This is a genomic window from Conchiformibius kuhniae DSM 17694 (assembly GCF_000428785.1).
GTDB classification, from domain to species: Bacteria; Pseudomonadota; Gammaproteobacteria; order Burkholderiales; family Neisseriaceae; genus Conchiformibius; species Conchiformibius kuhniae.
Genome location: NZ_AUAP01000010.1, coordinates 1 through 57,671 on the forward strand (window position 1 = coordinate 1; position 57,671 = coordinate 57,671).

Annotated in this window: 53 protein-coding genes (1 of these 53 running past the window's edge); 15 read left to right on the forward strand and 38 right to left on the reverse strand. The window is 50.7% G+C overall.

The window, feature by feature from the left end:
• The coding region (locus G392_RS0104675) for a transposase (RefSeq protein ID WP_027009294.1) at window positions 1-271 on the forward strand (271 nt) is incomplete at its 5' end.
• 71 nt (window positions 272-342) lie between these two features.
• Here the strand turns inward: G392_RS0104675 and G392_RS12130 are convergent.
• Entirely contained in the window at window positions 343-1,344 is a 1,002-nt protein-coding gene (locus G392_RS12130; RefSeq protein WP_051255590.1) for an RluA family pseudouridine synthase, read from the reverse strand.
• A gap of 166 nt (window positions 1,345-1,510) precedes the next feature.
• On the opposite strand from G392_RS12130, the gene G392_RS12135 reads away from it, so the two are divergent.
• Both G392_RS12135 and G392_RS0104685 read left to right on the forward strand, forming a co-directional pair.
• On the forward strand, window positions 1,511-1,879 hold the full coding sequence (locus G392_RS12135; protein WP_034334457.1) for a hypothetical protein: 369 nt from the start codon (window positions 1,511-1,513) through the stop codon (window positions 1,877-1,879).
• A 6-nt stretch (window positions 1,880-1,885) separates the two neighbouring features.
• The gene (locus G392_RS0104685; protein ID WP_027009295.1) at window positions 1,886-4,528 is read left to right on the forward strand and encodes an Rne/Rng family ribonuclease; all 2,643 of its coding nucleotides are present in this window, start codon (window positions 1,886-1,888) and stop codon (window positions 4,526-4,528) included.
• 75 nt (window positions 4,529-4,603) lie between these two features.
• Here G392_RS0104685 and G392_RS0104690 read toward each other — a convergent pair whose 3' ends face one another.
• From G392_RS0104690 to G392_RS0104700, 3 genes are all read right to left on the reverse strand, one after another.
• Complete coding sequence (locus G392_RS0104690; RefSeq protein WP_027009296.1) at window positions 4,604-4,927, reverse strand: SPOR domain-containing protein; 324 nt, start codon at window positions 4,925-4,927, stop codon at window positions 4,604-4,606.
• Between the two features lie 278 nt (window positions 4,928-5,205).
• Entirely contained in the window at window positions 5,206-7,596 is a 2,391-nt protein-coding gene (gene ppsA, locus G392_RS0104695; protein WP_027009297.1) for a phosphoenolpyruvate synthase, read from the reverse strand.
• Window positions 7,597-7,842: 246 nt separating this feature from the next.
• Window positions 7,843-8,718 (reverse strand): RNA-guided endonuclease InsQ/TnpB family protein, encoded by an 876-nt coding sequence (locus tag G392_RS0104700; RefSeq protein ID WP_245571930.1) that lies wholly within the window; start codon window positions 8,716-8,718, stop codon window positions 7,843-7,845.
• Here G392_RS0104700 and G392_RS14165 point away from each other — a divergent pair.
• Genes G392_RS14165 through G392_RS0104710 form a run of 3 tightly spaced genes read left to right on the forward strand, consistent with a single transcriptional unit; the run spans window position 8,617 to window position 10,231 of the window.
• A complete protein-coding gene (locus G392_RS14165; RefSeq protein WP_245571933.1) occupies window positions 8,617-8,910 on the forward strand; it encodes a hypothetical protein in 294 nt (97 codons plus the stop codon). The two genes, G392_RS0104700 and G392_RS14165, sit on opposite strands and share 102 nt — an antisense overlap.
• Window positions 8,882-9,706 carry a phosphoserine phosphatase SerB gene (gene serB / locus G392_RS0104705; RefSeq protein WP_027009299.1) on the forward strand — a complete coding sequence of 275 codons (825 nt, stop codon included), beginning with the start codon at window positions 8,882-8,884 and terminating at the stop codon, window positions 9,704-9,706. Before G392_RS14165 ends, serB begins: the two co-directional genes overlap by 29 nt.
• Before the next feature lie 27 nt (window positions 9,707-9,733).
• Window positions 9,734-10,231, forward strand: a complete 498-nt coding sequence (locus tag G392_RS0104710; RefSeq protein ID WP_027009300.1) for a phosphatidylglycerophosphatase A family protein — start codon at window positions 9,734-9,736, stop codon at window positions 10,229-10,231.
• Between the two features lie 157 nt (window positions 10,232-10,388).
• Here the strand turns inward: G392_RS0104710 and G392_RS0104715 are convergent, their stop codons facing one another.
• Window positions 10,389-11,369 (reverse strand): hypothetical protein, encoded by a 981-nt coding sequence (locus G392_RS0104715; RefSeq protein ID WP_027009301.1) that lies wholly within the window; start codon window positions 11,367-11,369, stop codon window positions 10,389-10,391.
• Between the two features lie 95 nt (window positions 11,370-11,464).
• On the opposite strand from G392_RS0104715, the gene hflX reads away from it, so the two are divergent.
• Window positions 11,465-12,607, forward strand: coding sequence for a GTPase HflX (gene hflX / locus G392_RS0104720; protein WP_027009302.1), 1,143 nt, complete (start codon window positions 11,465-11,467; stop codon window positions 12,605-12,607).
• Between the two features lie 311 nt (window positions 12,608-12,918).
• Here hflX and ruvX read toward each other — a convergent pair whose 3' ends face one another.
• Both ruvX and G392_RS12140 read right to left on the reverse strand, forming a co-directional pair.
• Window positions 12,919-13,374, reverse strand: coding sequence for a Holliday junction resolvase RuvX (gene ruvX, locus G392_RS0104730; RefSeq protein WP_027009304.1), 456 nt, complete (start codon window positions 13,372-13,374; stop codon window positions 12,919-12,921).
• 80 nt (window positions 13,375-13,454) lie between these two features.
• Entirely contained in the window at window positions 13,455-13,913 is a 459-nt protein-coding gene (locus G392_RS12140) for a YqgE/AlgH family protein (protein ID WP_342663296.1), read from the reverse strand.
• A gap of 259 nt (window positions 13,914-14,172) precedes the next feature.
• Here G392_RS12140 and G392_RS14170 point away from each other — a divergent pair, with 259 nt between their 5' ends.
• From G392_RS14170 to G392_RS0104750, 3 genes are all read left to right on the forward strand, one after another.
• Entirely contained in the window at window positions 14,173-15,078 is a 906-nt protein-coding gene (locus tag G392_RS14170) for a UbiX family flavin prenyltransferase (protein WP_027009305.1), read from the forward strand.
• 326 nt (window positions 15,079-15,404) lie between these two features.
• A complete protein-coding gene (locus G392_RS12150; protein ID WP_051255581.1) occupies window positions 15,405-15,845 on the forward strand; it encodes a hypothetical protein in 441 nt (146 codons plus the stop codon).
• Between the two features lie 77 nt (window positions 15,846-15,922).
• Complete coding sequence (locus G392_RS0104750; protein WP_034334459.1) at window positions 15,923-16,216, forward strand: hypothetical protein; 294 nt, start codon at window positions 15,923-15,925, stop codon at window positions 16,214-16,216.
• Between the two features lie 71 nt (window positions 16,217-16,287).
• On the opposite strand, the gene nrdA is transcribed toward G392_RS0104750, so the two are convergent.
• The 6 genes from nrdA to lepA all read right to left on the reverse strand — a co-directional run bounded on the left by nrdA (window position 16,288) and on the right by lepA (window position 29,069).
• Complete coding sequence (gene nrdA, locus G392_RS0104755; RefSeq protein ID WP_027009307.1) at window positions 16,288-18,561, reverse strand: class 1a ribonucleoside-diphosphate reductase subunit alpha; 2,274 nt, start codon at window positions 18,559-18,561, stop codon at window positions 16,288-16,290.
• Between the two features lie 282 nt (window positions 18,562-18,843).
• Window positions 18,844-24,480 (reverse strand): S6 family peptidase, encoded by a 5,637-nt coding sequence (locus G392_RS12995; protein WP_169718742.1) that lies wholly within the window; start codon window positions 24,478-24,480, stop codon window positions 18,844-18,846.
• A 199-nt stretch (window positions 24,481-24,679) separates the two neighbouring features.
• The gene (gene lepB, locus G392_RS0104765; protein WP_376986718.1) at window positions 24,680-25,726 is read right to left on the reverse strand and encodes a signal peptidase I; all 1,047 of its coding nucleotides are present in this window, start codon (window positions 25,724-25,726) and stop codon (window positions 24,680-24,682) included.
• Window positions 25,727-25,756: 30 nt separating this feature from the next.
• The gene (locus tag G392_RS0104770; protein ID WP_027009309.1) at window positions 25,757-26,344 is read right to left on the reverse strand and encodes a GTP pyrophosphokinase; all 588 of its coding nucleotides are present in this window, start codon (window positions 26,342-26,344) and stop codon (window positions 25,757-25,759) included.
• Between the two features lie 31 nt (window positions 26,345-26,375).
• Window positions 26,376-27,236 carry a hypothetical protein gene (locus G392_RS13550; protein WP_156900803.1) on the reverse strand — a complete coding sequence of 287 codons (861 nt, stop codon included), beginning with the start codon at window positions 27,234-27,236 and terminating at the stop codon, window positions 26,376-26,378.
• Between the two features lie 39 nt (window positions 27,237-27,275).
• On the reverse strand, window positions 27,276-29,069 hold the full coding sequence (lepA, locus tag G392_RS0104785; RefSeq protein ID WP_027009312.1) for a translation elongation factor 4: 1,794 nt from the start codon (window positions 29,067-29,069) through the stop codon (window positions 27,276-27,278).
• Between the two features lie 127 nt (window positions 29,070-29,196).
• Here lepA and G392_RS0104795 point away from each other — a divergent pair, with 127 nt between their 5' ends.
• Both G392_RS0104795 and G392_RS0104800 read left to right on the forward strand, forming a co-directional pair.
• Window positions 29,197-29,703, forward strand: coding sequence for a hypothetical protein (locus G392_RS0104795; RefSeq protein ID WP_027009313.1), 507 nt, complete (start codon window positions 29,197-29,199; stop codon window positions 29,701-29,703).
• A 70-nt stretch (window positions 29,704-29,773) separates the two neighbouring features.
• A complete protein-coding gene (locus G392_RS0104800) occupies window positions 29,774-30,283 on the forward strand; it encodes a hypothetical protein (RefSeq protein WP_027009314.1) in 510 nt (169 codons plus the stop codon).
• 253 nt (window positions 30,284-30,536) lie between these two features.
• On the opposite strand, the gene G392_RS0104810 is transcribed toward G392_RS0104800, so the two are convergent.
• The 10 genes from G392_RS0104810 to pilM form a co-directional block, all read right to left on the reverse strand.
• On the reverse strand, window positions 30,537-30,782 hold the full coding sequence (locus G392_RS0104810) for a glutaredoxin family protein (protein ID WP_027009315.1): 246 nt from the start codon (window positions 30,780-30,782) through the stop codon (window positions 30,537-30,539).
• Window positions 30,783-30,843: 61 nt separating this feature from the next.
• The gene (locus tag G392_RS0104815; protein WP_084165926.1) at window positions 30,844-31,458 is read right to left on the reverse strand and encodes a peptidylprolyl isomerase; all 615 of its coding nucleotides are present in this window, start codon (window positions 31,456-31,458) and stop codon (window positions 30,844-30,846) included.
• Complete coding sequence (locus tag G392_RS0104820) at window positions 31,455-31,907, reverse strand: ProQ/FINO family protein (RefSeq protein ID WP_027009317.1); 453 nt, start codon at window positions 31,905-31,907, stop codon at window positions 31,455-31,457. Before G392_RS0104820 ends, G392_RS0104815 begins: the two co-directional genes overlap by 4 nt.
• Window positions 31,908-31,948: 41 nt before the next feature.
• Window positions 31,949-33,019: a 3-dehydroquinate synthase gene (gene aroB, locus G392_RS0104825; protein ID WP_027009318.1), complete on the reverse strand. Its 1,071-nt coding sequence runs from the start codon at window positions 33,017-33,019 to the stop codon at window positions 31,949-31,951.
• Window position 33,020: 1 nt separating this feature from the next.
• Entirely contained in the window at window positions 33,021-33,545 is a 525-nt protein-coding gene (locus tag G392_RS0104830) for a shikimate kinase (protein ID WP_376986721.1), read from the reverse strand.
• A gap of 166 nt (window positions 33,546-33,711) precedes the next feature.
• Window positions 33,712-35,859: a type IV pilus secretin PilQ gene (locus tag G392_RS0104835; RefSeq protein WP_027009320.1), complete on the reverse strand. Its 2,148-nt coding sequence runs from the start codon at window positions 35,857-35,859 to the stop codon at window positions 33,712-33,714.
• Between the two features lie 28 nt (window positions 35,860-35,887).
• Window positions 35,888-36,421, reverse strand: coding sequence for a pilus assembly protein PilP (locus G392_RS0104840; RefSeq protein WP_027009321.1), 534 nt, complete (start codon window positions 36,419-36,421; stop codon window positions 35,888-35,890).
• Between the two features lie 16 nt (window positions 36,422-36,437).
• Window positions 36,438-37,070: a type IV pilus inner membrane component PilO gene (locus G392_RS0104845; protein ID WP_027009322.1), complete on the reverse strand. Its 633-nt coding sequence runs from the start codon at window positions 37,068-37,070 to the stop codon at window positions 36,438-36,440.
• A 23-nt stretch (window positions 37,071-37,093) separates the two neighbouring features.
• The gene (locus G392_RS0104850; protein ID WP_027009323.1) at window positions 37,094-37,759 is read right to left on the reverse strand and encodes a PilN domain-containing protein; all 666 of its coding nucleotides are present in this window, start codon (window positions 37,757-37,759) and stop codon (window positions 37,094-37,096) included.
• Between the two features lies 1 nt (window position 37,760).
• Window positions 37,761-38,813, reverse strand: coding sequence for a type IV pilus biogenesis protein PilM (gene pilM, locus G392_RS0104855; protein WP_245571929.1), 1,053 nt, complete (start codon window positions 38,811-38,813; stop codon window positions 37,761-37,763).
• A 214-nt stretch (window positions 38,814-39,027) separates the two neighbouring features.
• Between pilM and G392_RS12160 the strand changes: the two genes are divergently transcribed.
• On the forward strand, window positions 39,028-41,295 hold the full coding sequence (locus tag G392_RS12160; protein ID WP_084165927.1) for a penicillin-binding protein 1A: 2,268 nt from the start codon (window positions 39,028-39,030) through the stop codon (window positions 41,293-41,295).
• A gap of 53 nt (window positions 41,296-41,348) precedes the next feature.
• On the opposite strand, the gene clpP is transcribed toward G392_RS12160, so the two are convergent.
• Both clpP and tig read right to left on the reverse strand, forming a co-directional pair.
• The gene (gene clpP / locus G392_RS0104865; RefSeq protein WP_027009325.1) at window positions 41,349-41,987 is read right to left on the reverse strand and encodes an ATP-dependent Clp endopeptidase proteolytic subunit ClpP; all 639 of its coding nucleotides are present in this window, start codon (window positions 41,985-41,987) and stop codon (window positions 41,349-41,351) included.
• A gap of 71 nt (window positions 41,988-42,058) precedes the next feature.
• Window positions 42,059-43,366 (reverse strand): trigger factor, encoded by a 1,308-nt coding sequence (tig, locus tag G392_RS0104870; RefSeq protein WP_027009326.1) that lies wholly within the window; start codon window positions 43,364-43,366, stop codon window positions 42,059-42,061.
• 174 nt (window positions 43,367-43,540) lie between these two features.
• Between tig and G392_RS0104875 the strand changes: the two genes are divergently transcribed.
• Window positions 43,541-44,386, forward strand: a complete 846-nt coding sequence (locus G392_RS0104875; protein ID WP_027009327.1) for a 23S rRNA (adenine(2030)-N(6))-methyltransferase RlmJ — start codon at window positions 43,541-43,543, stop codon at window positions 44,384-44,386.
• Between the two features lie 12 nt (window positions 44,387-44,398).
• Window positions 44,399-45,370: a class 1 fructose-bisphosphatase gene (locus G392_RS0104880; RefSeq protein ID WP_027009328.1), complete on the forward strand. Its 972-nt coding sequence runs from the start codon at window positions 44,399-44,401 to the stop codon at window positions 45,368-45,370.
• A gap of 33 nt (window positions 45,371-45,403) precedes the next feature.
• Here the strand turns inward: G392_RS0104880 and G392_RS0104885 are convergent, their stop codons facing one another.
• The 13 genes from G392_RS0104885 to pseI form a co-directional block, all read right to left on the reverse strand.
• Entirely contained in the window at window positions 45,404-45,979 is a 576-nt protein-coding gene (locus G392_RS0104885; protein WP_051255592.1) for a sugar transferase, read from the reverse strand.
• A 99-nt stretch (window positions 45,980-46,078) separates the two neighbouring features.
• A complete protein-coding gene (gene wecB, locus G392_RS0104890; protein WP_027009330.1) occupies window positions 46,079-47,206 on the reverse strand; it encodes a non-hydrolyzing UDP-N-acetylglucosamine 2-epimerase in 1,128 nt (375 codons plus the stop codon).
• Window positions 47,207-47,243: 37 nt separating this feature from the next.
• Window positions 47,244-48,422 carry a glycosyltransferase family protein gene (locus G392_RS0104895; protein ID WP_027009331.1) on the reverse strand — a complete coding sequence of 393 codons (1,179 nt, stop codon included), beginning with the start codon at window positions 48,420-48,422 and terminating at the stop codon, window positions 47,244-47,246.
• 22 nt (window positions 48,423-48,444) lie between these two features.
• Complete coding sequence (locus G392_RS0104900; protein ID WP_027009332.1) at window positions 48,445-49,407, reverse strand: hypothetical protein; 963 nt, start codon at window positions 49,405-49,407, stop codon at window positions 48,445-48,447.
• Between the two features lie 257 nt (window positions 49,408-49,664).
• Window positions 49,665-50,570, reverse strand: a complete 906-nt coding sequence (locus G392_RS0104905) for a glycosyltransferase family 2 protein (RefSeq protein ID WP_027009333.1) — start codon at window positions 50,568-50,570, stop codon at window positions 49,665-49,667.
• A gap of 36 nt (window positions 50,571-50,606) precedes the next feature.
• A complete protein-coding gene (locus tag G392_RS13245) occupies window positions 50,607-51,812 on the reverse strand; it encodes a CDP-glycerol glycerophosphotransferase family protein (protein ID WP_084165928.1) in 1,206 nt (401 codons plus the stop codon).
• Window positions 51,813-51,856: 44 nt separating this feature from the next.
• Entirely contained in the window at window positions 51,857-52,252 is a 396-nt protein-coding gene (locus G392_RS12165; protein WP_034334464.1) for an adenylyltransferase/cytidyltransferase family protein, read from the reverse strand.
• A gap of 29 nt (window positions 52,253-52,281) precedes the next feature.
• Complete coding sequence (locus G392_RS0104920) at window positions 52,282-53,304, reverse strand: hypothetical protein (RefSeq protein WP_051255583.1); 1,023 nt, start codon at window positions 53,302-53,304, stop codon at window positions 52,282-52,284.
• A gap of 253 nt (window positions 53,305-53,557) precedes the next feature.
• The gene (locus G392_RS0104925) at window positions 53,558-54,367 is read right to left on the reverse strand and encodes a glycosyltransferase family 2 protein (RefSeq protein ID WP_027009336.1); all 810 of its coding nucleotides are present in this window, start codon (window positions 54,365-54,367) and stop codon (window positions 53,558-53,560) included.
• The gene (locus G392_RS0104930; RefSeq protein ID WP_027009337.1) at window positions 54,367-55,185 is read right to left on the reverse strand and encodes a beta-1,6-N-acetylglucosaminyltransferase; all 819 of its coding nucleotides are present in this window, start codon (window positions 55,183-55,185) and stop codon (window positions 54,367-54,369) included. Before G392_RS0104930 ends, G392_RS0104925 begins: the two co-directional genes overlap by 1 nt.
• Window positions 55,182-56,126, reverse strand: coding sequence for a glycosyltransferase family 52 (locus tag G392_RS12170; RefSeq protein ID WP_051255584.1), 945 nt, complete (start codon window positions 56,124-56,126; stop codon window positions 55,182-55,184). Before G392_RS12170 ends, G392_RS0104930 begins: the two co-directional genes overlap by 4 nt.
• A gap of 4 nt (window positions 56,127-56,130) precedes the next feature.
• Window positions 56,131-57,324 carry an oligosaccharide flippase family protein gene (locus tag G392_RS0104940; protein WP_027009338.1) on the reverse strand — a complete coding sequence of 398 codons (1,194 nt, stop codon included), beginning with the start codon at window positions 57,322-57,324 and terminating at the stop codon, window positions 56,131-56,133.
• A gap of 1 nt (window position 57,325) precedes the next feature.
• Window positions 57,326-57,671, reverse strand: partial view of a pseudaminic acid synthase gene (gene pseI, locus G392_RS0104945; protein ID WP_034334466.1) — the end only. Its footprint extends 704 nt past the window's final position; the window shows 346 of its 1,050 coding nt (coding positions 705-1,050); its start codon lies beyond the right edge, outside the window; the stop codon is at window positions 57,326-57,328.

Consider the following 57,671-nt stretch of genomic DNA (forward strand, 5'->3'; position numbering starts at 1 on the left):
GCACGAATCGGGACAGCAAAGGGGGCGGGTGATGTTATCCAAAAAAGGTTCGGCAGTATTGCGTGCGGCCTTGTATCTGCCTGCGGTCGTGTCAAAGAAATACAACCCTGATATTGCCGCCCAATACGCCCGTCTGCTGCAAAGGCAAAAAACGCCGATGCAGGCATTGGGCGCGGCGATGCGTAAATTGGTACATATTTGCTTTGGCGTATTGAAGCATCAAACGGTTTATCAGTCCCGTCAGTTGGAAATTTCTGCTACGGGAGCTTGACTGGAAAGATGGTATCTACACCTGCTTCGATTTGGATTCCCGCCTGTGCGGGCATGACGGTGCGTTATTTTTCAATCAATGGACGGCGCACCCCGAACTTCGGGCGGCTGCGCCCGCAACATCACCAACACATTTTCCAACTCATCGGGCAAAGGCGCGGTCAAATCCAATTTTTCGCCGCTCAAAGGGTGCGCCAACACCAAACGCTGCGCGTGCAGAAACATCCGCCGCAAACCCAACTTGTGTAAACGGCGGTTCGCCTGATAATCGCCGTAACGCTCATCGCCCGCAATCGGACAACCCTGCGCCTGCATATGCACGCGGATTTGATGGGTGCGCCCTGTTTTCAAAGTCGCCCGCATCAGGCTCAACGCGCCGATGCCGTGCCGGTGCAGCAGGCTGCCTGAAAACCTTTCCAAACAATCAAATACCGTATGCGCCGCCATGCCGTCCGCCGCCACGCGCACCATTTTTTCACCGTTTGCGCCCGTGTATTTCACAAGCGGACATTTCACAGCGCGTACCGCGCCGTCCCACGCGCCCGCACCCAATGCCAGATAAGTTTTTTGCGGTGCGCCCGCGCGAATCATCTCGTGCAGCTTCACCAACGCCGCGCGTTTTTTCGCCACCATCAGCAAACCGCTCGTGTCGCGGTCCAGACGGTGCACCAACTCCAAATAACGCGCCTCCGGACGGGCTTGGCGCAGTTGCTCAATCACGCCGAAGCTCACCCCGCTCCCGCCGTGAACCGCCACGCCGTGCGGCTTGTTGATGACCAACAGCGCATCATCTTCAAACACCAGGGCAAATTCCCGTGCGGGCGCGGCGTTTTTCGGCGCAGACACGGCGGCAATCCGCACCGGCGGCACGCGCACGCTGTCGCCCGCCGCGATGCGCGTATCGGCTTTGGCGCGTTTTTGGTTCACCCGCACCTCCCCCGCACGGATAATCCGCCAAATATGGCTGCGCGGCACGCCTTTTAAGATTTTTATCAGGTAATTATCAAGGCGTTGCCCCGCTTCGTGTTCGCCGATGCACAAATGGCGGACGCTTTCTTTGCTAATCGTTGGCATTTTCTCTATAATCCGAACTGTTTTGCCGCCGCATTGAACGGGCGGCAAAAAAAGGTTTTCGGGCGGTATCCCGCCGCCAAAATTCCCCCACGCCGCACGGCGCAAACGCATTTCAGGCAGCCCGACAAACCCCAAACATCACTTCGCGGGATACCCGCCCATTTTAATGGAAAAACGCATTGCACAAGCAAATGCTTCCGTCCGCACGGCCTACACGGACGGACACGGCAATCCGAACACCGATAACAATTGTTCCAACGGTTCGCAAACGGGATTCTCCCAACGGCAAAGCGCAAACCGCGCCCGCACCGCACGGCTTGTTCCGTGCATGAACCGCAAGAAGACGACGGCACCCCACAACGTTCAGGCACAGTGTCTGACGATAAACACCCTGAAACTGTTTATCTCATTGTTCTTTCTTCGCTTCTTCCGCCCGCCCGCCGGCACATTCCCACACGGGAACAACACGCGCCGCATGGCAAGGCGGCATCGCGCACCGATTGCCAGCCCAAGCAATGCCTTGTTTATAAGGTAAAAAATAATGAAACGCATGTTATTCAACGCCACGCATTCCGAAGAATTGCGCGTGGCGATTGTAGACGGGCAAACCCTGCTGGATTTGGACATTGAAACGCTGGGCAAAGAACAGCGCAAAGGCAATATCTACAAAGGCGTGATTACCCGCATCGAGCCGTCTTTGGAAGCCTGCTTCGTGGATTACGGCACCGACCGGCACGGTTTTTTGCCGTTTAAAGAAGTGTCCCGCGCCTATTTTCAGGACTACGAAGGCGGCAAAGCCCGCATTCAGGACGTGCTGAAAGAAGGCATGCAAATCATTGTTCAGGTTGAAAAAGACGAGCGCGGCAACAAAGGTGCGGCACTCACCACCTTTATTAGTTTGGCGGGGCGTTATCTGGTGTTGATGCCCAACAATCCGCGCGGCGGCGGCGTGTCGCGGCGCATCGAGGGCGAGGAACGCCAAGAACTGAAAGCGGCGATGGCGGAGCTGGACGTGCCGCACGGCATGAGCATCATCGCCCGCACCGCCGGCATCGGTCGCAGTGTGGAAGAATTGCAATGGGATTTCAATTATTTGCTGCAACTGTGGCGGGCGATTGAAGAAGCCGCCAACGCCCACAAACAGCCCTATCTGCTGTTTATGGAAAGCTCGCTGGTGATTCGCGCCATCCGCGACTATTTCCGCCCCGACATCGGCGAAATTCTGGTTGATAATCAGGAAGTTTACGAACAAGTTTCCGAGTTTATGAGCTATGTGATGCCCAATAATTTGGGCAGGCTGAAACTCTACACCGACCACACGCCCCTGTTTTCCCGTCTGCAAATCGAGCAACAGATTGAAACCGCGTTTTCGCGTTCCGTCAGCCTGCCTTCGGGCGGCGCGATTGTGATTGACCACACCGAAGCCCTTGTTTCCATTGATGTAAACTCTGCCCGTGCCACACGCGGCGCCGACATTGAAGAAACCGCGTTCAAAACCAATATGGAAGCGGCGGAAGAAGTGGCGCGGCAAATGCGTTTGCGCGACTTGGGCGGCTTGGTTGTCATTGATTTTATTGACATGGAAGACGCGCGTAATCAGCGCGAAGTGGAAAACACCCTGCGCGATGCGCTGAAAAAAGACCGCGCCCGCGTGCAAATGGGCAAACTGTCGCGCTTCGGCTTGCTGGAATTGAGCCGCCAACGCCTGCAACCTGCGCTGGCGGAAAGCAGCCACATTGCCTGTCCGCGCTGCGCCGGTACGGGCGTAATCCGCAGCATCGAATCCACCGCGCTGCACGTTTTGCGCCTGATTCAAGACGCGGCGATGAAAGACAATACGGGTGAAGTTCACGCGCAAGTGCCTGTTGATGTCGCCACTTTTTTGCTGAACGAAAAACGCGCCGAGCTGTTCGGCATGGAAGAGCGTTTGGACGTATCCGTGTTTCTGATTCCGAACATTCATTTGGAAAATCCGCATTACGAAATCACCCGCATCCGCAACGATGACGTGGACGAAAACGCCGCGCCGAGCTATAAGCGCGTTTCCAAACCGGAAGCCGTTGATAATGTGCCGTTTTCCAACAGCAAAGGCGAAAAAGCGGCGCGTCCCGAACCGGCGGTGAAAGGCGTGAAACACGCTTCGCCCGCGCCGACCGTGTCGGAAAACCGTTCTTGGTGGGACAGCTTCAAAGGCTGGCTGAAAAAACTGTTCGGCAGCGACAGCGAACCCGCGCCCGCCGCGCCGGTGAAAACCCGCCCCGCCGCCAAGCGCAACAATCCCAACCGCCGCCACAACCAACACGGCAACCGCAGTCCCGCCTACGCCAAAAACAAACGCCCGCAACACCACCACAAAACCGTGTCGGGCAACGGCGATGGCGACAACGCGGCAACGCCGCCCGCCGCGCCCAAACCGCCGCGCCCCCAGCGTCCGCAACCAACGGCGCAGCCGATGCCCAAGCAGCCCGCTCCCGTTGCCGAAGCACCGCGCACCGAAACGGCCGCACCCCAAGCCGCGCCCACCAAGCCGCGCAAACCCAAGCAGCAACAGCAGCCCAAGCAAAAGCCCTTGATTGTCCGCATTGGCGCACCGCAAAACAGCAATAAAAACAAAGGACAAAACAAGCAACCCAATAAGCGCAACATTCCTTCCGCTTCGCGCATCGAGCATTTTCTCGATATTGGCAAAACGGCGGCGCGTGCCGAAGACGCGATTGTCCATGTTTTGATGCAATACCCTGATTTAGCGGAAGAAAGCACTTTGGTTGCCGAATACCGCGCCAAACAGACACCCCCACCCGAAGTGCCGGCAACCCACACACCTGTTTTGCAAGCCATTGAAACCGTTTCGGAAGACGATGACATGCACACCACGCCATCTGTTGCCGGTGATGATGAAGCGGCATGGCTGCATGAAGCCGTTGCACAGGTGGAAGCCGCGATTGCCCATGTGTGCCACAAGGGCGAACAAACCACAGTGGCACAACTGCTCGACCACTTGGATTTGAACGGTTTGCAACTGATTGAAACCCAAAGCAGTGATGATGCCGCAACCCCTGCCGAAGCTGCCGCACCACAAGGTTTGCGCCGCCGCGACCGCATCGCAACCGCCGCGACCGCGCCCGCCGCAATCGAAATGGTGCAAATCGAAACCGCGCCCCCGAACCCGTCATCAACGGCGTAAATCACCACCGCGCCATCAAAGCAAGCGCCCCGAAGCACACCATGCTTCGGGGCGTTTTTTATTCAATCAAAACATTCAATTGTCCAGCATCAGCAATACCGCCACATCGTGTTCCCTTGTCAATCTCTCCGCCACACGCTCCGCATCTTCCTGCGTCATGCGTTTGCTGCGAACCACGCGCACGATGTTGCCCTGCGCGTTTTTCTTTTCCACCACACGGGACGGTACGCCCAATAAAGAAATCCGCCCTGCCTGTGCGTCTGCCAAATCGGGGTCGGTAAACGCACCCGATTGAATCACAAAGCGGTTTTTACCAAGTGTTTCATCAACCTCATTTGCCAGTGCCAAAGAAGTCGCACAACATACCATGAAAACGGCGGTCAAAAAGGATTTTTTCATGTCTTTTCTCCTGAATGGACGGGGCTGCGCCCCAACAGATACCATGCGCCGCGCCGCAATCCGGCACAACACATGCCCAAACACAAGGATTTTCTTTTAAATCATTGTGCTAGATTGATGTTTATCATTATAACGGGATAAGCGCAAAGATAGGCGCATAATTTGTAATTTAGGGTAATTTTTACATTTTTATACAATTTTTGCCTGTTTTTGTTGTTTTTATGCAACAAAAACGGCAAGGCACTGATTTGCGCCTTGCCGGTTCGGTATAAACGTGCTTAATTCGGATTCAGCTCTTTCGCCAAATACAGCCACGTTTCAATCACGGTATCGGGGTTGAGCGACACGGTTTCGATGCCCTCTTCCACCAGCCATTTGGCAAAATCGGGGTGGTCGGACGGGCCTTGTCCGCAAATGCCGATGTATTTGTTGTGTTTGCAGCAGGCGGAAATCGCCAGATGCAGCATCACTTTCACTGCCGGATTGCGCTCGTCAAAGCTGGAGGCGATGGCGCCGCCACTGTCGCGGTCGACGCCGAGCGTGAGCTGGGTCATGTCGTTGGAGCCGATGGAGAAGCCGTCAAAATACTTCAGGAACTGTTCCGCCAACAGCGCGTTGCTGGGCAGTTCGCACATCATAATCAGGCGCAAGCCGTTTTTGCCGCGTTCTAAACCGTTTTCTTTCAAGGCTTTGACCACGCCTTCGGCTTCAGCCAGCGTGCGCACGAAGGGAATCATGATTTCCACATTGGTCAAGCCCATTTCATCGCGCACATATTTCAAGGCGCGGCATTCCAGCGCAAACGCTTCTTTGAAATCTTCGGAAACGTAACGCGCCGCGCCACGGAAGCCCAACATCGGGTTTTCTTCGTGCGGTTCGTACACGCTGCCGCCGACCAAGCCCGCGTATTCGTTGGATTTGAAATCCGACATGCGCACAATCACTTTTTTCGGATACACGGAAGCCGCCAAAGTCGCCACGCCTTCGGCAATTTTGTCCACATAAAAATCGGTGGGCGAAGCGTATCCGGCGATGCGGTCGCGGATTTCGGCTTGCAGGTCTTCGTCAAGTTTGTCAAACTCAATCAAGGCTTTGGGGTGAATACCGATTTGACGGTTAATCACAAATTCCATCCGCGCCAAGCCGATGCCTTCGTTGGGAATGCCGGCAAACGAGAACGCCAGTTCGGGATTGCCCACGTTCATCATGATTTTCACGGGCGCTTTGGGCATGTTGTCCAGCGCGACATCGTGTACTTGCACGTCCAATAAACCGTTATAAATCAATCCGGTATCTCCTTCGGCGCAAGAAACGGTTACTTCCTGACCGTCTTGCAGTACTTCGGAAGCGTTGCCGCAGCCGACCACCGCCGGAATGCCCAATTCGCGGGCGATAATCGCGGCGTGGCAGGTGCGGCCGCCACGGTTGGTAACAATGGCAGCGGCGCGTTTCATCACCGGTTCCCAATCGGGGTCGGTCATGTCGGTAACCAACACATCGCCCGCCTGCACGCTTTCCATTTCCGAAGCGTCTTTCACCAAGCGCACTTTGCCTTGTCCGACTTTTTGTCCGATGGCGCGGCCTTCCGCCAGCACTTTGCGTTCGCCGTTGATGGTGTAGCGGCGCAGGCTGCTGCCTTTTTCTTCTTGCGATTTAACGGTTTCCGGGCGGGCTTGCAAAATATACAGCTTGCCGTCCACGCCGTCCCGACCCCATTCGATGTCCATCGGGCGGCCGTAGTGTTCCTCAATAATCAGCGCGTATTTTGCCAGCTCGGTAATTTCTTCATTAGAAATGGAAAATTGTTTTCTGTCGGCTTCGGGCACGTCCACCGTCTGCACCGATTTGCCCGCTTGCGCCTGTTCGGTAAACACCATTTTAATCAGTTTGGAACCGAGATTTTTCCGCAACACGGCGGGTTTGCCCGCTTTCAGGGTCGGTTTGTGGACGTAAAATTCATCGGGATTGACCGCGCCCTGCACCACCGTTTCGCCCAAGCCGTAAGATGCGGTTACAAACACCACGTCCTCAAAACCGCTTTCGGTGTCAATCGAGAACATCACGCCCGCCGCGCCGGTGTCGGAACGCACCATGCGCTGCACGCCTGCCGACAATGCCACCACGTCGTGTTCAAAACCTTTGTGGACGCGGTAGGAAATGGCGCGGTCGTTGTAGAGCGAGGCGAAAACGTGGTGCATCGCTTCTTTCACGTTTTCCAAACCGTTGATGTTCAAAAAAGTTTCCTGCTGTCCGGCAAACGAGGCATCGGGCAGGTCTTCGGCGGTGGCGGAGGAGCGCACGGCTACGGAAATGTCGGGGCTGCCTGCATCGGCAACCATTTTTTCCCAAGCGGTTTCAATCTCTTGATTAAGCTGTTCGGGGAAAGGCGTGTCCAAAATCCATTGGCGGATTTCTTTGCCCACCCGCGCCAGTTCCGCCACGTCGTCCACGTCCAAAGCGGCGAGCGCGGCGGAAATGCGTTCGTTCAGCCCTTCGTGCGCCAAAAAAGCGCGGTAGGCTTCGGCGGTGGTGGCAAAACCGTCCGGCACGCGCACGCCTTTTTCTTTAAGATTACTAATCATTTCGCCTAAGGAGGCGTTTTTGCCGCCCACGCGTTCCACATCGCTCATGCGCAGGTTTTCAAACCAAACCACATAGTTTTCGGTCATTTTTGGCGTCCTTATGGAAGGGTTGTGTAAAGAAACGGTTAAAAATTTTCCGATATTTTAATGTTTGTCGCGGCGTGTGTCAGCTTTAATTTTTTGGCTTCCGTCCCTGCTCCCGCAAAGGATTTCCTGCTGTCGTAACCATTTTGATTTCATTACAAACTTCGGCGGGTTCGTGCTGCTGATTGCCTGACTGCGCAATTCACTTCACACGCGCTGCGGGCAAGCCCTGCCCTGACACTCTTTAAATTACCGGTGCGCCGCCAATGCTGCCTGACCGCGCTTCAACACATTCATTGCGCCGACCACATCGGCATTCCCGGCAAACGCGCATTTCATACACGCAAACCGTGCCTGTGTCGGGCGGTTTTCTTTTGCCGTATGCCCGCAAACAGGGCAGCAACGACTGGTATTTTGCGGCGGAACGGCAATCAGGCGACCACCGCGCCACAATAATTTATAGCCCAATTGTCGGCGGAATTCCGACCATGCTTGGTCTAAAATGGCGCGGTTCAAGCCCGATTTGGCGGATACGTTTTTACCGTGCCGCTCCGCATTGCCTTTGGTGGATTGGCTCATGTTCGCCACCTGCAAATCCTCCACAAACACAATCGCGTCCACCCCCACCGCACCGCCTTTCGCCTTTGGGATTGCGGTTTCGCACTCGGTTTGAACGGAAACAAACCATTGACCGCATTTTTGCGATACGGTTACGTTTTTCAGGCTGCCTGAAACAAGCCGACTGTTACGGTAACGCACCCAACCGATTTTCGGCAGATAAATGCGGTTGTTGTGCTGTTCCAATTTGCAAGCTTGCGGAAAACGGAAACTGTCTTTTTTGCCCTTACGTTTGAATTTGGGAAAACATGCCCGTTGGGAAAAGAAATTTTTAAACGCACATGCCAAATCTTTCAAACTCTGCTGCAAAACCTGACTGTGGCATTCTTTCAGCCAATGCCACTCGCGTTTCCAAGCGGGAAGCAAGGCACTCAATTCGGCATAGCTGAATTTAAACGAAGCATCTTGCTGATATTGCTCAAGTTGGTACATCAAACCCCGATTAAATACAAAACGCGCACAACCGCAAAACCGTTTCATTTTGCAGATTTGCTCATCGCTGGGCATCAGTTTGAATTTAAAGGATTTGTATATATTCATATCGGCATGATAGCACTTTTTGCAAGCGCGCACACAGGCTATTTTGTAGCCAATTGTAATTGCTTACAAAAATTTACAGCCGCCACGCAACGCGATATAGTGCGCCCATTGCCGTTTTTAGGAGCGAAAGATGTCTTCGGTTTTGGTTTTGCAGGGTGATTTGTCGGCGGATTTGCCGCACACCGCGCAGCGTTTCGGGCAAACTTTTTCAGGCAGCCGCGCCCGTATCGCGGCGGACACGGCGGTGTTGGACGATGCCGCGTTGCGGGCGGAATGGGAGGCGGCAAAATTGGATTACGCCGTGTTGTCCGACCGCCCGTTTTCCGGCTTCGGGCTGCTCGCCAGCGACATGGACAGCACGCTGATTAACATTGAATGCATTGATGAAATTGCCAATTTTGTCGGCTTGAAAGACCAAATCGCCGAGATTACCGAACGCGCCATGCAGGGCGGCATGGACTTCGCGCAATCGCTGCACCAACGCGTTGCCCTGCTGGAAGGCGTGCCAGAAAGCGCGTTGGAGCACGTTTGGGAAAATGTGTTGCGCCTGAACGCGGGCGCGGAAACGCTGTTGGCGGAATGCCGCCGCAACGGTTTGAAAACGCTGTTGGTTTCGGGCGGCTTCACTTATTTTACCGAAAGGCTGAAACACAAATTGGGCTTGGACTACGCCTATGCCAATGAATTGGAAATCAAAAACGGCTATTTGACGGGGCGCGTACTCGGGCGCGTGGTGGACGCGCAGGCGAAAGCCGAATTATTGGCGCAGCACCGCGAAGATTTGGGCTTGTCGGCGGAACAGACTTTGGCGGTCGGCGACGGCGCGAACGACATTCCCATGTTCCGCGCTGCCACCTTCGGCATCGCCTACCGCGCCAAAGCCGCCGCGCAGCATGCCGCCGATTTACGCATCAATCACAACGGTTTGGAAGCGGTGCGCGGCTGGTTTGCCTGATTTTCACAAACAAAAAGGATTGAAAATATGGAACAACAAAACATTTCCCGCCCCGATTGGGCATGGCTGTGCCGCGACAAACGCGCCCTGTTGGCATTCGGTTTCGGCGCTGGCTTGGCGCGAAAAGCACCGGGAACGTGGGGTTCGCTGGTGGGCTTGCTGTTTGCGGGTTTGCTGCTCGGCTGCGGGGTAAGTCATACGGGTTTGTTTTTATTGTCTGTTGTGTTGTTTTGGGCGGGCATCGGGCTGTGTACCCATGCGGGCGATGCGCTGGGCAAAACCGACCATTCGGGCATCGTGTGGGACGAAATCGTTGCCATGATGATGGTTTACGCGCTGATTCCGCAAGGCTTTTTTTGGTGGCTGGCGGGCTTTGGCGCATTCCGTCTGTTCGATGTTCTCAAGCCCGCACCGGTGGCGTGGGCGGAGCGGCGTTTTCGCGGCGGTTTGGGGGTGATGGCAGATGATGCGGTGGCGGCACTGTGTGCGGTTCTGCTGCTGCAATTGGCAAACTGCTTCATTTGATTAATATAGTTGATTAAAATCGCAACGATACGGCGTTGCCAACGCCCTTATGTACTATCCTTACACTGCGGGCGTTGTCGCCTTGTCTCGTTTTTATTTTTATCAACTATAAAACGGCACAATCCATATGCGGATTGTGCCGTTCTGATTTAAACGCTTATTCGGGCTTGACAAGGGTTGCGCCCAACACGCCTTCCCATTTCTCGCCGTGTCCGCCTTCGTTCACGGCTCTGCCGCTCAACACGCCGCCGTTTTTGCCGTAAAAACCGCCGATAAAGTGGCCGTTGGGAATCAGTTTTTCACGCGTGCCGTTTTCGTCAAACAGCAGATGTCCGCTCACGCGCCCGTCTGCGTCCACCGCCACGCGGTCGCTGCGTTGTCTGCGCGAGCCGTCTTGGGCGTATTTGTCGCGTTGGTCAAACAGATACCAACGGTTGGCGCTGTGGCGGTCGGCAATCAGTTCCATCGACAGGGTTTTGTCGCTGCCGTGATAGGTGGCTTGTACGGAAGCGGTTTGTGTTGCCAAAGGGCTGTTGTCGGGGTAGCGGAAATACATTTTGCCCGAATAGCGGATGTCGTGGGCGGCGGCGGGACGGGTCAGGCTGCGTTCGTCCATGTGCTGCACATAGTAGGCTTGGGGGCTGTTGCCGGTGATTTCGCCGGTGTACGGGTCGCGGTTGATGTGGTTGGCGGTGGCGTGCCCGTAGTAGCCGAGCAGGCGTCCTTCGGCATCGCGCAGGGTGTGGATGGCGGGCTTGCCGATGAATTGTTCGTTGGGTTTCAACAGGGCGATGCTGATTTCTTTGCCATTTTCGGGCAGGGTGAGCTTCAGGGCATCGGTGGTCAGCACGCCGCCTTGTGTGTTGTACAGGCTGAGACGGGCAAAAACTTCTTGGTCGGACGGTTTGGCGTTGCCCATATCGGCGGGCGGCGCGGCGGGTACGGACGGTTTGGCATCGTCTTTTTTCGGTGCGGGCGCAGTGCCGTTTTGGGCATTGTGTTCGGGCGGTTGCACGGCGGGCGGGGTGGGTTTGCTTTGCGTTTGCGGGCGGTGGCTGCCGCCGCCGCTTCCGCCGCAGGCAGCAAGGGCGAATGCGGCGAGCAAAATCAGGGCAGATTGTTTGTGTTGGTAAGGCATCTTATTGTTCTCCATAGGTTTGTCAAACACACACGCGGCTGCGTGCGCGGCGGAAAACCGCGTATAATGCGCCTTTTCGCGCCGGAAAGCCAGCCATGAGCCGACATTTTACCCAATTGGACAAATCCTTAACCCAAGCCGAACGCACCATGCTGGTGGCGGTGATGCTCGCCGATGCCTTGAGCGGCAGCAACGCCGTGCGCGAACACACCTTCCGCGCCATGACGGACGAAGCGGCGGAATTGGTACGCGCGGCGGGCGGCGATTTGGTCTGCACCGAAACCGCCAAACGCGACCGCGCCCACACCGCGCTGTTTGTCGGCACGGGCAAGGCGGAGGAACTGGCGCAGCGCGTGGCGGCGGAACAGATTGAATTGGTGGTGTTTAATCACGAACTCACGCCCACGCAGGAGCGCAATTTGGAAAAAATCCTGCAATGCCGCGTGCTTGACCGCGTGGGCTTGATTTTGGCGATTTTCGCCCAACGCGCACAGTCGCAGGAAGGCAAAATTCAGGTGGAATTGGCGCAGCTTTCGCATTTGGCGGGGCGGCTGGTGCGCGGTTACGGGCATTTGCAAAGTCAGAAAGGCGGCATCGGTTTGAAAGGGCCGGGCGAAACGCAGTTGGAAACCGACCGCCGTCTGATTCACAAGCGCATCAATGCCTTGCGCCGCCGTTTGGCAGAAGTGAAAAAACAACGTGCCGTGCGCCGCAAAGCGCGTGTTTCAGGCAGCCTGAAAACCTTTGCGCTGGTGGGCTACACCAATGCGGGCAAGTCCACGCTGTTCAACCGTTTGACCAAAGCGGGCGTATTTGCGGAAAATCAATTGTTTGCCACGCTCGACCCGACCGCGCGGCGGCTGTATCTGAATCCCGAATGCAGCGTGGTTGTGAGCGACACGGTGGGTTTTGTGCGCGATTTGCCGCACACGCTGGTGTCGGCATTTGCCGCCACGCTGGAGGAAACGGCGTTGGCAGACGGTTTGCTGCATATTGTCGATGCGTCCCACCCCGAACACGAACGCCAAATTGCCGATGTGGAAAAGGTGTTGGCGGAAATCGGCGCGGACAAGGTGCCGCAACTTTTGGTGTACAACAAAACCGACCTGCTGCCCGAAGCGCAACGGCGCAACGGCATTTGCCGCAACGGGCGGGGGGAGATTGTTGCGGTGCGGCTGTCGGCGCAAAGCGGAGCGGGACTGGACGCGCTGCGGGAGGCGTTGGCGGAGCGGGCGTAGCGCCGATATTGTTCCCTCCCCTGCTTGCGGGGGAAGGTTAGGGAGAGGGAAAACGGCATCGGTTTGACAAAAAACTAGCGAGCGTGCGCCGTTCCCGCACCTGCGGGAAAAATATCCGTTTTTTCAGGCAGCCCGTAAACGGGCATGGCTCCGCACAAAACACACCGTCATTTCCGCGCAGGCGGGAATCCACTGACGATGCTTGGCAAACGATGTTTTATCACCGTTTATTGTTATTGTACTTCAACTTGGATTCCTGCCTGCGCGGGAATGACAGTGCGGTGTTTTTTTCGGTCAATTGATGACGCACCCTAGGTTTCCGCCGTGCCGTCCAAGCCGCCCGCCCTACCGCCGTCAAAAAACCACTGCAACAACGCCTGTGCCGCCACTTGGTCGAGCACCTGCTTGTGCTTTTTGCCGAACACCCGCGCCTGATGCAGCAGCTCTTCGGCATACAGCGATGAAAAACGCTCGTCCGCCCAATACACGGGCAAGGCGAAACGCCGTTGCAGGCGTTCGCCGAAGCGTTGTGCCAAGCGGGTCAGCTCATGGGGCGTGCCGTCCGCATGCACCGGCAAGCCCACCACAAAATACTGCGGCTGCCATTGCGCCACCAGCGCGGCGATGCGCTCGAATTTTTGCGCGTTGCTGTTGCCGGTAACGGTGGCAAGCGGGTGGGCGATGCCGATTTGCGTTTCGCCCTGCGCCACGCCGATGCGTACTTCGCCGAAATCAAACGCCAGCACGCCGCCGCAAGGTTCACGCACGCCCCGCCCCGCTCATCAGATTGACCTGCTCGATGCCCAGCTTCGCCAGTGCCGCACGGTAGCGTTTGTCGGCGGGCAGGTCAAACAAAATATGGTGGGTCGGCAGCCACGCTCAGCCATGTGTTTTCCGCCAACTCGCGCTCAAGCTGACCTTTTTCCCAACTGGCATAGCCGATGGTCAGCAATACTTTGGCAACTTTCTCTTCGTCGCCCAAATGCCCGATGATGTCGCGGGAAGTGGTGATGCCGTTGTCCGCCACCCGCAGGGTGCTTTGCCATTCGCCTGCGGGCGTATGCACCACAAAACCGCGCTCGGGGTGTACCGGCCCGCCGAAAAACACAAAGGCATCGGCAAAGCGCGGCGGGGTATCGCCGCCGTTGCCCGCAAACACCGCCTGCATCGGAATCGGCGAAGGCTTGTTGATAATCATGCCCATCGCGCCTTCTTCATTGTGTTCGCACAGATACACCACGCTGCCCGCAAACGGCCCTTCGTCCAAAGCGGGCGCGGCAATCAGAAAATGATTGCTCAAATCCATAAACCAAACCTTTCCGCAAGCCAAATCCATGCGTTTCAATCGTGATTAAATTCTCAAGATGGGGGTGGAAGTGTATTTATCAAGCCGTTGCGGTACGCGCAAACAGGCGGCGGCACTTTACCCGATACTTATATTTTTGTATAATCATTTTCCTATGCAAACACCGTAGGCATATTTTATTGTTCATATTTGGCAGTAAGTTTGCTGATGCTGCAATGCCAAACAGCAAAATATCATTCGACAACACAAGGAATCCCATATGAAATCGGTCATGGACAACCGTTTTGAAAACTTCGAGCTGCTGATTCGCGAAGCGGGCGGCGTCTCCAAGCTCGCCCAACGCTGCGGTTACGAAAAAGCCGCTTATCTGTATCAAGTCCGCGCCAAAACCGTGCGCCCCAACGGTCAGCAACTGCAAATCGGCGACCGCATGGCCGCCAAATTGGAAAAAGGCATGGGCAAACCGGGCGGCTGGATGGACTTCGACCACAACGGCGATGCCACGCACGGCACGGCTGCCGCCAAACCCGCCGCGCCCGTTGTCGTTGCCGAAGCCGCTTCGGGCATCAACACCGTTACCCTCGCCTTCACCGGCGCATCGGGCATGCCCTACGGCGTGCGTCTGCTGGAAGTCTTGCTTCAGGCAGGCAAAAACGTGCAACTGATTTATTCGCAAGCGGCGCAAATCGTGGCGCAGCAGGAAATGGGGCTGCAACTGCCCGCTTCCGCTGCCGAAGCCGAAGCCCAATTGTGCGAACGTTTCCAAGTATCCGCCCCGCAATTGCGCGTGTTCGGGCGCGAAGAATGGTTTGCCCCGCCCGCTTCGGGCAACAGCGTTGCCGATGCGGTGGTGGTTTGCCCCGCCAGCATGGGCACGGTGGCGGCGATTGCCAACGGCTTGTCGGAAAACCTGATTGAACGCGCCGCCGATGTCGCCATCAAAGAACGCCGTCCCGTGATTGTGGTGCCGCGCGAAACGCCGCTTTCCGCCATCCACCTGCAAAACCTGCTTACGCTGGCGCAAAACGGCTGCACCGTGCTGCCGCCCGCCGCCGGTTTCTACACCAAGCCGCAAAGCATTGATGATATGGTGGATTTCGTGGTGGCACGCATTCTCGACCAACTGCGTATTCCCCACGCGCTCGTGCCCAAATGGGGCGGATAAAACGTGGAAGGCCTGTACGAACTGGTCGCCATGTTGGTGCGCTTTGCCAACTGGTTGATGAATCTGTTTAAGTAAACGCTTGACAGGACGTATGGGCTTCGCGTACAATCTTTGTCATTATTTTAACCTAAATTTCAGGATTCGTTCCATGAACCGTTTGACTGCCGCATTTGCGTATTGGTACCGCTCCGACAAGGCGCGGTGCTTCTTCGTGCGTGCATGATACGCCGAACGATTCGGAACCAACCGCCCAAATCATCTTTGCGGCGGTTTTTTGTTACCGGAAAATGTGCCGCACCCCAATAAAAACACTTCGGGATACCGCCATGAACACCGCCAGCAAAAACCGCCCCGCCGCGACCCAACGCACCGCCTTGCGCCGCATTTGTTTCGTTGCCAACGGCAATGCCCATGCCCCCCTGCCCGCCGCCCTGCCCCGCCATTGTGTCAGCGAGGCCATGTTGCCGAATATCCGCACCACCGCGATGATGATTGCCGCCGCCCGCCGCAATCCCGACGCACGCAGTCCCTCACATTTCAGCGATGATGCCGATTGGTTTGCCGCACGGATTTTGGTGTTGGGCGTGCGCGTGTTCCATCTGCCGCCGCAATTTGCCGCCGTGCTGGAACAGGCCAACCGCCGCGCCCGCGCTTTCGCACAAACACACGGCTTGGCGTTCCGCCCCGCACGCCTTTGCCCCGCCGCATCAAACGGCACAGTGTTTTTTGCCGATTGTGATGCGCAACAAAGCGTTAAGGGCGCGTAAGATTGTGCTAAATTCCGCCCAAAGCCCACAAAAGGCGTTAAAGTAAAGGCTTCGGACACAAGAAAAGGAAAACCAAAATGAAACCGAATGCCAAATATGCCGCCGCCCTGATTGCTGCCGCCGTTGCGGTGGGCTTGTCCGTTGCCGCCGCCAAAAGCAAAAGCCCCGACATCCGCGAAGACGCTTCCGGACTGCCCGCCGAATTGTCGGAAAACATTGCCCGCGCTGCCGTGGCGATGGGCGTGAAAGAACCGCTTGCCATTGCCAAAGCGGAACAGAACGCCAAAGTATCGGGCAGCAACGCCACCGTTTGCACGGTCAAGCTGTCTGCCGATGCCGAGCCGAAAATGTTGGGGATTTCCTGCAAATAAACTTTAAAAACTTCAGGCTGCCTGAAACGGGATTTTCTGTTTCATGCAGCCTTTTTCAATGCGCCAATGAATTACAATTTACACGCCCCGCCCACGCAACCGTCGTCCTGCAAATCAAACTGCGTATCGTCCGCACCATCGCGGGTATTGTGGTAATACAAGGTTTTCAAACCGTATTTGTATGCGGAAAGCAGGTCTTTCAGCATTTGGTTCATCGGCACGCGCCCGCCTTCAAAACGCTGCGGGTCGTAGCTGGTATTGGCGGAAATCGCTTGGTCGACAAACTTTTGCATCACGCCCACCAGTTTCAGGTAGCCGTCATTGCCGCCCATCTGCCACAAAGTTTCATAGCGGTGGCGCAGGCGTTCCAATTCCGGCACCACTTGTTTCAAAATCCCGTCTTTTGACGCTTTCACCGACACCAATCCGCGCGGCGGCTCGATGCCGTTGGTGGCGTTGGCGATTTGCGAACTGGTTTCGCTGGGCATCAGCGCGGTGAGCGTGGAATTGCGCAAGCCGTGTGCCACAATCTCGGCGCGCAAACCGTCCCAATCCAAATGCAAAGGCTCGGTGCAGAATTTGTCCAAATCGTTTTTGTAGGTGTCAATCGGCAGCACGCCCTGCGCGTAACGGGTTTCGCCAAACAGGGGGCAGGCACCGAATTCCTTTGCCAGATTCACGGACGCTTTGAGCAGATAATATTGAATGGCTTCAAAGGTTTTATGGGTTAAGGCAATGGCGGAATCATCGCTGTAACGCACGCCGTTTTTCGCCAAATAGTAGGCGAAATTAATCACGCCCACGCCCAAAGTGCGGCGGTTCATGGTGGCGATGCGGGCGGCGGCGATGGGATAATCCTGATAATCCAGCAGCGCGTCCAAAGCGCGTACCGCCAAATCCGCCAAGCCTTCCAATTCGTCCAAGCCGTCCAATTCGCCCAGATTAAACGCCGACAAGGTACACAGGGCGATTTCGCCGTTTTGGTCACCGATGTCATTTAAGGGCTTGGTGGGCAAGGCGATTTCCAAGCACAGATTGGATTGGCGCACGGGCGCGACTTTGGGGTCAAACGGGCTGTGGGTGTTGCAATGGTCGACGTTTTGAATGTAAATCCGTCCCGTGCCGGCGCGTTCCTGCATCAGCAGCGAGAACAAATCCGCCGCAGGTAGCGTGCGTTTGCGAATGGTTTCGTCCTGTTCGTATCGGGTGTAGAGGCGTTCAAATTCGTCTTGGTCGTCAAAAAAGGCTTCGTACAGTCCGGGCGTTTCGTTGGGGGAAAACAGGGTGATGTCGCCGCCCTTAATCAGGCGGGTGTAGAGCAAGCGGTTGATTTGCACGCCGTAATCCAAATGGCGCACGCGGTTGTCTTCCACGCCGCGATTGTTTTTCAATACCAGCAGGCTTTCCACTTCAATGTGCCAAAGCGGGTAAAACAGCGTGGCCGCGCCGCCGCGCACGCCGCCTTGCGAGCAGGATTTGACGGCTGCCTGAAACATTTTGAAAAACGGTATGCAGCCCGTGTGTTGGGCTTCGCCGCCGCGTATTTCGCTGCCCAAGCCGCGAATGCGCCCCGCGTTGATGCCGATGCCGGCGCGTTGCGACACGTATTTGACGATGGAAGACGTGGTGGCGTTGATGCTGTCCAAGCTGTCATCGCACTCAATCAGCACGCAGGAGCTGAATTGGCGCGTGGGTGTGCGCACGCCCGACATAATCGGCGTGGGCAGGGAAATTTTAAACAGCGACACGGCATCGTAAAAACGTTTCACATAATCCAAACGCTCGCCGTGCGGATATTTGGCAAACAGGCACATCGCCACCAGCATATACAAAAATTGCGGGCTTTCGTAGATTTGGCGGGTAACGCGGTTTTGCACCAAATACTTGCCCTCAAGCTGTTTGACCGCGCCGTAGGAAAAACGCAGGTCGCGCTCGTGGTCAAGATATGCGTCCAATTCGTCAAACTCTTCGCGGCTGTAATCGGCGAGAATATGCGGGTCGTATTTGCCCATATCGGTGAGTTTGACGACGTGGTCGTAAAAATGCGGCGGGGTGTAGTCGCCGTAAGCGATTTTACGCAAATGGAAAATCGCCAAACGCGCCGCCAAATACTGATAATCGGGCGTGTCTTCGGAAATCAGGTCGGCGGCGGATTTGATGATGGTTTCGTGAATGTCTTTGGTGCGGATGCCGTTGTAAAACTGAATGCGCGATTTCATTTCCACCTGCGACACGGAAACTTTGTTCAGCCCTTCCGCCGCCCAGTTGATGACTTTGTGGATTTTGTCGAGATTGATGAGTTCGAGGCGGCCGTCGCGCTTGGTTACGTTGATGCTGGTGTTCATGATGTTTCCGGTGTATCCAAATGGAGAATGCAAAACGCGAACGGGCGTTTTGCGTTTGTTATGCGGGCAATGATAAGGGCTTTAACTTATGTAAACAAGACTTGACAAATGCGCCGCATCTGCGAACGCAGTCAAATCAATTACATAAAAATCACAATGAAAATTCGATGAAAAACATAAAATTACAATTGGAAAAAGACGGCAGACCGCCCGTATGCCGCTTCGGGTAAGGTCTGCCGTTTTTTTGCGGGCGTTGCGCCCGCCGTGCGGGTTTGTGGCAAATTACCAACGGTAGCCCACGCTGATGCCGGCGGATTGTCTGCTGCGTTTTTCGTTGCCCGTGCTGTGGACGGCGCGGGCGGAAACGTGCCAGTTGCCGACATTCACGCCGATGCCCGCTTCGTTTTCCCAGTATTTGCCGAAACGCTGTTTCAGTTGGCGGCCGTTGATGCTGACCGATGCTTCGCGGTCGATGTCGTGGAAGGCGGTACGCAGGTGCGGGGTGATGTGCGTGCCGTTGGCGGTGGTGAAGGTTTGGGACACGCGCACGCCCGCCTGATAGCCGACCAGATTCAGGGAGTCGTTGCGGACGGCGACTGCGCCGTCTGTGGCGTTGTCGTGCAGGTCGTAGGCGGCGCTGCCGACGTGGTAGTAGCGCACGCCGATTTCGGGACGGACGTCCACGCTGCCGGCTTTGATGTTGCCGCCGACCGCCGCCGCCGCGTGGGCAATGTGGCGTTTGACGGGGGCGTTTTCGCCCGTGTCGCCGATTTCGCTGCGGGCGCGTCCGTAGCCGGCTTCGGCGGTCAGGTATACGCCGTTGTCCAGTGCGAGTTTGCCGTAACCGCTCAGTACGGTGCTGCGCCCCGCACCGGTAACGTTTTCGGCATAGTCGCGTTTGCTTTGGACGTGGCTGAATGCCACGCCTGCGGTCAGGTCGCCGGCACGGGTGCGGGTGTTTTGGTCGATGCCCAGTTGCAGCAGGGTGTGGTTTTGGCTGTAGGCGCGGTAGTTGTCGGAGACGTGTTTGGTTTTGCGGGCATCGGCGCTTGCCCAGATGCCGTTGTGTTTGGCACCGGTTTGGGCAAGGCGGGCATCGATGCCTTGTGCGGCGTACACCAGCGCATCGGTTTGTGCCGATACTTCGGAAAGTGCGGTGTTGGCGGCGCGGCTGATGAGTTGTGCCTGTTGTTGGGTTTGGGCGGCGGCTTGGGCGGCGGCTTCGCGCAAACGGCGGGCTTCGGCTTCTGCTTCGGCGCGTTTGGCGGCTTCGGCGCGGGCTTGGGCTTCGGCGGTTTGGCGGTTCGCGGCTTCTTGGCTGCGTTCGGCTTGGGCGGCAAGCAGGTCGGCTTCGGCTTTGGTGCGGGCGGCGTGTTCTTCGGCAAAGCGGGTTTGTGCCTGTTTGAGTGCGTCCACTGCTTCCACGCGGGCGGTTTCGGCTTGTTGTGCCTGTGCCAATGCCTGTTCGGCGGCTTTGGTTTTGTCGGCAGCCGTTTGACGTGCCGTTTCGGCGGCGGCAAGGGCGGCATCGCGTTCGGCATCGGCGCTGTTTTTCAGGCTTTCGGCGCGGGCTTGGGCGGCGCGGGCTTCGGCTTGGGCGGTTTCGGCGGCTTGGCGGGCGGTTTCGGCGGTGCGGGCGGCGGCTTCGGCACGCTCGCGGGCTTGCTGTTCCACGCCGCGCAGGCGTTCGGCTTCGGCGGCTTCGGCACGGGCGGCGGTGTGGGCGGCTTCCGCCAGCTTCAGGCGTTCGGCTTTGTCGGCGGCTTCGCGCTGTGCCTGACCGAGATTCGCCAATGCGTTTTGCAGTTGCTGTTCGCTGCCGTTTTTGGCGGCTTCGGCACGGCGTTGTGCTTCTTCGGCGGCGCGGCGGGCGGCTTCGGCTTCGTTACGCGCTGTTTCGGCACGGTTTTTGGCTTCTTCGGCGGCACGGGCTTGCGCTTGGGCGGCGGCACGCGCCGCTTCGGCATCGGCAGCTGCCTGTTGCTGGCGTTTGGCTTCTGCCAACGCTGCTTGTTTGTCGGTTTCGGCTGCCTGCATGCGCCGTTCGGTTTCCGCCAATGTTTGACGGGCGCTGTCCAGTGCCGCCGTGTTCGCTGCCGCCGCTTCCTGCAAACGGCGGTTGGCTTCTTCCGCAGCCTGCAAACGGCGGGCGCTTTCGTCGGCACGGACGGCGGCTTCGCGTTGTGCCGTTTGTGCCTGTGCCAACTCGCGGGCGCGGCTTTCCGCCAATTCGTTGGCACGGCCGGCGTCCTGACGCGCCGCTTCGGTTTCACGCTGCGCCGTTGCCAATGCGTCTTGTGCCTGTGTGGCCGCAAGCTGTGCCGCATCGGCACGCTGCTGCGCCTGTTGCGCCGCCGCCTGTGCTTCGCGAAGCTGTGTTTGCGCTTGTGCCAGCGCCGCCGCATCGGCGTGCTGGTTGCGCTCCAATTGCGCTTTGGCTTCTTCGGCAAGGCGTTTGGCTTCGGCTGCCTCTGCCGCATCACGCCGCGCTTGTGCCAATTGGCGTTCCGCTTCCGTGCTGCGTGCTTCCGCCGCCGTTTGTGCCGCTTGGGCGGCTTGTGCCTGTGTTTGGGCAGACTGTGCGGCACGTTGCGCTTCATCGCGGGCATTTTCGGCGGCTTGGGCGCGGTTGTGCGCGTCTGCCAATTGGCTTTGCGCTTCATTTTTTGCCGTTTCCGCCGCTTCGCGCTGCGCTTGGGCTTCTTGGCGCAAACGTTCCGCCGCCGCTTGCGCCGCCAATGCCGCTTCGGTGCGGCGTTGGGCTTCTTGTGCGACCGTTTGCGCCGCTTGCAAAGCCCGTTCGCCCGCCGCCTTGTCGTCCTGCAAACGGCGTTTGGCTTCTTCCGCAGCCTGTGCCGCCGCCACCGCCGCATCACGCGCCGCCACGGCTTCCTGCGCCAGCTTCTCGGCATCGGCACGCGCCTTTTCCGCATCCGCCAGCTTTTTCGCCGCTTCCGCCTGCTTCGCCTTTTCCGCTTCTTCCAAACGTTTTGCCAGCTCCGCTTCCTTCACCGCATTGTGCAGATAATAGCGGTTGCGTTCGTCCTTCACCAAGGTGTAACGCAGCGAGCCCGCGTCCACATGGCCCTCACCGTTTTGATTGACCAGATTCACCCGCACCGCATCCGCCGCCTGCGCCCCGTGATTCAACGCCAACAACGTCAAACGCCGCGCATCGGCAGGCTCTGCGCCCGTATTGCGTACCGACAAAGTATGATTGCCCGATGCCAAACCGTTTACCACCACTTGGTCGCCACGGTGCTGTGCCAAATCGGTCAGATAATGGAAACGCACGCTGCCCGACAAATCGCCGTTCACCGTCAGCGTGCGGAAATCGTCGCCCGATGCCGGTTCTGCCGCACCCTTGTTGCGCGGATTCAGCGTCAATTGCCCGTCTTTGCCGTCCAAATTGCCCAACACGGTGTTTTGCGGCATTTTCCAATGCCCGCCCGCCAAATTCACAGTCGTCCCGCGCTCCGCCGCAATCGGACGGTCGTACACCATGCGGTTGCCAAACGTCAGCTTGCCCGCATCGCGCAGGGTGGCATCGCCGTGCAAACGCGTTGCCTGCACCTTTGCCAGCACCTCATCGCTCATTTTTTCGGCATCGCACACCGTTTTGCCGTTGAAATCCGAGCGCACGCACACCGGCGTTTCGCCGCGCACCAAGCCGATAATGGCATGGCCTTTGTCTTCCACCGTCAAATTGCCGTTCAAACGCGGCACGTTGCGCCCCGTCTGCAACACGCCCTTGCCGCCCACGCGGAAGCTCGCGGTGTAATTGCTGTCCAGCCATTCGTCATCGCGCACCACATCGGCTTTTTTCAGAAAATCATAGGCATGCGGCACAGGCGCGCCCGAAAGCAGCAAAGTGCCGTTTTGCACGGTCAAATTGCCGTTCAGATTCGCCCCGCCCGAAAGCATCAGCAAATCGCCTTCCAATTCGGGGCGGTACACCACGTCCAGTTTGCCGTTGTGCTTGCCCGAGCCGGCGTCCTCACCGAAAAAGCCGTGATAGGCATCTTGGGTCGGACGGCTGCGCTTGGCATTTTCGCGCTCCAAATACACCCGCACCGCCTCATCGCGCCCCGTTGCCAAAAACTCCCAATTGTCGTTGCTGGTGGCATTGGTCGGATAATACGCATTGAAATTCCCGCCTTCCTTATAGCGGAAAAAGTCTTGACGACCACGCTGGTGGTTATTGTTGTACTGGAAAATCACATCGGTACGGCGCGGCGCTTCCTCACGGTGCAACACCACGCGCACATCGTCTTCGCCCAGCATTTTGACCTGACGCGCCAAAGTAACGGTTGCCGCTTTGCTGCGGTGGTTGTTGGCGATGCGCGCGCCCTTGTCGGCGTTTTGAATGCGGTTAAACGTCAGGCTGTTGCCGTTCACGTCCAAACGCCCGCCGCGAAAGCCGAAATAGATGTTGTCGGGATTGACTTGGTCGGCACTGTCCAACACCACAGTCGGACGTCCGCTCACGATGCCAACTTTGGCAAACGCCTGTTTGTTGCCCTGCCCGTCTGCCTGTTGCGCCAGCACCACCGTGCCGTCGCCCACGCTGATGTGTCCGCGATTCGCGCCGAGCCCGTTCACGCGCAGCGTACCCGCGCCGATTTTCGACAAACGGTCGTCTTGGGGATTGTGTACGCGCCACTGCACGGTTTTGCCCGCCGCCACGTCCACCCCCGCGCCCAGCCACGCCGCATCGTTGCGCTCGCCCGTTACGGTGAAATCGGTTTCAAATTTCAATGCGCCCGCGCCCTGATTGATGTCGCCTTTCAGGTTCAGCGTGCCGTTTTGTCCTTTCACCACCAAGGTTTTGCCGTGATTCAGGCTCGGGCGTTGGCGGTGTTCGTCCGTTAAAGACGTGTCTGCCAATGCCAGCGTCAGGGGTGCGGACGGGTCGGCGGGGTTGGTAAGGGTGCTGCCGTTGCCTTCGCCCGTCCAGTCGAATTGCTGCCCTGCGCGGCTGTTGTCGAGGGTCAAGCCGATGTCTTCGGCAACACGTTCGTCAAAAAAGCCTTTTTTCTGAATGGAAAATACGGAAAGGTTGTTTTTGTTGCCGCCGTACAGCACGCCCACCGTTGCCCAACGTTTGTTGCGTACGTCGTAGCCAATCAGGGGCGAACCGCTGTCGCCCGCATCGGTGATGGTGGACAAGGGGCCTTGCGGATTTTCGTAGAGCGCTGCCGTGCCGTTGGGCGACATTGCCTGTATCACGTCGGGGCTGCGGTTGTCGCGCTCGAGAATCGGCAGTGCCGCGCCCGCTGTCAAATATTGATACGCGCCCATCAGAGATTTTTTCTCGCTCTGGTCGCGGTCGCGCACCGATTGCGACCCCGCACCGATGCGCAAAAATGCCGAATACTGTTTCGGGTCGGTGTACACGCCGGTGCGGTTGCCTTCATTGCTCAAGGGCATCGGCGCCACTTCGGTAACCAGTTTGTCCAAACGCGGCGCGTGAAAATCTGTGGGCGGGGTGGAGCGGGGGTTGTCGTGGAAATTGTTGCGGTCCACCAGTTTGTAATCGTGATGATGGGCATCGGGATTGTTGCCCGCCTGCCCGAAACGCACCGTGCCGTAGCCGACATTGTGCTGGGCGCTGACCACATACTGCGTATCGGAAAGAATCGCCACGCCGTTGCTGCTGACCGGTGCAAAATCGGGCATCGGCACGTCTTTCAGCATCGTGCCGACCGATTGACCCTGTTTGTCAAAAATTTCCACATTGCTCACGCCCGGTGCAAATTGCCCTTTGTTTTCGGCAAAATCGCGGAAATATTGGTAATCCACATCGCTGCGTACCGTGCCTGCCTGCGCTTCGGCGGCGATGCCCATCGAAATCAGTGATGCCAGCACCGTGCGGCGGAAATGTTTTTGTTTGGAAGCTGCCATATTGTTCGTCATCATGTTTCCCATTATTTAAATTAACCGTTTACAAATCAAACGGCATACATTCTATCATAGCTTTTTTCACGCACTTGCAAAAATCCGATAGCAAGCATCTATTTGCCACCGGAATACAACACAAGCAATTTTGTTGCCAAGCCTGCGCCTTGCCACAAAAAAACGCACCCGAAACCATTCGGGTGCGTTCTGTCCGATAAATTCAGCGAATCACGCTGCCGATGCGTTTCATGTCGCCGATATTCAGCCAAATCGCAAACGCCCTGCCCACCATCAGGCGGTCGTCCACAAAGCCCCAGTAGCGCGAATCGGCGCTGCTGTCGCGGTTGTCGCCCATCGCGAAATACTTGCCCGCCGGCACGGTGCAACGGAAGGCACTGCCGTCTTCGGCGTATTCGCAATGCTGCTGCAGGCCGCTTTCAAAGCCTTTTTCGCGCATGTCTTGAACGTAATGGTTGAACGTGGCGGGGTCAACGGGATTGGCGGAGGCTTTTTTCAGCACGTCAAATTCGCGCCCGTCAAAACCGGCGCGGAAACGTTCGGCTTCGTTTTCCACTTCGGGCAGATTGTCGTCGCGGTAGGCGTAGCTGCCGGCCGGCGTGTCGTGTTCGGCTTTGCCGTTTACCGTCAGGACTTTGTCGCGGTATTCCACCACATCGCCCGGCACGCCGACAATGCGTTTGATGTAATTGACTTTCGGTTCAACGGGATAATTGAACACCGCCACGTCGCCGCGCTGCACCGTGCCGGTGGGAATCAGCACGCTATTCAGCACCGGCACGCGAATGCCGTAGGCAAATTTGTTCACCAAAATAAAGTCGCCCTTTACCAATCCGGGGCGCATGGAGCTGGACGGAATCTGAAACGGTTCGGCGACAAACGTCCGCAACACAAACACCACCGCGATAATCGGGAAAAATCCCGCCATATAATCACGGAAATGGTTGCCGTCCAGCCACTCGCCGTTTTCAGGCAGCTTGCGCCGCGCCGTTTTCGCCCACGCCCATACCGCGCCGGTAAACACGGTAAACGCCAGCAGCACGGCGGTAAAACTCCATTCCAAGCCGAATGCCATCAGCCCGAAACCGCCCACCATCGCCAGCAGGTAGCCCCATTGCAGGGCGCTGCCCCACTCGCCCGCTTCGTTGCGCTGCTTGCTGCTGCGCCACACCAGCAACGCGCCCGCCGCAATCAGGGCGCAGGCGGAAGCGGTAGCGTGGGCGGATAATAGTTCAATCAGTGTTTTCAATTTGTTGTCTCCGAATATTTTTAACGGGTTTCAGGCAGCCTGCAACGCCGCCGCCACAAAACCGCGTTTATATGCCCGATGGCTGCGGATATTGGTTTCGGCATCGTTTTCGTCGCAAATCTGCAATTCCCACGGATAGTAAAAGTTGCTGCCGTTTTTAAAATAAACATGTACGCCCAAATAGCCGTCCTCATCGCGCAAATACCAGTTTTTCAAACCGTATGCCGTTTTCCAATCGTCAAGTTTTTCCATAATTTGCGCCACCGCTTCCGAAGGCAAAATTACCCGCGCCCCGAAAATATCGTTCACAATATTGTTGGCGGGATATTGGTTGGCGCGTTGCAGATAACGGCCGACTTTGTCGCGTATGCTTTCGGCGGTTTTCACGCGGTAGAAAAAATCAATGCCGCGTACATCGGCAAACGCCAAATAATCGTTTACCGCTTCGTGCAGATTCAGGCGGTATGCCAAAATATGTTCAAGCGGCACTTTGTGCAAAGTGCGGCTTAAATTGACTTTTTCCACTTTTCCCGTTTCAAAATAATCCTGTGAATAGTTTTGGTGGATTAAATTGATTTCGCGGATTAGGCGTTCGGTGTTTTGGACAGGGTTTTCCATGATTTTTTTGTTTCAGGCAGCCGAAATATACTTATCTTTTTCTTCTAAACATCTCATCAAGCGGGTCTTCTGCTTGATTACCCCATACCTTATGTGCCAATGGATGCATTTCTATTGCTTCTTTACTATTCAAACGAATATTAGGATTGTCGTTTATTTTTTGAGTTAAATAATAAAACGCACTATTAGCCAAAACATCTGCAATCAATGTAACATCACTTATATCTGTACAAATATCAAGATTTAATTCATCTTCATCAAATTGAAAATTGTCTGATTCAGGCATCGTAACAGTAGTAGTGAATATAAAGGTCTCTATTTTATCCGTTTCAAGATTTTTCTTCTTATAGATTTCTTCTTTTTGCCTAGTTGTTAATAAATAGTGATTATTTTTGATTTCCCGTTCAAAATCTTTGACTTCTCCTTTATTTAATTTGTCTGAAACAATCAACATATTTACTTTTCTGACGGTTTCAATCTCTGTTTTTATAAATGCTAATGCTTTTAATATTATTGAGTAAAACAGTTTAGTATGAATTTTTTCTTTTTTAGGACTATCATCATTTTTATAAAATTCATACATACCTTGAACAGAAATAGCGTTATATAGCCATGAGAGATCGTTACATTCAAATATTTCAAATACTTTATTTCTTAATCTGTTTTGCTCATCTCTGGATAAATCAGTAATATGAATTTTATCATCATCATTTTTACGGAATTCTGCAAAAAAAGGTTTAGCAGCTTCTTTAGCTTTTTCAACCGTTGAGAATGGTAAAAAATATCCAGCAACCAATCCAAATTCACCTGGAAATTTTTCTTGATTTTTGGCATATCCCAAAAAACCAGATTCATCAATAACAAAAATGCAATCTATTGAGTTTTCATTCATTTTAAATCTCCTTTCTTGCTTTTCAACCTGCCTGAAACCTTACTTATCCCCCACCTGCAAAATCGCCAAAAACGCGCTTTGCGGAATTTCCACATTGCCCACTTGTTTCATGCGTTTTTTACCGGCTTTTTGTTTTTCCAGCAGTTTTTTCTTGCGCGTGATGTCGCCACCATAGCATTTCGCCAACACGTTTTTACGCAGGGCTTTGACGTTTTCGCGGGCGATAATCTGGCTGCCGATGGACGCTTGCACCGCAATATCAAACATTTGGCGCGGAATCAGTTCGCGCATTTTCGCCGCCAGTTCGCGCCCGCGATGCACGGAGCTTTGACGGTGCACAATCAGGCTCAAAGCGTCCACTTTTTCGCCGTTCACCATAATGTCCAGTTTAATCAAATCGGCAGGACGGAACTCTTTAAACTCATAATCCAACGAAGCGTAGCCGCGTGATGTGGATTTGAGTTTGTCAAAAAAATCCATCACCACTTCGTTCATCGGCAAATCGTAGGTCAGCATCACCTGCCGCCCCAGATACTGCATATTCACCTGCACGCCGCGTTTTTGGTTGCACAGGGTCATCACGTTGCCGACATAATCCTGCGGCACCAGAATGGTGGCGGTAATCACCGGTTCCAAAATGGTTTCAATCGTGCCGATGTCGGGCAGTTTGGACGGATTTTCCACTTCCAGTTCTTCGCCGTTTTTCATGATGACACGGTAAACCACAGTCGGCGCGGTGGTAATCAAATCCATATCAAATTCGCGTTCCAGCCGCTCCTGCACGATTTCCAAGTGCAGCAAGCCCAAAAAGCCGCAACGGAAGCCGAAGCCCAAGGCTTGCGATACTTCGGGTTCAAATTTCAATGAAGCATCATTGAGTTGCAGTTTTTCCAGCGCATCGCGCAGGGCTTCGTAGTCGTGGCTTTCCACAGGATAAAGTCCGGCAAAAACTTGGCTTTGCACTTCTTTAAAGCCCGCCAAAGGTTCGGCGGCGGGATTTTGCGCCAGCGTTACCGTGTCGCCCACTTTCGCCTGTCCCAATTCTTTCACGCCGGTAATCAGAAAGCCGACTTCGCCCGCGCTTAATTCTTGTTTATTCACGGATTTCGGGGTGAACACGCCCAGCTGTTCCACTTGCGTTTCGGCTTTGGTTGCCATAAAGCGCACTTTGTCTTTGAGTTTGAGCGTGCCGTTTTTGACACGAATCAGCATCACCACGCCGACATAGTTGTCAAACCACGAATCGATGATGACTGCCTGAAGCGGCGCATCAGGGTCGCCCTGCGGGGCGGGGATTTTGGCAACGATTTCTTCCAACACGTCTTCCACGCCCATGCCGCTTTTGGCGGAACACGTTACCGCGCCCACCGCGTCAATGCCGATAATGTCTTCAATTTCTTGGGCAACGCGGTCGGGGTCGGCGGCGGGCAGGTCGATTTTGTTCAATACGGGAACGACTTCCACGCCCAAATCGATGGCGGTGTAGCAGTTGGCAACGGTTTGCGCTTCCACGCCCTGCGATGCATCCACCACCAGCAATGCGCCTTCGCAGGCAGACAGCGAGCGCGACACTTCGTAAGAAAAATCAACGTGTCCGGGCGTGTCAATCAGGTTGAGGCGGTAGGTTTCGCCGTTGCGGGCGGTGTAGTTCAGGGCGGCGGTTTGGGCTTTGATGGTGATGCCGCGTTCTTTTTCAATATCCATTGAATCAAGAACTTGCGTACTCATTTCGCGCAAATCCAAGCCGCCGCAATATTGAATGAAGCGGTCGGCAAGGGTGGATTTACCGTGGTCGATGTGGGCGATGATGGAGAAGTTGCGGATATTTTTCATAATGCTCGGCGGCAGACAATCAGGCAAAACACGTTATTTTAACGGAAAAGGGGCAAGGCTGCCTGAAAAATTGCGGCGCGGCGGCATCAGGGCGATAATGCGGTTTTTCATCAGTCGGAGCAAAATCATGTTGGGATATTTTTGGCGGCTTATCTTGAAATTATTGCGGATATTTTCGGAGCTGACGGCTTGGGTGCTGTGCGTGTGGCTGATGAATACGGCGTTCAGCCTGATGACGGTGCGGCATTTTTCGGCGGGCGATGTGCCTGACCGCTATTTTCCCGTGCTGGTTCAGGACGAACAAGCGCAATTTTATGTAAAAGATTGGGAACGCTTGTCAAACCAAGGGCATCAGCCCGTGCGCGATGAGGTAAAACTTCGTCTCGGAGAGGATTACGCACACTTGCGCCAAATCGGTGCGGATACTTACGAGCTTTACGCCGATTTGGACACCGCCATGATTACCACGCGCTACCGCATTGATAAGGGGCGCGTTGAACCGCTTTATTCCCGCACGCATTCCGATGTGATAATCTTTTTTGTCGCTTTTATTTCTGCGTTTCCCTTGTGGGCTTCGCTGCGTTGGCTGCTGCCTTGGATTTGGCGAAAACGGCGGCGCGTTCAGGCAGTCTGAACACGCGCCATCTGTCCGCAAACGTTATTTCCAAACAAGCATTTTCCCTTTTTTATTTTATGGAATTAAAATGAAAAAATTCTGTTTATACCCATCTGCTGCGGTTTTGTCGGGCGTTTTGGCTTTGTCTGCACCTGCCGTTGCCAAAGAAACGGCTTTGGAGCATTTTTTACAAAAACACGTTCAAAACCAATTGGAAACGTGTTTGAACGGCATCGGAAAAGTGCAAAAAATCCAGAACCGTCATTTTGTGGTGTATACCGCCGCAGGTTCTTACGATGCCGATAATCGTGATTTCCCGTGTTTGGGCAACGCCACTTGGGACAATTTGGCAGAATTAAAATACCAAAACGGGCGTTATACCGTTGTCAATTTGGATTTATTGGACAAATTGGGCGACCAACGCGATTTTGCCTATATTGAAAACGTCCATATTCGCAACGGCATTGCTACGTTGGACACTTTATCCTATGGCAAGCGCGACCTTCCGCACCGTCCGCGCGACAAACACCAATGGAAAATCCGTTTGTCGGATATGAAAGTATTAAGCAAAAAATTTACGGGACGTGCGCCCGAATAAATATTCGGCAAACGCGGGCTGACTAGGGCGTGTCATCATTTAAATTTTTATACTGAAAATTCAGTGCAATATAAAAAATCCTTTATTCCCGTGAATGCGGGAATCCACCTTCTGATGCTTGGCAAGCCATATTTTATCAAGGTTTCTCGTGCTTCGACTTGGATTCCCGCCTGCGCGGGAATGACGGTGTGGCGTTTTTTCGGTTAATTGATGACACGCCCAAAAACATTTTCGGGCAGCTTTTTATCGTTTTTCAGGCTGCCTGAAACCCGTCCAAATACGCCTGCAATTTACCCTCGTCCAAATGCCAATGACAAATTTCCGTGTCGCCGTGCAGCAACACGGGAACGAGTTCGTTATACTTGGCTTCCAAATCGGGAAAATCATCAATTTCAACAATTTCCAATTCAAAGCCGTAACGCGCCTGCCACGGCGCAAGCGCATCGCGCATTTGGTGGCACAGGCTGCAATATTCGCGGAACATCAGGGTTAGTTTCATCGGTTTGCTTTCTCAAATGTTTTCAGGCAGCCGCAAAACGCAGGCTGCCTGAAACGTCAAATTATTTGTCGCTGACGATTTGCACGCGGTTAATCACCACAGGTTCAAGCGGCACGTCTTGATGTCCGGCGCGGTTGCCGGTGCGGACTTTGGCGATTTTCTGCACCACGTCCATGCCTTCCACCACTTTGCCGAACACGGTGTAGCCGTAGCCTTGCGCGGTTTTGCCCGTGTGGTTGAGAAAGGCATTGTCGGCAACGTTGATGAAAAACTGGCTGGTGGCGGAATGTGGGTCGGCGGTACGCGCCATCGCCACCGTGCCGGTGTGGTTTTTCAAGCCGTTATCGGCTTCGTTGGGGACGGGGTCGGCGGTGGGTTTTTGCACCATGTCGGCGGTAAAACCGCCGCCCTGCACCATAAAGCCGTCAATCACGCGGTGAAACACCGTGCCGTTGTAGAAACCCTGTTCGGCGTATTGCTTGAAATTGGCAACGGTTTGCGGGGCTTTTTGTCCGTCCAGCAGCAGCACCACCCTGCCCTGATTGGTGTCCATCACCACTTTGGTTTGCACGGCGGAAGCGGTTTCGGCGGCGGGTTTGTCGGCTTGCGGCAACGATGCGCCGCCGCAGGCAGCCAGCACCAAAGCGAAAGCGGCGGTTTTCAAAAACGGTTTCATGATGCGGTTTCCTCCTGAGGGGTGTCGTCTGCGGCGGGCGCGGGATTGGCGCGGGCGGTTTTGCGTTCGGCGGCTTCGGCGCGGCGCGCGTCCTGACGCTCAATCGCCTCGCGGATACCGGGCTGCTCCAGCGCAAACGCCTGTTCTTCGGGCGTTACTTCGCCTTGAAAACGGTTGTTCAGATTGAAACGCTTGCCGCCGCGTGCCACCGATTTGACGTAACGCGGACGGCGGCAGTGGTTGGACAACACGCGGTTGATGATTTTCGGGTCAAACTGCGGCAGCGCCTGCACCAATTCCTGCTCGATGCCCACCGCCAAAGGCTTGAAACGGTTGAACACATCGTATTTGGCGTAAATGTGTTCCGCCACCATGTCTGCCTGACGGCGTTTGCTCATGGTTTGCACCGCCTGTTTCAGGGCTTCGCCCAAAGCTGTTTGATTGCTCATCAAATATTCCTTCTTGATGAAAACGGTTTGTGTGAAAAAACTTATGCGGACAACACCTGCCGCAGCAGGTTTTCATCGTCCAAAACGCTGACTTGCGCTTCCCCCAAACGGCGCAGGGTAACAAAACGCATTTGTCCGTTTTGCACTTTTTTGTCGTGGCGCATGTGTGCCAGCCAGCGTTCAAAGGGAAATTCGGGCGGAACGACCGGCAAAGCCGCCGCCCGCAACAGCGCGGACACGCGGGCGACTTCACCGGCATTCAGGCAGCCTTGCACGCGCGACAATTCCGCCGCCAGCACCATGCCCGCCGCCACCGCTTCGCCGTGCAGCCAGTTGCCGTAGCCCATTTCCGCTTCAATGGCGTGCCCGAAAGTGTGTCCCAAATTCAAATGGGCGCGAATGCCCTGCTCGGTTTCGTCCTGCGCCACGATATCGGCTTTCATTTGGCAGCAGTGCGCCACCGTTTGTGCCAACAAATCCGCATCTTGGCGCATGATGCCGCCGATATTTTCTTCCAACCACGCCAAAAACGCCGCATCGCCCAGCAGCGCGTATTTGACCACTTCCGCCATGCCTGCGGAAAATTCGCGTTCGGGCAGCGTGGTCAGCGTGTCCAAATCGGCGATGACGGCTTGCGGCTGGTAAAACGCGCCAATCATGTTTTTGCCGAGCGGGTGGTTTACTGCCGTTTTGCCGCCGACTGAGGAATCCACTTGGCTCAGCAGCGTGGTGGGAATCTGAATCAAAGGCACGCCGCGCTGATAAGTCGCCGCCGCAAAACCCGCCGTGTCGCCAATCACGCCGCCGCCCAACGCCACCACCGCCGTTTTGCGGTCGGCGCGGTGCGCCAGCAGCGCATCGTAAATCTGCAACAAAGACTGATGGTTTTTGTGCGCTTCGCCGTCTGCCAACACGATGGAAAACGTTTCCACGCCGTTGTCGCGCAACAATTTTTCCAGCGCACCGGCATACAGCGCGGACACGGTGGTGTTGGTAACGATGGCGGCTTTTTTGCCGATGTGCGGCGCAAACAAGGAAAAATCCGCCAACAAGCCTTTGCCGATGTGTATCGGATAGGCGTGGGACGGCGTGCGAACCTGCAAAGTCTGCATCTCAATGACTTCCCGAAAGCAATTCGATTAATTGTTTAAAAGTGGAAAAATAAGTCTCATCGCCGACATCCAGCACACAGTGCGCCACACTGCGGTAAAGCGGGTCGCGCGCGCGGTAGAGCTCGTGCAAACGGCGCAAAGGGTCGTCCACCTGCAACAGGGGGCGGTTGCGGTCGTGGCGGGTGCGCTCAAACAGCACTTCGGGCGCAACGTGCAGATAAACCACCGTGCCACGCGTGTGCAGACATTCGCGGTTTTCCGCCCGCAACACCGCGCCGCCGCCCGTTGCCAGCACAATGCCCTGCAAACGGGTCAGCTCGTCAATCGCCTGACGCTCGCGCTCGCGGAAACCGCTCTCGCCTTCCAGCTCAAAAATGGTTGGCACGGACACGCCCGTACGTTCGCAGATGACTTGGTCGCTGTCGTAAAACGTCCGCGCCAGCCGCGCCGCCAACTGCCGACCCAAGCTGGTTTTGCCCGCCCCCATCAAGCCGACGAAAAAAATATTGCCTGCCATATCATTCATGGCAGGCATTTTAGCGCAAACACTGCAAATGGCGAATACTATTTTACAGATTGAGGGCATGTCATCAATTCGCCGAAAAAGCACCATACCGTCATTCCCGCCTGTGCGGGAATGACGGCTTTTTCTATTTGAATGATTTTTTCAGCAGAAAAGTTTCAAACACGCCCTAGTAACGCATCACATTGCTTTCGCCACCCATAATGCGCGGGGTGATGAAGAACAGCAATTCGTTGCGCGAGTGGTTGCGACCGCGTGATTTGAACAGGTTGCCCACCACCGGCAAATCACCCAATACGGGCACTTTGCTGACGGTGTGGTCAAACACTTCCTGATACACGCCGCCGACCACCAAAGTGCCGCCGTCTTCAATCATCGCTTGGGTTTTCACCTCACGCTTGGCGATGGCAGGTTCGCCGTTGATGTTGCGCAAAGAACGGTCCACGTCGTTTTTGCTCACCAACACGTCCAAAATCACTTTGCTGTCGGGGGTGATGCGCGGGGTAACTTTCAGCGTCAGCGCCGCCTGTTTGAACGCGGTTTGGTAGCCCGTTGCGGTATGGGTTTGATACGGAATTTCCAAACCTTGTACGATTTCCGCTTCTTTGCCGTCTTGGGTCAGCACGCGCGGGCTGGAAATGGTTTTGGAACGGTTGTCGGTTTCCATTGCCGACAATTCCAAGCCCAATGCGCCCGATGCCACCGAACGCACCAGCGAAATGGTGTTTACCGATGCCGAAGCGGGCAGGTTCACGTTCGGATTGAGCAAGGTGGTGTTCACCGCGCCCAAAGCGGCGTTACGGTTGTTGATGCCCGCGTCCAAAGTGTTGCCGATGGCGGTCGCGCCACGGCGGGCATAACCGAATTTCACGCCCAAATCACGCGACACGCCTTCCGCCGCTTCCACAATCCGCGCTTCGACCATCACCTGACGCGCCGCCACGTCCAATTCGGCAATCAGCGCATCAAATTTTTTCACCACTTTTGCCACATCGGTAACAATCAAAGTGTTGGTTGCGGGGTCAATCATGGCATTGCCGCGCTCGCTCAACATATTGCCGCCACCCTTGCCGTCGCCGCTACCCAGCTTCAAAATGTCGCGGAATTCTTCCACATTTTTGTATTTCAACTGGAAGGTGCGCGAAACCAAAGGCTCGTGTTTTTCTTTTTCCTGCTCGTCTTTCAGGATTTGCTGAACACGTTTTTCCAATTCTTCACGCGGCGCGATGCGGATGATGTTGCCGTTTTGGGCTTTGTCCAAATCATAGGTGTCCAACACCAAATCCAATGCTTGGTCCCAAGGCACGTCTTTGAGCGACAAGGTCATTTTGCCCTGCACTTGGTCGCTGGCAACGATGTTCATGCCCGATTCTTTGGCAAGAATCTGCAAGATGGTGCGCACGTCGATGTTTTGGAAATCCAAAGAAATGCGCTTGCCGGAGAAGTTTTTCTTGGTGTTTTTCGGTTTGAAGCCCGCTTCGCCCAAAGACGCGCTCAATGCGGGCGAAATGCGTACTTCGTTGCGTCCGTGCGCTTGGCGGACGCGGTGGTCCCATTTGCCCTGATTGCGGATGGTGATTTGGGTGTCGTTGCCCAAACGGCGCACCAAGACGTTGCGCACGGGGGTGGAGAATGCGGATACGTCGAGGTTTTTCTGGTCGGACGCTGCCAAGGGATAGTTTTTCAGCGTTATCACCATGCGGTCGCTCAAGATTTTGACTTGCGGCTGACCGTCATAGGCAGACGAGTATTGGACGATGCCGGTTTTGTTCGGGCCGGTAACGAAATTGACGTTCAGGGGCGCGGCACCGCCGAAAGCATCGTTGGCGGGCGCGGCAGACGTGTTGTCGGCGAAGGTTTCATCGGCTTGGGCAGTTTGCTTGCCGCGCTTGCCTTTGCGGGCAGACGGTGCGGGTGCGGCGGGCGCGGACGAGCCGGTGCTTTCGCTGACATACACCCACACTTCATCGCCTTTGACTTCGGTGTCGTACTGACCTTCTTTGCTCAGGCTCAAGGAAATGCGCGCGCGTTCGTTGTCGTCTGCGGCGATGATGTGGTTGAGCAGCGAGTCGTTATACGACAATTGTTTTTGCGGCAATTGGATTTTGGTGCCGGCAAAGTCCAACGCGATGCGCGAGGGCGTGGTGTAAATAAAACCACTGGGCTTGGTAACGTCCCTGTCGAACTTCACCTTAATCACACGCCGTTGGTCGGGCAGAACCGACACGTTGATGTCGGTAATGTTGCCCGCATACGCCGCCTGTACGGCCAAGCTGAGCGCCAGCACCGGAACTGCTTTTTTAAAAGTAAGTTTCATAAATATAACCTCTTTCAATTTAAAAGTATTAGTTATTATTCGCCGCCTTATCGACTTCGGCATCGGCGGCGGGAACCAGCTTGGCTTCGCGCTGCACCCAATTGCCGAACGAATCTTCCACCGTTTCGCTCAAAGTAATCTGGTCTGCGGTAATGCGGACGATGCGCCCGTAGTGCTGCCCCATGTGGTTGCCCGGCTTGACGGTATAAACATGACCGTCCGCCTCAACCAAACCCGACAACACATTGCCACTGCCAATCACCCCGACAAACTTCAATGCGTCCAACTCATAATTTTCCAACACTTCTTTGGGGCGGTTCACATCGGGCGCATTGCCCGCCTGATAAGCGGATTTCATACGCTGAATGCTGAAAGCATGCGGGCTGATGCGCGGCGGCGGCGTATATTCCACCGACTGCACAGGCGCGGGCGGCTGCGGCTTTTGCACCCGCATCTTCGCCTCCTGCTTGGCCTGCTGCATCCAATTTTGCAAATCCTCATGCTCGTCCAAACATCCTGCCAACACCAAAACCAAAGGCATCATCAATAATCTGGCTTTCATTCTTTCCGTCCCGTCCTTACTGTGCTGAAGAAGCGGCGTCGCTTGCCGAAGAAGCTTGTGCGGCATCAATCGCCTTATACGTGCTTGCCACCGCAGTCAATTGCAACTTATTGCCCGTTTTTTTACCCTGCTCGCTGGGTGCTTCATTGATGGTGATGCTCGACAAGGTAACGATTCGCGACATCTTGCCCACATCACGCAAAAACTGCGACAACTGCTCATAATTGCCCACCACCGAAATGGTAAACGGCAAACGCTGGATATTCGCATCCTCGCTGACCAAGGGGCGCGGAATCACCGCACTCATGGTCAGATTGTTTTGCGCCGCCGCCTGATACAGCTCCTGAATCAAGCTGGGGATTTCCGAAGAAGTCGGCAATTTTTTAATCAGATTTTCAATGGACTCCTCAATCATCTTCAGCTCAATCTGCAAATTTTCCAAATTGGCTGCCTGACGGCTTTGGTCCACAAACTGCTCCTTGAGGGTAACCTCCTCATTTTGCGCGTTCTCCAGCGTTTCCCACTGCTCCTTAAACATCAGCATGAAGCCCGCGCCCACCAACAGCGCCGCCACCAACAGCGCGATAAAAAACTGAACCGGCTTGGGCGCCAAATGCAGCTTCTGCATGTCCAAATTGTTCACACTCATCTTTCAACTCCGTCATAAAAAGGTTATTTGGCTTCGGATTGCGACGCGGAAACCGGAGCGGAAGCCTGCTCCGCACCCTGCGCGGGCACAGCAGATTGCGGCGCAACCGAAGGCGGCGGCAGCAGGGCTTGGTCTGCCAGCATCGAACGCAGCACGAATTTTTGCGCGTCTTCCGTTTGCGCGATTTCCACCAGCTCCGGCAAATCAAACATTCCCGTACTGGGCAACGCCGCCATCAGCAAAGCCACCTTATTGTCGCTGAGCGCGCGCCCCTCGATGATGTATTCTTTTTCCTCTGCCGCACCGTTGCCGTCCGTACCCTTGCCTTTTAAAGAAACCAGATACGAACCGTCCGGCACCACCTGATTCAAACTGTCCACAATCCGCGCACCGTCAAAACGCTTGTTGTCCAGCTCCTCCACCTTTTTCTTACGCGCCAGATAACGCTCCTTGTCGGCACGCAGCGTTTGAATCGTTTCGATTTCCTTTTTCAGCCCGTTGATGCCTTCCTGCAAGGCCTGATTGCGGCTGTTTTGATGCTCGATGGCCTTGTCCAACGCCATATACGCTCCCGCACACAACGCCAAGCCCACCACAAAACCGACGCCCAAAATCCCCTGAAACGTTTTCTTTTGTTTCATTTCCCGCAATTCGCGGTAGGGCAGCAGATTGATTTTAATCAAATTCATTTTAGAACAGTCCTCTCAATGCCAAACCGAATGCCGTGGTCAGCCCGTTTGCGTCTTCCTCAAGCTGCTCGTCGCTCACCTTCGCCTTAATGTTTGCCGACAACACAGGCGCCAGCTCCTGTGTCGGAATTTCCGTTTGCAAACGCACCACCTCCACCAAGCCCGAATGCGCGATGCAGCCGCTTCCGCTCAAGAAAATACGCTGAATCGCCGCCTCGCTGTGGCTGCGCGTGGTCATGAAAAACTGCAACACGCGCTGCACTTCCTGTGCCACCTGCATATTGAAGTAGTCGCTCACTTCTACTTTGTATTCGTCCGGACGCGGACGGCGCCCCGCTATCATTTCCAATGCTTCTTCTTCGGTGGTCTGATAGCTGCGCTGAATCAGCTGCACCAACTGGTCCAAGCCGAAATTGCTTTCATGACGGTACAAAATGCGTCCGTTTTCCACCACCAGCGCCTTCATCACCACATCGCCGATGTCGAGCAAAATCACCCGTTCTTGGAAATATTCGTTGCCGTTCATTTCATTGACATAGGCATAAGCGTTGAACAGGGCGAAAATGTCCACATCAACATTGATGGCGGTCAAGCCCACTTCGTCCAGCAAATCCACATAGCGGTCGACGTTTTCGGTTTTGGCGGCAACCATCAGCACGGGCTGTTCGGGGCTGCTGCCCGTGTGCGGCAGCTCCTGCCAATCGTAGCGCATTTCGTCCAAGGCGCCCACGCGCACCACTTCCGATTCGACCAGCTCCTGCAAAGTCAGCTCGCTGTCGGGCGAAAATTGCAGGTTGTCCTCGATGGTGGCAATCGACATCGGCAGTGCCAGATTGACCGAGCCGGATTTGACTTTCAATTTGCCGCAACACTGTTGTAAATGGTATACAAGCGTGTCAAAATTCACAATCTCGCTGCCGGCAACAACATTCTGCGGCAACGGTTCGACGGCGTATTTGTCCACCTGCACCTGATTGCCGCTTTTTGCCGAAAGCTGAATCATCCGGATGTTGTTTTGGCTGATATCCAAACCAATGACGGTTTTTCCCGACATTCCGGAAGCCGTTTTGCCGGAAGATTTTCCAGCCTTATCAGCTTTTTTGCTTGTGTTTTTATCAGTTTTCTTAAAACGCATGATTTAAAATCCTTACCTGACGCATGAAAGCATTTATAATAGCAACGTCCGCAGTCCGTTCCCACGAGTAACAAAAACTGGGCTTATTTTACTTTATTTAAAAAAACTGATGGCAACTTTTTATTAAAAAATCATGATTAAAAATTTCCTTCTCACCATTGTCGGGCTTGTTTTGGGGCTTTTCCTGTTTGCTGTCGGGCTGATTACCGTTGCAGTTTTGGTAACTTACCCCAAACTGCCGGAGCTTGATGCCGTCAAACACTACCAACCCAAAGAACCTTTGACCATTTACTCTTCAGACGGGGTCATCATCGGCACTTACGGCGACGAACGCCGCGCCTTTACGCCCATCGACCAATTTCCGGGCGTGTTGAAAGACGCGGTGATTGCCGCCGAAGACAAGCGTTTTTACGAACACTGGGGGGTGGACGTGGTCGGTGTCGGCAGGGCGATGCTCAGCAATCTGCGCGGCGGACACAAACAAGGTGCCAGCACCATCACCCAACAGGTGGCGCGGAATTTTTACCTGACCAACGAACGGACGCTGACGCGCAAATTCAATGAAGCCCTGCTTGCCTACAAAATCGAGCGCAATCTGACCAAAGACCAGATTTTAGAGCTTTATTTCAACCAAATCTACTTGGGACAACGCGCCTACGGTTTCGCATCGGCGGCGAAAATCTATTTTAACAAACCTGTTCAAGACCTTACTTTGGCTGAAGCCTCCATTTTGGCGGGTTTGCCCAAAGCGCCTTCCACGTTCAATCCGATTGTGAATCCCGACCGCGCCCGTTTGCGCCAAGAGTATATTCTCAACAATATGGTCGAATTGGGCATGATTACGCCGCAACAGCGCAGCGAAGCCTTGGCGGAAGAGCTGCATTATGAGCGTTACCGTTTGCTGATTGACCAAAATTCGCTGTATGTTGCGGAAATGGCACGGCAGACTTTGTACGAGAAATACGGTGAAGACGTGTACACGCAGGGCTTTAAGGTGTACACCACCGTCAGCACGGCGCATCAGAAGGTGGCAACGGCGGCGATGCGTAAGGCATTACGCAATTTCGACCGTGGTTCGTCTTATCGCGGTGCGGAGGAGCAGCTCGATTTGAGCAAGATGGAAGACATGGAAGACGAAATCGAGCAATATCTTTCCAATACTTATACGGTGGAAAATATGGTGCCGGCGGTGATTACGTCCGTCAACAATAAGGGCATCAAAATCCACATGCAGGGCGGTATTCAGGCGGTGCTGACGCTGAACGATTTGGGTATGGCGCGAAATGCCATCGGCAACAAGCGTTTGGGCGACAATGCTTTGAAAGCGGGTTCGGTGATTCGGGTAACGAAGGTTGGCGGCAACCGTTGGACGGTGGTGCAGCAGCCCGCCATTCAGGGGGCGCTGATTTCGATGGAGACGGAAACGGGGGCGATTCGGGCGGTGGTCGGCGGCTACGATTATCATTACAAAACGTTCAACCGCGCCACACAGAGTATCCGCCAGCCGGGTTCGACCTTCAAGCCTTTCGTGTATTCGGCGGCGTTGTCGCGCGGCATGACGCCGTCCACGCTGGTTAATGACGCACCTTTGAACATTCGCGGCTGGCAGCCGAAAAATTCGGACGGTTATTACGCGGGCATGATTCCCCTGCGTTTGGCATTGGCAAAATCGAAAAACACGGTTTCGGTACGCCTTGCCCAAGCGATGGGCGTGGACTATATGCGCAGCTATGCCGAGCGTTTCGGCTTCCGTCCCAACCAATTGCCGCCGTCATTGCCTTTGGCATTGGGTGCAGGCTCGGCAACGCCCCTGCAAATGGCGGAAGGCTATGCGGTGTTTGCCAACGGCGGGTATAAGGTTTCGGGCTATGTGATTGACAAGATTTACGACACCAAAGGCAATTTGCGTGCGGAAATGCATCCTTTGATTGCAGGCAAAAACGCACGGCCGGTGATTGACGCACGCAATGCCGCCGCGATGAATTCCATGCTGCAAGACGTGGTGCGTTCCGGCACGGGGGCGCGGGCAAGTGCATTGGGACGCAGCGACTTGGCAGGCAAAACCGGCACGACCAACGATTTCAAAGACGCATGGTTTGTCGGCTACAATCCGAAAGTGGTAACCGCCGTTTATGTCGGCTACGACAAACCCGCCAGCATGGGACGGCGCGGCTTCGGCGGCACATTGGCACTGCCCATCTGGGTAGACTATATGCGCTTCGCCCTCAAAGGCATGCCGATTCAGAGCTTCAACAAAGGCAGTGGCGGCAGCAAAAAAGACACGGCAGCCGCACCGCCGCCGCGCCCAAAAAAACGCAAAGCCGCCGATGAGGGCAGCGACACCCCGCCGCCACCCAAGCGCAAAACCAAACCCGCCACCGAAGTAACGGGCGAAGATTGACAACAAAAGGGTTTTGGAACACCATTCCAAAACCCTTTTTTTACGCTGAAAATTTAAGACTGCTTGTCTTCCTGCAGCGCATCGGCACGGGTGGAAATCACCTTATCCACCAAGCCGTAATCCGCCGCCTCCTGCGCCGACATAAAATTATCGCGGTCGGTATCGCGCTCAATCCGCGCCAAATCCTGCCCCGTGTGCCGCGCCAACAGCTCGTTCAGCTTGCCTTTCAGCTTCAGCAACTCGCGGGCATGGATTTCAATGTCCGAAGCCTGACCGCCCAAGCCACCGCTAATCAAAGGCTGGTGAATCATCACACGGCTGTGCGGCAAAGCAAAACGCTTGCCTTTCGCACCCGCCGACAACAAAAACGCCCCCATGCTCGCCGCCTGCCCCAAACACAAAGTCTGCACATCGGGCTTGATGAAATTCATCGTGTCGTACACCGACATGCCCGCCGTTACGCTGCCACCGGGGCTGTTGATATAAAAATAAATATCCTTATCGGGATTTTCACTTTCCAAAAACAGCATTTGCGCCACCACCAAATTGGCGGTGTGGTCGTTTACCGGACCAATCAGAAAAATAATCCGTTCCTTAAGCAGGCGCGAATAAATGTCAAACGCACGCTCGCCCCGTCCGCTCTGCTCAATCACGGTCGGAATCAGCGTATTGTTCAAAATATCAGGCATCATCTTGTTTTCCTTATGTATTAAAAAGCACCCAAGCGCAACGCTTCGGTGCTTCCGCAAAACACGTTTGCCAATCAGTTGGCACTCATCAATTCGTCAAACGACACCGAACGCTCGGTAACCTTTGCCAAACCGAATACGAAATCCACCACATTCGCCTCCAATGCCATATTGGTCGGCTCTTTCAAACGCTCGCGGTCGGCAAAATACCAATCCACCACCTCTTGCGGGTCTTCGTAGCTTTCGGCAAACTCCGACACAATCGCCTTAATTTGCGCGTCATCGGGCTGGAGTTTGTGTTCTTTCACCAACACGGGCAAAATCAAGCCCAACGCCACGTTTGCTTGCGCACGTTCTGCAAACATATCGGCAGGCAGGTTCAAATTCGCCGCGTCCAAGCCTTGACGGACGAAGTTTTCGCGCATTTCTTCCGCCAAGCGTTGCGCTTCTTCATCAACCAAAGCGCGGGGCAAAGTCAAAGGCACGTGTTTGTGCAAAGCCGCAAGAACGGTTTCGGTGTTTTTGCCCGCAATCCGGCGTTTGGCCTCGCGGGAAACGTTTTTCAGGATTTCCTCGCGCATTTTGGTCAAATCGCCGTTTTCAATGCCCAATGCTTTGGCAAAATCTTCATTGATTTCGGGCAACTCGGGTTCGGCAACGTTGCTGAGGCTGATGGTGAACACGGCGGTTTTGCCCGCCACGTCTTTGCCGTGATAATCTTCGGGGAAAGTCAGTGAAATTTCTTTGCTTTCGCCTTCTTTCAAGCCGGAGACGCCCGCTTCAAATTCGGGCAGCATTTGTCCTTGTCCCAACACAAAGGGATAGTTTTGCGCCGTACCGCCTTCAAACGGTTCGCCGTCGATTTTGCCTTCAAAATCGATAATCACGCGGTCGCCGTCTTGCGCGGCGCGTTCCACGCGGTTGAAGCGGGTGCGCTGTTTGCGCAGGATTTCAATGGTTTTTTCCACTTCGGCATCGCCCACTTCGGTAACGGCTTTTTCCACTTCCAATGCCGACAAATCGCCGATGTTCACTTCGGGAAAAACTTCAAACACAAATGCTGCTTGAAAATCGGCAGCATCTTCGGCTTGGTCTTCCACGCCGTCCACGCGCAACAGCGCCGCCACGTTCAGCCCATGCTCGGCAACGGCTTCTTGAAAAGCCTGTTGTGCCAATTTGTTCAACACTTCGTTTTGAATGTCGGCACCATACATGGAAGCGACCATTTTCAACGGTGCTTTGCCCGGACGGAAACCGTCGATGCGGACGCGGCGGGCGGTTGCTTTCAAACGTTTGTCGGTTTCGGCGTTGATGTCGCTCCACGCGACCGAAACAACCAATCGGCGTTCCAAATTGTCTAATTGTTCAACAGTTGCGCTCATGGCGACCTTTCTTATCACAAATGTTTGGGGGTTATTTGAAATGCATCAGTTTATCACAATGTTTGACCACAGGCGAGTTCCAAAATGCGTGAAATGCCTGTTTTTGTGCGTCTGCCGTTGCCGCCGCGCTTCAAAAACGGCTAGAATGTCGGTTTTGCCCGCTTTTGCCGCCCCATGCTCAGCTACCGCCACGCCTTTCACGCCGGCAACCACGCCGATGTACTCAAACATTTTGTTTTGTATCTGGTTTTAAGCTATTTCAACCGCAAAGACAAAGCTTATTGGTACATCGACACCCATAGCGGCGCGGGCATGTACGATTTGCGCGGCAGCGAAGCGCAAAAAATCGGCGAACACCTGCACGGCATCGCCCGCTTGCGTGAAGCGGACGGGCTGCCTGAACATTTGGCGGATTTTGTCGCCCATCTGAACGCCGTTTTGCCGGCAACGCATCTCTACTGCGGCTCGCCGTGGCTGGCGCAAAGCCTGATGCGCCCCAGCGACAAACTGCGTCTGTTTGAATTGCACCCGAGCGATTTTACCTTGCTGGACAACAATATGCGCGAAGCCAAATTGGGTCGGCGCGGCATCGTCAAACAAGCGGACGGCTGGCAAGCCCTGCCCGCGCTGCTGCCGCCGCCCACCCGCCGCGCGGTGGTGCTGATTGACCCGCCCTACGAACAAAAACAAGACTATAGCCGCGCCGTCCACGCCTTAAAAGACGCGCAACGGCGTTTCGCACAAGGCTGCTATCTGCTGTGGTATCCCTGTTTGAGCCGCGCCGACAGCCGCCAACTGCCCGACAAACTGCGCCAACTGTCGCCCGAAAATTATTTACGCGCCGAATTGCACGTCCATGCCCCGCGCCAAGACGGTTTCGGCATGCACGGAAGCGGTATGTTTGTGCTGAACCCGCCCTATCTGCTGGCCAAACAACTGTCTGATACCCTGCCCGCTCTGTGCCGCCTGTTGGCGCAAGACGCGCACGCCCGTTTCCAACTTGACCACCAAATCCCCTGACGGAGTACCATCATGACCGATTTAGCCGCATTTTTGCAGCAACACCGCGAGCAACACACCATCGCCGCCGCGCTCACCGACACCGTTGCCACCATTGCCGCCGCCTGCACCGACATCAGCGCCAAAGTGCGTTTGGGCGCATTATCGGGCGTACTCGGCGCGGCGGGAACGGGCAATATTCAAGGCGAAGAACAGAAAAAATTGGACGTGATTGCCAACAATATTTTGATTGACAAGCTGAAACTCAATTCCGCTGTAGCGGGTTTGGCGAGCGAAGAAGAAGACGGCTTTGTCGCCTGCCATGAAGACGGGCGTTATCTGGTTTTGTTTGACCCTTTGGACGGTTCGTCCAATATTGACGTGAATATTTCCATCGGCACGATTTTTTCAGTGCTGGAAAAACCTTCAGGCCGCCTGCAAACCGAGCATTTTCTGCAAGCGGGCAAACAACAAGTGGCGGCGGGTTATGTGCTGTACGGCCCGCAAACCCTGCTGGTGCTGACTTTCAAACACGGCGTGCATCTGTTTACCCTGAATGCCGACAACGTATTTGTTTATCAAAACACATCGCCGCAAATCCTCGAACACACGGCGGAATTTGCCATCAATATGTCCAACCAACGCCATTGGGAAGCCCCCGTGCAACAATACATCGCCGAACTGCTGGCGGGCGAAACGGGCGTGCGCGGCAAAAATTACAATATGCGCTGGGTGGCGAGCATGGTGGCGGAAGTGCATCGGATTTTGATGCGCGGCGGTGTGTTTCTCTACCCCAAAGATGCCCGCGACCCGAACAAACCCGGCAAATTGCGCCTGATGTACGAAGCCAATCCGCTTGCGCTGGTGGTGGAACAAGCGGGCGGCGCAGCACACAACGGCCATCAAAATATGCTGGACATTCAACCGACAGGCTTGCACCAGCGTGTTGCCGTGATGCTCGGCAGCCGTGCCGAAACCGAATATCTGCAAAAATTGCATGGGTAAACAAAAAGCTGCCGTTTCAGGCAGCTTTTTGTTTTATCTCGCACCAAATCCAGTAATAACAGTTTTAATTGTTTTGAAGAAAATTAAAACATCAAGAGAGAAAGAAAAATTCCGAATGTAATATAAATCGTATTCTAGCTTAATTTTACTTTCTTCCACACCCGTTGCATATCCCTGCATGACCTGAGCCCAACCAGATATACCAGGTTTGACAAGATAACGTTGATGATAGTTTGGGATTTCTTGCTCCAATTGTCTTGCAAAATCTACAAACTCGGCACGCGGACCAATTAAACTCATTTCACCCTTCAATACATTTAAAAATTGCGGCAATTCGTCAATTCTTGTCTTTCTAATAAAATTTCCGACCTTGGTAATACGCTCATCATTAAAAGTAGTATATGTAATTATACTATTATTTTGCTCTTTCATACTTCTCAATTTATACATTTTAAATGTATTACCCAAATATCCTTTGCGATTTTGAATATAGAATACATCCCCTCCATCTTCCAATTTTATTAGAATAGCAACAATAAATATGACAAATAAGACTATAGGTAAAAATATTACAGAGAAAATTAAATCTATAATTCTTTTGATATTCATATAAATTTCTGAACTAATACTAATCATAACTATTCAACCTAAATACAGATCTAAACATGTAAATAAAAATGTCTTACACAAAGAAAGCAAAGCTACTAATTACTCAAAAATGTCATTTAAATACTCTAGAATTCTATCGCTTGCCTTACCATCACCATAAGGATTAGTTTGTTTGGCACAATATAACTGATTGTCTGTTAGATACTGTTGAACTATATCGCATATATCATCTTTATTAACCCCAACTAACCTTATAGTACCTGCTTGCAAAGCTTCTATTCTTTCTGTAGTTTTTCGAGTAACTAAAACAGGAATCCCTAAACTAGGAGCCTCTTCCTGAATCCCACCACTATCTGTAATAATTAAATAGCTATTTTTCATAAGAAAAACAAATTCTAAATAAGGCAGAGGGGGGAGTAAACATATATTATTTACATCACCTAAAATTTCACGAACTACATTTTGTACATAAGGATTTAAATGAACAGGATAAACAACATATATATTATGATTGGATAAAGCTATTTGTTTTAAAGCTTGGCATATCTCTATAAAATCCAAACCAAAAGTTTCTCTCCTATGTCCAGTTACTAAAATATAACGACTTTGGAAAACATTATTCAACTTAGGATAAGTATTTACTAATTTTTCCTTAAGTTCTTTCTCATTAGGATAAATAATTTCATTTAATACGAAATATAATGCATCAATTACTGTGTTTCCTGTAATAATAACATTATTTTCCACACCCTCTCTATGAAGATTCTTAGCAGCCTCTGTTGTCGGAGCAAAATGATATTTGGTTAATTTACTAATTAATTGTCGATTGGCTTCTTCTGGCCAAGGATTATATAAATTATAAGTTCTCAATCCAGCTTCTATATGAGCTACTGGTAACTTATGATAAAATGCGGCTAAACTAGTGGCAAATGCCGTTGACGTATCACCGTGTACAAAAACCATATCAAATTTCTCTGCCAATAGAATTTTATCTACTCCTTGCAAAACACTAGATGTTATATCAGATAAACTTTGATTCTGCTTCATAAGCTCCAATTCAAAATCAGGCTTTATACTAAACATGTCTAATACTTGCTGTAGCATCTCTTTATGCTGTCCAGTTGTACAAACTTTGACACAATATCTATTATTCCGTAATTTATTAACTACTGGGATCATTTTGATTGCTTCAGGGCGAGTACCAAAAACAAATAACATTTTTTTCATTTATATTTAACTCCTTAATGAAATAATATAGAAATGGTTAAATAAGATCTTCAATGATTAATTTATTCAGCAAGCTTACTGTTGAGAATTTGTGAATCAACTTATAATTAGGCAAAAAATCACCTGACTCTACAATATCCCGTAAAGAATAATTAAATTCTTTGTTATAATCCATGTATTTTAAAATACCTACATTTTTTAAAAAATCTACAGAAGCTCCCTCATTAGAAATATTTAAAATTGGCAAGTTATATTGTATATAATCTACCACTTTAGAAGATAAAAATAAATTAACTTCTGATGGTGCATCAATATTTACTAAAATATCAATATTATTTTTTATAAACTCTTCAAGTTCAGACTTTCTCATAAATGGCAATATTTTTATATTCTCATTTAAACCAAAATACTCAATTTTATTTTTTAATAAGTTTAACTCTTTATTTTTTAATAAAGTTCCCACTTTGCCAAATCTATGTTTTTCATAATACATATTTCTAACAGCACCTACAAGATATACAGTAAAGTTCTTATTCTCTTGATCAGCTAAATAAGAAAAGAATCTATCTGGATTTCTGCTACCATACAATGATCCTGTATAGGCTAAAGAAATAATTTCCTTACATTTTTTATCCCTATATTCTACATTATCAGAAAGTTCACTTATTTCAAGCGGATTAGGAAAAATTCTAAATTTACTAGATTCAAATCCATTGTGTACATATTTCTCAATGACAAATCTATTTGTATGAGTAAGTATATTAACTTTATCTATTATTTTCTTCTCTATAATAAATAGAATTACTTTCTTTAAAAGAAAGAATTTACTATAATATGGATTAAGATACCCTACATCGCTAAACATTGCAATTTTTTTGGCTTGCGTTTTAAGAAAAAAATGGATTAAATGTAATGCAATTGGTTCTGACCTTGTAATAATAAGATCATATTTATAACTTGAAATATTCAAGTATTTAATTACTCTTTTTATAAAAAATAATTTTTCTATCCCAAAAAGATATTTAATGATTTTATCTAAAAATTCAGGAATTCCGTTTGAAATTACGGTAATATTTTTATATTCAAATTTTTTTGTTGTGATAACCTCTACATCATATCCACAATCAATTAGCCCTTTTAATATTTTTCTAGCTACAATTCCCTCTGGATTATAAGAAGACCAAATCTCTGTTGAGATAAATGCTATTTTTTTCATAATAAAATTACCTTACCTATTATCAACTCTTATCAGTTTTTCTTTTTTCGAAATACTCAGATGTTAACAAGATTCCAATAAGCATAAATATAGTTATCGGGTAGCTAAATCTATTAGTCATAGCCGCAACAAAATCTAATAACAATGTTGAAAACACAAGATATTTAAAATATCTATATATATCAGTTAATTTTTCAAATAAGATTAAAATAAACATAGAATAATACACACTAACACCTAATATACCATAACGAAATAAAGTTGAGAAAAATGCAATTTCAATATAACTATTATCTATAGTCCTAGAAGCAGAAAACCCTATAAATAAATGTACATTTTCGGCTAAAATTACTTTACTAACATAACTTATATCATCTAATCTATTACTAATTGAAGGATTTCCTTCCGAGATTAAAAAAACCGATTCTAATCCATCATATAACGCAGGGATATTGGAAATTACAATATACATAGCATAAAAGAATAATATTGAGAATATTACTATTACACTTAAAGAGCCAATACTTATTCTCCTACAAAAAAAAAGAGTATCAATAAATAACATAAAAAACAACAACACTAATAATAAAATTGATGCTTTAGATGTACTAAGCAATATACTAATAACTAATATTAAAATATATAACAAATATCTTTTTTTCCTTTCTTCCGTAAATCTAATTATTGAAGAAATAATAGCCATTGCATGTAAGACCCCCAATTCTGCAAAATCATAGTATATTCCTGTTGCTCTATTGTATAGCTCATGATTCTGATCAGAATAAAGCTTGTAAAAAATATTCATACCTGCTTTTTCTAAAAAAACTACTATTGAAGACAACACCCCTAAAAGTATTAAAAAATCTAAAAATCTTTTCCGATTAAATTTTTTAATATATAAAATATAGCCTACTAAAATTGATGTGATATTAATTATAGGACGAATAATATCAGTAAAATCTTGTATTACTACAACTTGTCTCATCGAAGCATAAAACAAACTTACTAATATAACTAGTAAATATAGTATATTTATGTATATATATTTAAAAACTCTTCGATTTAACTTAAATAAGCCCCAATTGTTTAATACTATCGATAACAATATTATTACTGTTATCAAATCACTAAATCTTGCTAAAACATATGAATAATAATAAAAATGGGGTTTAATGTAAGCTAATAAAAGTAGAAAATACAGAAAATTAGTTTTTTGAACTTTATTACTAAACATATAATTACTTACCACCATAAGAAGCCATTGAGCCTCTTTATATTCTGATAAAAAATTTTATTAAATAATTTATTCTTATTGACCATCCTTTTGTTAATCTCACTGTATAATTCAGGAACTGCTTTAAATATCCAAAATACTTGCTTAGTTTTGAATACAAGATATATTCCTCTAACGACAACTACAGAGCATACATATCTCCATTTTAAATATCTAATAGATATCTTACAACGATTCAAAAAAGATAAGTAGTAAACATAATTGTTACTATGTCTACCATTTGGAGAGCGTTTATGATAAATGATATTATTTGATAAGTAACGAATCTTATAATTCTTGGCAACTATTCTATATGCTAAATCAATTTCCTCCATACCATATAATCCGAAATCACTTGGATAATATCCTGTCTCACTCAAAATAGATATGCGTAAAGCGTGAGCAGCACCAATAAAAAGATAGGTATCAAAATCTTTACTCATATCTATTAATTTATTTTTATGAGGTATTTCATATTTATTAGCTATACCTGTTTTTATATCTTTAATATAAAAAGCAATAGCACCAATCATTGGATCTTCTTCAAATTTTCGAATACAACTATCTACAATATGATTTATATCTGGAATACGAATATCATCATCTAACATAATCACATATTCTGTTTCTACTAACTGAATAATCTTATTCCTACCAATAGACACTCCATAATTAACTTTATCCCAAATATAAGTTAACTTAATATTTTCACATTCATTTAAAAAATTCAAATCTTTGCAAATATCTAAAGTTTCATTATTATTAATAATAATAAGATCTATTTTAAATTTTACACAAAGTAACTCTTTTATCGTAGACACTAATAAATCAGTTCTCTTATATGTTAAGATACCAATAGAAATCTTTTTATCCATAGTAATCAATAATCCTTATTTAATAAATTTAACTAATTAATCTTGACTTGTAAGCTTAACTTGAATTTGATCAATTATATTGAAATTATTATTTTTTGCATCTAGGTCGCTTAAAAATCTTTTCATTATTTTTTTTCTAACTTGTGCGTATTCATCATTCCCATCAATTATCTTCTCCATAGAAAATAATAATTCTTCAAAATCTTTAGCGCATTCTCCTGCTAGGACTGTATTAAAATCAAAATACATCTCTCTATTTTTAATATAATTATCTAAGTCAAAACAAAAATGTATTATTGGTCTATCTAAAATTAAATAATCAAAATATATAGATGAGTAGTCGGTAATAAGACAAGAAGCTGTTTTTAAAATTACCACACTATCAATATCTAAAGGCAAAGAAATTATATTACTAAAATTAGATATAGTTATTTCCGTAGCCACATGGAATTTAATCAAAAAAATAGAATTATTTTTAATAAGAAAATTATTTAATTTCACAAAATCTATTTTTGCATTTTCAATAAAATTATTCCCATCATCTCTCCAAGTTGGAGCATATAAAAAAATTTTCTTATAACTAGCATAGTCTGTAATCTTCTTTACATTTTTCAAATATTCTATTCGTGGATATTTAGCAAAGATTACCTGATTAATATTAACTCTAAAGGCTGATCTAAATGAATATTTAAAAACATATTTAGAAGGACATAAAACTAAGTCGCACTTAATATGCAATTGAGGATTAATAATTCTAGAAAATCTAGTCGCTTTAGAAAAAAAATACACTAATGGTTCAGTTAAAATATCATACTCAATCTTTTTTACTGGTATCCCATGCCATAAATTTATCTTTATGCTACCTTTAGAAGTAAAAAAACAAATATCACTAACATAACATGAAAAAACATAAACTTTAGCCACTATGCAATAATATATACCTTTAAAACTAAATAAATTATATGCTATTCCATATTTTCTTGCTTCTTTAACTCCTTTCCTACATTTAGAAATCCATACAGCTTTTATTCCAAGCTGTGGTTTTGAATTTACGAATTCATACAAGTATCTACTATTATCATTAAATCCATTGTAACTACCAAATACCCATATATCATTTTTCCTATTACAAAAACCTGAACAAAAATATAACAAATATCCCAATAATTTTATTCCATATTTTAATAAATTTATTATAGGTTTTGGTAGCTTTGATAAAATCAACTTATATACAAGTTTCATTTTCTTCTTTTAAATCAAATTTTAAATCAAAATTAAAACTAAAATTAGATATGCGACAATGACAATACGGATTTAATATATGTACTTGAAATACCTTCAGTTCTCTCCAAATATATAACTTCACAAATATCTTTTAAATCATCAAATTTCCCTATCCAATCTGACCCGATACCAAAAACATTTGCATTATAGTAAATAATATCCTCTCTTTTTTGTTCCCATGTATATTCAGGAAACACTAAATCAACATACTTAGAACTATTTACAATCTCCGAACGTTCTTCATACGAAAATATGGATTTCTTACCTTTTTTTAAATTAAATTCATCCGAAGATACTCCCACAATTAGTTTATCACCTAACATACGTAACCGCTTCAACAATCGTACATGCCCGATATGGAACAAATCAAACGTACCATAAGTAATAACTACCTTCATATTAGCTCCAAATTATCAAAGTTGAGGAATCAATGTTTAAATTTTCTTAAAAATCTTCTCAAAAAGGATGATATAGTTGCATTAAATTTTAAATATATATAAAATTCCTTAATATAACTTTTTAAGGAAAAATTTCCACCTTGCTTAGAAAGATAAGCTCTTGCATCCTTTTTATAGTCCCTCATACGATTAACACCAAAAAACTCACAATTAACAATAGGCATATCAATTTGAAATACGATTTTTTCTAGCGGAATAAGTTTTAGCATCGCTAAAAAAATCAAATACACAGAATAATATCTAGAATTAGGATTAGTTTTTAACTCGTAATTACTCAAACCATAATCATTCTTCATAAATTTTAAATGATAATGAACAAAAATAGTTTCCAAACTTGTCCTTTTAGACAAATCTAAAAACTCCCATTCCTCACCTTTCTTAAAAATACTATCTTTATCAACTCGAAATAACCACAGGTCGCCATGCAAATTACAAAACCTTGCAGTAGATGGTATATACAACTTCCCTTTGTGATCAATAATATTTACACCAGAAAGCCACTGGACATAATTATTGTTTTCATCGATCTTTAATTGGTTATACTTCTCTCTAATTTTATCCCCTTTAACAAGAACCTGATCTCCATCAATTTTAATAGCCCACTTCTTTGTAGTCTTACTTAATGAAAAGTTATAGTAATTTACTAAACTTTGAAAATGATCACTTGGCAAGTGCTTATATAACTCACTTCCTTGTGGGTACACAACAGGAATATAATGAAAAGCTTTAATCTTATCTGGATATTTATTAATATAATCCTGAATTATACTTTCTGTATCATCTTGACAATCATTATACACTATAATGAGTTCATCCAAATACAAAATCCAAGAATCTATTGAAACTGCTAAAAACTCAGCTTCATTTCTTAAACGCATAAAACCACTAATACCCTCGTTTCTTAATTTACTATCAAATAACGAAAAATCAACGACCGGCTCATATACATTCTCTATTTTTTTAAGATTATTCCTTATCATATCACTTTCCATCAAATTCACTTTCTCTAAATCATGCGCAAAAAAACATCAAAAACCAAATGCTTTTTATTATACATCAAAATTTGTAAATAGTAAACTTTTTTTCATATTACCCGATATGCTCTTGGATAAAATATTGATTATATTATATTTTAAAATTTAACAGCTAATTCATCAACAGTTCCATGATCCTAGATTAATGCTGTAGCAAGCGCAGTCAACACGATACCCATAAACAGGTAATAGTACGGTAACATGGTATTTTTCATTTTTTGCGTAGGAATTTTTGATAAATTATGCATAATAACTGAGTCGGTAAAAGACGTGATATACTGCGGAGCAAAAAAATACAAAATGCTGGTAATGAATTATGTACAACCAAATACCGCTTTAAGCGAAAAAGCTGCCATTCACTACGAAAATATGCCAAACCGCCTCGCCGAGCTACCATTTGTTCACCACTACGCACTTGTACCAAAGCATCAGGTAAGTTGGCAGTTTGTGCGCCTTGCGCCAACATTCGCAGCCACAAATTATAGTCTTCCATATATAAATGATGCTGATACCCACCTGCTTTCATCACACAGCTTTTCTTGTAGGCTACCGTCATGTGGTTAAATGGGTTGCGTTTTTTGGCAAACTTGCAAATTTCATGATGCTGAAGCGGCACACGGCGCACACCGTCAGGCTGTTCCGCACGGTGGGAAAATTCGCTAATTTGTCCGCCAAATAAGTCTATTTCCGGATTAGTTTCAATAAAAGCACATTGTTTTTCAAAGCGTTCCGGAATACACATATCATCGGTATCCATACGGAATACCCATTCATGGCGGCAAGCGTCCAGCCCCACATTCAGGGCACGACCCAAACCAATATTTTCAGGCAGCCGCACGATTTCCAAAGGCAGGTCGGAAAACTTCGCCACCACTGCTTCCAATGCCGCGCCGACTTCGCCATCATACACCAAAACGATTTGGTCTGCAGCTTTTGTTTGCATCGCCAAACTGTTCAGGCATTTGCGCAAATACTCGGGTTTCTCCCGATAATACAATGACATCAATACGGAAAATTGCATCAATATTGCTCCGCCAAAAACGTTTGCGCGGTTCTGTCGTCCACTTTGCGGGCAAACCACAAACCGTTCTGCCGCGCTTGCCGCAGTTGTGCCAAATCCAAATAATCGGGGTGGTTAGCGCTGCCGTGCATGGCAATCAGGCGGCGGTTATCGTTGATGTGATTGATGCTTTTTTCAGGCAGCACGTTGTGGACAATGTGCTGGAAAAAATGTTCGTCAGGGCAAAGTTTCTTTTCAAACAAGCTGCTGGGTTCGCTTAAGGCTTCTTGAAACAACGGCTCAGCAGCAACGCGGTCGGCAGAAAACCATTGGCTGCCAACATGGCAAATTTGCTTGGTCGGCAGCAAATAATCTAATCCTTGCAATAATTTGGTTAAAACCTTGCCGTGCCATTTCCGTTGCCATGCGGTATCGGCATGAGGCGCATTAAAGCGGACACGGTGGCGCAAACGGCGGCTGGTTCGGCTTTGCAAAAACAGCGTTCCTGCGGGCAAATCCGACCACGCCGCTTCCAAAGTAGCGGTGTTTTGCAAGGGCAGGCATTCTCCGCTTAGCAAATGAAAATAACGGTTTGCAGGTTCGGCTAGGGCTGCCTGAAACAGGTTCAGCGTTGCCAAAATCATGCTGAATCCACCCCAATTCACCGCTACACGGTTGTTTAGAATATAGATATTGCTTATTTGGCGCAAGGCGTGCAATTCGGTGATGTCGGATTTGGCATCGTAATGCAGGTAAAAGCGTGCTTGCGGCTCGCGTTGCGCCCACGCCGACAGATGCTGAGGCGGGCGGTGGCACAGCATCAAATAGGCGGTATTCATGCTTTATCCTTGAATATCAAGGTTTCTATGCCGAAACGGGCGAACAGGGTTCGGGTGGACGGTGAAAGTTCTTTGCCGGTAACGGCGGACACGTCCACCGCCAAGCTGCGGATGCCGTTCAAGTGGGCGGTATTCAGCGCAGCGGTGCTAAACAGATGATACAGTTCAAAAACCGTGTCGGCTTCCAACTGCCGCCGCCGAGCCAACCAGTCTTCAAAAATTTTGTCGCTGTCAATGCAGTCCAAATCGGGCAGCCGTTGTTCGCGCGGGTGCGGAAAATAACGGCTGATGCCGAACTGTTCGGCAATGCGTTCAAACAGGCGGGCATTGGCGGCGGGATTGTCCATAGTAGGCTGTCCCAGCAGGATTTTTTCCACTTTTCCGCCGGTTGCCACATTATCAGGCAGCATCAGCGACACGCCGCGCGTATTCGGAATAATGTTGTCAAACTGCGGAAACAGGGTGTAATGCAAGCGGCTGCGGGCGATGATTTGGCGGCTGTCCCACGACACGCCCAGCAGTTTGCGCAGCAGTTTTTGTTTCACCGACAAGGGCGGCGGACGGTAAAAAATGCTGTCGGGCAAGATGTTGCCCGTGCCGTCATCAAAGGTTTCCAAATGCGTGAAACGGCTGCGGCTGAGCAGGTAATGCACCATCATGCTGTTGATGCTGGCGCAATAGGCGGTGTCGTATTCGTCTTGCAGGCTGCCTGAAAGACGGTTTAATGCGCTCAAATAGGCGGCGGGCTGTTGCGGGGTCAGCAGCACGAATTGCGCCGCACCGCGACAGGCATCGGACAATTGTTTGAAATAATGCTGAAACTTAGCATTGTCTTCATAGGAAAACATCACACCATGAAAACTTTGCTGCGGCTGCTGCGCGATGATTTGGCGGGCAATCAGCACTTGCAAGGGGGTATGGCAAATAATCAGATGGTTCATTTTGTTAATCTTTTACTTGACGGTACAGCAGGGGCAGAATCACCAGTCCGCCCGCAATCATCGCCAACGGCGTCCATTTCGGCCCTAACGGGACGGTTGCCAGCAAAACCGCCAAATAACTGCCGACTGACAATAGAGAAATAAAGGAAATTTTGCTGTTTTGCCCATAATAATATAGATAATTTACCAAAATAAAATACGGTGCGGATAAGCCATTTCCAAGCAAAAATAAACAAGCATACCATTTAATCCCGATATACTCATCGCCCAGCACCAATAAAAATAAAGATTCGGGTAATAGCCATGTTAATAGTGCAACTACAAATACCAAAGCAAATGTCCAACATGACAATTTACGGATTCTGAAAGAATTTAAACGACCATCTTTCATAGCTTGATAATAATAAGGAACAACAGCTCGATTAGTTGCCATTAGCAAGACACTTAATATCCATGCAACTTGAAATCCCGCAGCATATATACCGATTTGCTCTGCTGGATAAATTGGGTACAATACCATCCGATCTAATTGTCCTTTAGTAAAGCCAGCAACATAGTGTAGTATTAAAGGCACACCAAAAACCATAATATAACGTATAGATTTAAATAATTTACTATAACTAATATGCACTACTAGATAGCGATCACGCAAAAACCACCATGCCGCGATAGCCGACACCGCCGCATTCCCCAACAATAATGCCATAAACCGCTTGGCAACGGGCTCACCGTCCATCCATTCCAACAATGCAACCGTTAATGCGCTGGTCAAAATGCCCGATGCCACTTGAATCAGCGTATAGGAAAATGCCTGTTTTCGGCATTGCCGTAAAACCAATTGAACATTCAATACACATTGCGATGCCGCCGCACCGACCACCGCCGCCATAATCAGCGACCCCGCCGCCCACGCCGCCGCCAATGCCACGCCCGCCACCGCAAAAGTATAAGCATAACCCGCATACACTACATTATGCAGATTGCGTTTGCCGTACACATAATAATAACGCGCCACCGCTCCGTCTTGGCTCATGCCGAACACAATCACCAGCAACGCCAAATAGGTTTGATAGTAAGACAATTCACCAAAACCCGCCGCGCCCAATTTGCGGGTCAAATAGGGCAGCAGCAGAAACGGCAGGGCTTTGGCAAAGATTTCCCCCAGCAGGTAAATCGCGCTGTCTTTCAGGATTTTCATTTCAGGCTGCCTGAAACGCGTCCCAATGCACGGGCGTGTTCGCCGCCACATCGCAACGCAGGGTTTTGCCGAGCAATTCGTCCAAATGCTTGGGCGGCAAGCCGTAACCGGGGCGCACGCTGCGGACGGCATCGGCAGTCAACACATCGCCCGAGCGCAAGTCTTTGACAAAATACAGGGAACGGCGAAACTGGATATTTCCCTGTTCGCTGGATTTGAGCGCGTATTCCACTTTGCCCAACGCCGTCCACGCGGTGCGGGCATCGCGGCAGAGTGCCGCCAAATCATCGGGTTGCAGGGAAAAACTGTCATCGGGCCCGCCGCCGTTGCGGTCAAGCGTGAAGTGT

Bases quoted from the DNA above. Each gene is read 5' to 3' on its own strand.
- G392_RS12130 (WP_051255590.1), bottom strand. From the start codon at position 1,344: ATGCCAACGATTAGCAAAGAAAGCGTCCGCCATTTGTGCATCGGCGAA.
- G392_RS12135 (WP_034334457.1), top strand. From the start codon at position 1,511: ATGGAAAAACGCATTGCACAAGCAAATGCTTCCGTCCGCACGGCCTAC.
- G392_RS0104685 (WP_027009295.1), top strand. From the start codon at position 1,886: ATGAAACGCATGTTATTCAACGCCACGCATTCCGAAGAATTGCGCGTG.
- G392_RS0104690 (WP_027009296.1), bottom strand. From the start codon at position 4,927: ATGAAAAAATCCTTTTTGACCGCCGTTTTCATGGTATGTTGTGCGACT.
- ppsA (WP_027009297.1), bottom strand. From the start codon at position 7,596: ATGACCGAAAACTATGTGGTTTGGTTTGAAAACCTGCGCATGAGCGAT.
- G392_RS0104700 (WP_245571930.1), bottom strand. From the start codon at position 8,718: ATGCCCAGCGATGAGCAAATCTGCAAAATGAAACGGTTTTGCGGTTGT.
- serB (WP_027009299.1), top strand. From the start codon at position 8,882: ATGTCTTCGGTTTTGGTTTTGCAGGGTGATTTGTCGGCGGATTTGCCG.
- G392_RS0104710 (WP_027009300.1), top strand. From the start codon at position 9,734: ATGGAACAACAAAACATTTCCCGCCCCGATTGGGCATGGCTGTGCCGC.
- G392_RS0104715 (WP_027009301.1), bottom strand. From the start codon at position 11,369: ATGCCTTACCAACACAAACAATCTGCCCTGATTTTGCTCGCCGCATTC.
- hflX (WP_027009302.1), top strand. From the start codon at position 11,465: ATGAGCCGACATTTTACCCAATTGGACAAATCCTTAACCCAAGCCGAA.
- G392_RS12140 (WP_342663296.1), bottom strand. From the start codon at position 13,913: ATGGATTTGAGCAATCATTTTCTGATTGCCGCGCCCGCTTTGGACGAA.
- G392_RS14170 (WP_027009305.1), top strand. From the start codon at position 14,173: ATGAAATCGGTCATGGACAACCGTTTTGAAAACTTCGAGCTGCTGATT.
- G392_RS12150 (WP_051255581.1), top strand. From the start codon at position 15,405: ATGAACACCGCCAGCAAAAACCGCCCCGCCGCGACCCAACGCACCGCC.
- G392_RS0104750 (WP_034334459.1), top strand. From the start codon at position 15,923: ATGAAACCGAATGCCAAATATGCCGCCGCCCTGATTGCTGCCGCCGTT.
- nrdA (WP_027009307.1), bottom strand. From the start codon at position 18,561: ATGAACACCAGCATCAACGTAACCAAGCGCGACGGCCGCCTCGAACTC.
- G392_RS12995 (WP_169718742.1), bottom strand. From the start codon at position 24,480: ATGATGACGAACAATATGGCAGCTTCCAAACAAAAACATTTCCGCCGC.
- G392_RS0104770 (WP_027009309.1), bottom strand. From the start codon at position 26,344: ATGGAAAACCCTGTCCAAAACACCGAACGCCTAATCCGCGAAATCAAT.
- G392_RS13550 (WP_156900803.1), bottom strand. From the start codon at position 27,236: ATGAATGAAAACTCAATAGATTGCATTTTTGTTATTGATGAATCTGGT.
- lepA (WP_027009312.1), bottom strand. From the start codon at position 29,069: ATGAAAAATATCCGCAACTTCTCCATCATCGCCCACATCGACCACGGT.
- G392_RS0104795 (WP_027009313.1), top strand. From the start codon at position 29,197: ATGTTGGGATATTTTTGGCGGCTTATCTTGAAATTATTGCGGATATTT.
- G392_RS0104800 (WP_027009314.1), top strand. From the start codon at position 29,774: ATGAAAAAATTCTGTTTATACCCATCTGCTGCGGTTTTGTCGGGCGTT.
- G392_RS0104810 (WP_027009315.1), bottom strand. From the start codon at position 30,782: ATGAAACTAACCCTGATGTTCCGCGAATATTGCAGCCTGTGCCACCAA.
- G392_RS0104815 (WP_084165926.1), bottom strand. From the start codon at position 31,458: ATGAAACCGTTTTTGAAAACCGCCGCTTTCGCTTTGGTGCTGGCTGCC.
- G392_RS0104820 (WP_027009317.1), bottom strand. From the start codon at position 31,907: ATGAGCAATCAAACAGCTTTGGGCGAAGCCCTGAAACAGGCGGTGCAA.
- aroB (WP_027009318.1), bottom strand. From the start codon at position 33,019: ATGCAGACTTTGCAGGTTCGCACGCCGTCCCACGCCTATCCGATACAC.
- G392_RS0104830 (WP_376986721.1), bottom strand. From the start codon at position 33,545: ATGAATGATATGGCAGGCAATATTTTTTTCGTCGGCTTGATGGGGGCG.
- G392_RS0104835 (WP_027009320.1), bottom strand. From the start codon at position 35,859: ATGAAACTTACTTTTAAAAAAGCAGTTCCGGTGCTGGCGCTCAGCTTG.
- G392_RS0104840 (WP_027009321.1), bottom strand. From the start codon at position 36,421: ATGAAAGCCAGATTATTGATGATGCCTTTGGTTTTGGTGTTGGCAGGA.
- G392_RS0104845 (WP_027009322.1), bottom strand. From the start codon at position 37,070: ATGAGTGTGAACAATTTGGACATGCAGAAGCTGCATTTGGCGCCCAAG.
- G392_RS0104850 (WP_027009323.1), bottom strand. From the start codon at position 37,759: ATGAATTTGATTAAAATCAATCTGCTGCCCTACCGCGAATTGCGGGAA.
- pilM (WP_245571929.1), bottom strand. From the start codon at position 38,813: ATGTCGGGAAAAACCGTCATTGGTTTGGATATCAGCCAAAACAACATC.
- G392_RS12160 (WP_084165927.1), top strand. From the start codon at position 39,028: ATGATTAAAAATTTCCTTCTCACCATTGTCGGGCTTGTTTTGGGGCTT.
- clpP (WP_027009325.1), bottom strand. From the start codon at position 41,987: ATGATGCCTGATATTTTGAACAATACGCTGATTCCGACCGTGATTGAG.
- tig (WP_027009326.1), bottom strand. From the start codon at position 43,366: ATGAGCGCAACTGTTGAACAATTAGACAATTTGGAACGCCGATTGGTT.
- G392_RS0104875 (WP_027009327.1), top strand. From the start codon at position 43,541: ATGCTCAGCTACCGCCACGCCTTTCACGCCGGCAACCACGCCGATGTA.
- G392_RS0104880 (WP_027009328.1), top strand. From the start codon at position 44,399: ATGACCGATTTAGCCGCATTTTTGCAGCAACACCGCGAGCAACACACC.
- G392_RS0104885 (WP_051255592.1), bottom strand. From the start codon at position 45,979: ATGAATATCAAAAGAATTATAGATTTAATTTTCTCTGTAATATTTTTA.
- wecB (WP_027009330.1), bottom strand. From the start codon at position 47,206: ATGAAAAAAATGTTATTTGTTTTTGGTACTCGCCCTGAAGCAATCAAA.
- G392_RS0104895 (WP_027009331.1), bottom strand. From the start codon at position 48,422: ATGAAAAAAATAGCATTTATCTCAACAGAGATTTGGTCTTCTTATAAT.
- G392_RS0104900 (WP_027009332.1), bottom strand. From the start codon at position 49,407: ATGAGACAAGTTGTAGTAATACAAGATTTTACTGATATTATTCGTCCT.
- G392_RS0104905 (WP_027009333.1), bottom strand. From the start codon at position 50,570: ATGGATAAAAAGATTTCTATTGGTATCTTAACATATAAGAGAACTGAT.
- G392_RS13245 (WP_084165928.1), bottom strand. From the start codon at position 51,812: ATGAAACTTGTATATAAGTTGATTTTATCAAAGCTACCAAAACCTATA.
- G392_RS12165 (WP_034334464.1), bottom strand. From the start codon at position 52,252: ATGAAGGTAGTTATTACTTATGGTACGTTTGATTTGTTCCATATCGGG.
- G392_RS0104920 (WP_051255583.1), bottom strand. From the start codon at position 53,304: ATGGAAAGTGATATGATAAGGAATAATCTTAAAAAAATAGAGAATGTA.
- G392_RS0104925 (WP_027009336.1), bottom strand. From the start codon at position 54,367: ATGCAATTTTCCGTATTGATGTCATTGTATTATCGGGAGAAACCCGAG.
- G392_RS0104930 (WP_027009337.1), bottom strand. From the start codon at position 55,185: ATGAATACCGCCTATTTGATGCTGTGCCACCGCCCGCCTCAGCATCTG.
- G392_RS12170 (WP_051255584.1), bottom strand. From the start codon at position 56,126: ATGAACCATCTGATTATTTGCCATACCCCCTTGCAAGTGCTGATTGCC.
- G392_RS0104940 (WP_027009338.1), bottom strand. From the start codon at position 57,324: ATGAAAATCCTGAAAGACAGCGCGATTTACCTGCTGGGGGAAATCTTT.